General features: G+C 73.7%; 41 protein-coding genes and 1 pseudogene (1 of these 42 running past the window's edge). 26 read left to right on the plus strand and 16 right to left on the minus strand.

The window, feature by feature from the left end:
- Nucleotides 1-10 precede the first annotated feature (10 nt).
- The 8 genes and pseudogenes from IG78_RS44330 to IG78_RS0128500 form a co-directional block, all read left to right on the plus strand.
- Nucleotides 11-1,558 (plus strand): annotated as a pseudogene (locus IG78_RS44330) (condensation domain-containing protein); the annotation flags it as partial.
- Entirely contained in the window at nucleotides 1,555-4,086 is a 2,532-nt protein-coding gene (locus IG78_RS52235; protein ID WP_078968721.1) for a non-ribosomal peptide synthetase, read from the plus strand. The pseudogene IG78_RS44330 and the gene IG78_RS52235, both read left to right, overlap by 4 nt.
- Complete coding sequence (locus IG78_RS44340; RefSeq protein WP_078965938.1) at nucleotides 4,083-11,567, plus strand: non-ribosomal peptide synthetase; 7,485 nt, start codon at nucleotides 4,083-4,085, stop codon at nucleotides 11,565-11,567. The genes IG78_RS52235 and IG78_RS44340 overlap by 4 nt, the downstream gene beginning before the upstream one ends.
- Entirely contained in the window at nucleotides 11,568-12,578 is a 1,011-nt protein-coding gene (locus tag IG78_RS0128480; protein WP_030568219.1) for a 3-oxoacyl-[acyl-carrier-protein] synthase III C-terminal domain-containing protein, read from the plus strand. It abuts the gene before it with no gap.
- Between the two features lie 38 nt (nucleotides 12,579-12,616).
- Nucleotides 12,617-12,901, plus strand: a complete 285-nt coding sequence (locus tag IG78_RS0128485) for an acyl carrier protein (protein ID WP_030568221.1) — start codon at nucleotides 12,617-12,619, stop codon at nucleotides 12,899-12,901.
- Nucleotides 12,898-14,115 (plus strand): acyl-CoA dehydrogenase family protein, encoded by a 1,218-nt coding sequence (locus IG78_RS0128490; RefSeq protein WP_225882409.1) that lies wholly within the window; start codon nucleotides 12,898-12,900, stop codon nucleotides 14,113-14,115. Before IG78_RS0128485 ends, IG78_RS0128490 begins: the two co-directional genes overlap by 4 nt.
- Entirely contained in the window at nucleotides 14,112-15,188 is a 1,077-nt protein-coding gene (locus IG78_RS0128495; RefSeq protein WP_051853012.1) for an HAD-IIIC family phosphatase, read from the plus strand. The genes IG78_RS0128490 and IG78_RS0128495 overlap by 4 nt, the downstream gene beginning before the upstream one ends.
- Nucleotides 15,189-15,223: 35 nt before the next feature.
- A complete protein-coding gene (locus IG78_RS0128500) occupies nucleotides 15,224-16,198 on the plus strand; it encodes a 3-hydroxyacyl-CoA dehydrogenase family protein (protein ID WP_078965939.1) in 975 nt (324 codons plus the stop codon).
- 406 nt (nucleotides 16,199-16,604) lie between these two features.
- Here IG78_RS0128500 and IG78_RS0128505 read toward each other — a convergent pair whose 3' ends face one another.
- Together IG78_RS0128505 and IG78_RS0128510 are read right to left on the minus strand one after the other, a co-directional pair.
- Nucleotides 16,605-17,309: a sigma-70 family RNA polymerase sigma factor gene (locus IG78_RS0128505; RefSeq protein ID WP_249926144.1), complete on the minus strand. Its 705-nt coding sequence runs from the start codon at nucleotides 17,307-17,309 to the stop codon at nucleotides 16,605-16,607.
- A gap of 311 nt (nucleotides 17,310-17,620) precedes the next feature.
- The gene (locus IG78_RS0128510) at nucleotides 17,621-18,436 is read right to left on the minus strand and encodes a hypothetical protein (protein ID WP_030568231.1); all 816 of its coding nucleotides are present in this window, start codon (nucleotides 18,434-18,436) and stop codon (nucleotides 17,621-17,623) included.
- Nucleotides 18,437-18,792: 356 nt separating this feature from the next.
- Here IG78_RS0128510 and IG78_RS0128515 point away from each other — a divergent pair, with 356 nt between their 5' ends.
- Nucleotides 18,793-19,998 carry an MFS transporter gene (locus tag IG78_RS0128515; RefSeq protein WP_051853013.1) on the plus strand — a complete coding sequence of 402 codons (1,206 nt, stop codon included), beginning with the start codon at nucleotides 18,793-18,795 and terminating at the stop codon, nucleotides 19,996-19,998.
- Nucleotides 19,999-20,388: 390 nt separating this feature from the next.
- Nucleotides 20,389-21,588 carry a hypothetical protein gene (locus IG78_RS0128520; protein ID WP_030568235.1) on the plus strand — a complete coding sequence of 400 codons (1,200 nt, stop codon included), beginning with the start codon at nucleotides 20,389-20,391 and terminating at the stop codon, nucleotides 21,586-21,588.
- Between the two features lie 68 nt (nucleotides 21,589-21,656).
- Here IG78_RS0128520 and IG78_RS0128525 read toward each other — a convergent pair whose 3' ends face one another.
- A complete protein-coding gene (locus IG78_RS0128525; RefSeq protein WP_404827842.1) occupies nucleotides 21,657-22,754 on the minus strand; it encodes an acyl-CoA dehydrogenase family protein in 1,098 nt (365 codons plus the stop codon).
- A 449-nt stretch (nucleotides 22,755-23,203) separates the two neighbouring features.
- Here IG78_RS0128525 and IG78_RS0128530 point away from each other — a divergent pair, with 449 nt between their 5' ends.
- Nucleotides 23,204-25,192 carry a CoA transferase gene (locus tag IG78_RS0128530; protein WP_030568240.1) on the plus strand — a complete coding sequence of 663 codons (1,989 nt, stop codon included), beginning with the start codon at nucleotides 23,204-23,206 and terminating at the stop codon, nucleotides 25,190-25,192.
- A gap of 305 nt (nucleotides 25,193-25,497) precedes the next feature.
- Entirely contained in the window at nucleotides 25,498-27,225 is a 1,728-nt protein-coding gene (locus IG78_RS0128535; RefSeq protein WP_030568241.1) for a class I adenylate-forming enzyme family protein, read from the plus strand.
- Nucleotides 27,226-27,288: 63 nt separating this feature from the next.
- On the opposite strand, the gene IG78_RS0128540 is transcribed toward IG78_RS0128535, so the two are convergent.
- The 6 genes from IG78_RS0128540 to IG78_RS0128565 form a co-directional block, all read right to left on the minus strand.
- The gene (locus IG78_RS0128540) at nucleotides 27,289-28,131 is read right to left on the minus strand and encodes a metal ABC transporter solute-binding protein, Zn/Mn family (RefSeq protein WP_030568242.1); all 843 of its coding nucleotides are present in this window, start codon (nucleotides 28,129-28,131) and stop codon (nucleotides 27,289-27,291) included.
- The gene (locus tag IG78_RS0128545; protein WP_030568243.1) at nucleotides 28,062-28,955 is read right to left on the minus strand and encodes a metal ABC transporter permease; all 894 of its coding nucleotides are present in this window, start codon (nucleotides 28,953-28,955) and stop codon (nucleotides 28,062-28,064) included. The genes IG78_RS0128540 and IG78_RS0128545 overlap by 70 nt, the downstream gene beginning before the upstream one ends.
- 100 nt (nucleotides 28,956-29,055) lie before the next feature.
- Nucleotides 29,056-29,694, minus strand: coding sequence for an ABC transporter ATP-binding protein (locus tag IG78_RS0128550; protein WP_030568244.1), 639 nt, complete (start codon nucleotides 29,692-29,694; stop codon nucleotides 29,056-29,058).
- Nucleotides 29,695-29,804: 110 nt separating this feature from the next.
- Nucleotides 29,805-30,335, minus strand: a complete 531-nt coding sequence (locus tag IG78_RS0128555; RefSeq protein ID WP_225882255.1) for a copper chaperone PCu(A)C — start codon at nucleotides 30,333-30,335, stop codon at nucleotides 29,805-29,807.
- Entirely contained in the window at nucleotides 30,332-32,731 is a 2,400-nt protein-coding gene (locus tag IG78_RS0128560; RefSeq protein WP_051853024.1) for a heavy metal translocating P-type ATPase, read from the minus strand. Before IG78_RS0128560 ends, IG78_RS0128555 begins: the two co-directional genes overlap by 4 nt.
- 62 nt (nucleotides 32,732-32,793) lie before the next feature.
- Nucleotides 32,794-33,060, minus strand: coding sequence for a hypothetical protein (locus IG78_RS0128565; RefSeq protein WP_030568247.1), 267 nt, complete (start codon nucleotides 33,058-33,060; stop codon nucleotides 32,794-32,796).
- Between the two features lie 226 nt (nucleotides 33,061-33,286).
- Here IG78_RS0128565 and IG78_RS0128570 point away from each other — a divergent pair, with 226 nt between their 5' ends.
- The 10 genes from IG78_RS0128570 to IG78_RS0128615 all read left to right on the plus strand — a co-directional run bounded on the left by IG78_RS0128570 (nucleotide 33,287) and on the right by IG78_RS0128615 (nucleotide 46,001).
- Nucleotides 33,287-33,670: a cell division protein SepF gene (locus IG78_RS0128570; protein WP_030568248.1), complete on the plus strand. Its 384-nt coding sequence runs from the start codon at nucleotides 33,287-33,289 to the stop codon at nucleotides 33,668-33,670.
- A 227-nt stretch (nucleotides 33,671-33,897) separates the two neighbouring features.
- Nucleotides 33,898-35,082 (plus strand): AAA family ATPase, encoded by a 1,185-nt coding sequence (locus tag IG78_RS0128575; protein WP_051853014.1) that lies wholly within the window; start codon nucleotides 33,898-33,900, stop codon nucleotides 35,080-35,082.
- Between the two features lie 13 nt (nucleotides 35,083-35,095).
- Complete coding sequence (locus IG78_RS0128580; protein ID WP_030568252.1) at nucleotides 35,096-35,419, plus strand: nucleotide pyrophosphohydrolase; 324 nt, start codon at nucleotides 35,096-35,098, stop codon at nucleotides 35,417-35,419.
- 328 nt (nucleotides 35,420-35,747) lie between these two features.
- A complete protein-coding gene (locus IG78_RS0128585) occupies nucleotides 35,748-36,230 on the plus strand; it encodes a DUF6099 family protein (protein WP_030568254.1) in 483 nt (160 codons plus the stop codon).
- Between the two features lie 423 nt (nucleotides 36,231-36,653).
- Complete coding sequence (locus IG78_RS0128590; protein WP_030568256.1) at nucleotides 36,654-37,577, plus strand: LLM class F420-dependent oxidoreductase; 924 nt, start codon at nucleotides 36,654-36,656, stop codon at nucleotides 37,575-37,577.
- Nucleotides 37,578-37,748: 171 nt separating this feature from the next.
- Nucleotides 37,749-39,305, plus strand: a complete 1,557-nt coding sequence (locus IG78_RS0128595; protein ID WP_030568258.1) for a 3' terminal RNA ribose 2'-O-methyltransferase Hen1 — start codon at nucleotides 37,749-37,751, stop codon at nucleotides 39,303-39,305.
- Nucleotides 39,302-41,845 (plus strand): polynucleotide kinase-phosphatase, encoded by a 2,544-nt coding sequence (locus tag IG78_RS0128600; RefSeq protein ID WP_030568260.1) that lies wholly within the window; start codon nucleotides 39,302-39,304, stop codon nucleotides 41,843-41,845. Before IG78_RS0128595 ends, IG78_RS0128600 begins: the two co-directional genes overlap by 4 nt.
- 124 nt (nucleotides 41,846-41,969) lie before the next feature.
- Nucleotides 41,970-43,199 carry an arginine deiminase gene (locus IG78_RS0128605; RefSeq protein ID WP_030568261.1) on the plus strand — a complete coding sequence of 410 codons (1,230 nt, stop codon included), beginning with the start codon at nucleotides 41,970-41,972 and terminating at the stop codon, nucleotides 43,197-43,199.
- Between the two features lie 177 nt (nucleotides 43,200-43,376).
- Complete coding sequence (gene argF, locus IG78_RS0128610; RefSeq protein ID WP_030568263.1) at nucleotides 43,377-44,384, plus strand: ornithine carbamoyltransferase; 1,008 nt, start codon at nucleotides 43,377-43,379, stop codon at nucleotides 44,382-44,384.
- A gap of 111 nt (nucleotides 44,385-44,495) precedes the next feature.
- Complete coding sequence (locus IG78_RS0128615) at nucleotides 44,496-46,001, plus strand: amino acid permease (RefSeq protein ID WP_051853015.1); 1,506 nt, start codon at nucleotides 44,496-44,498, stop codon at nucleotides 45,999-46,001.
- Here the strand turns inward: IG78_RS0128615 and IG78_RS0128620 are convergent.
- Nucleotides 45,973-46,464, minus strand: coding sequence for an ATP-binding protein (locus tag IG78_RS0128620; RefSeq protein WP_225882256.1), 492 nt, complete (start codon nucleotides 46,462-46,464; stop codon nucleotides 45,973-45,975). The two genes, IG78_RS0128615 and IG78_RS0128620, sit on opposite strands and share 29 nt — an antisense overlap.
- A 198-nt stretch (nucleotides 46,465-46,662) precedes the next feature.
- Between IG78_RS0128620 and IG78_RS0128625 the strand changes: the two genes are divergently transcribed.
- Both IG78_RS0128625 and IG78_RS0128630 read left to right on the plus strand, forming a co-directional pair.
- Nucleotides 46,663-47,490: an enoyl-CoA hydratase family protein gene (locus IG78_RS0128625; protein WP_030568269.1), complete on the plus strand. Its 828-nt coding sequence runs from the start codon at nucleotides 46,663-46,665 to the stop codon at nucleotides 47,488-47,490.
- On the plus strand, nucleotides 47,487-49,817 hold the full coding sequence (locus IG78_RS0128630) for a bifunctional salicylyl-CoA 5-hydroxylase/oxidoreductase (RefSeq protein WP_225882257.1): 2,331 nt from the start codon (nucleotides 47,487-47,489) through the stop codon (nucleotides 49,815-49,817). Before IG78_RS0128625 ends, IG78_RS0128630 begins: the two co-directional genes overlap by 4 nt.
- A 47-nt stretch (nucleotides 49,818-49,864) precedes the next feature.
- Here the strand turns inward: IG78_RS0128630 and IG78_RS0128635 are convergent, their stop codons facing one another.
- The 3 genes from IG78_RS0128635 to IG78_RS0128645 all read right to left on the minus strand — a co-directional run bounded on the left by IG78_RS0128635 (nucleotide 49,865) and on the right by IG78_RS0128645 (nucleotide 53,022).
- The gene (locus tag IG78_RS0128635) at nucleotides 49,865-50,497 is read right to left on the minus strand and encodes a hypothetical protein (RefSeq protein ID WP_030568273.1); all 633 of its coding nucleotides are present in this window, start codon (nucleotides 50,495-50,497) and stop codon (nucleotides 49,865-49,867) included.
- 68 nt (nucleotides 50,498-50,565) lie between these two features.
- Complete coding sequence (locus IG78_RS0128640; protein WP_030568275.1) at nucleotides 50,566-51,384, minus strand: PaaX family transcriptional regulator; 819 nt, start codon at nucleotides 51,382-51,384, stop codon at nucleotides 50,566-50,568.
- A gap of 9 nt (nucleotides 51,385-51,393) precedes the next feature.
- Nucleotides 51,394-53,022, minus strand: coding sequence for an AMP-binding protein (locus IG78_RS0128645; protein ID WP_030568278.1), 1,629 nt, complete (start codon nucleotides 53,020-53,022; stop codon nucleotides 51,394-51,396).
- Nucleotides 53,023-53,153: 131 nt separating this feature from the next.
- Between IG78_RS0128645 and IG78_RS0128650 the strand changes: the two genes are divergently transcribed.
- Both IG78_RS0128650 and IG78_RS0128655 read left to right on the plus strand, forming a co-directional pair.
- Nucleotides 53,154-54,332, plus strand: a complete 1,179-nt coding sequence (locus IG78_RS0128650; RefSeq protein WP_037686568.1) for an acyl-CoA dehydrogenase family protein — start codon at nucleotides 53,154-53,156, stop codon at nucleotides 54,330-54,332.
- Complete coding sequence (locus IG78_RS0128655) at nucleotides 54,329-54,727, plus strand: RidA family protein (protein ID WP_030568282.1); 399 nt, start codon at nucleotides 54,329-54,331, stop codon at nucleotides 54,725-54,727. The genes IG78_RS0128650 and IG78_RS0128655 overlap by 4 nt, the downstream gene beginning before the upstream one ends.
- Before the next feature lie 13 nt (nucleotides 54,728-54,740).
- On the opposite strand, the gene IG78_RS0128660 is transcribed toward IG78_RS0128655, so the two are convergent.
- The 3 genes in view from IG78_RS0128660 to IG78_RS0128670 are tightly spaced (at most 48 nt apart) and all read right to left on the minus strand, a layout consistent with a single transcriptional unit that may run on beyond the window.
- Nucleotides 54,741-55,406, minus strand: coding sequence for a hypothetical protein (locus IG78_RS0128660; protein WP_037686569.1), 666 nt, complete (start codon nucleotides 55,404-55,406; stop codon nucleotides 54,741-54,743).
- A 48-nt stretch (nucleotides 55,407-55,454) separates the two neighbouring features.
- Entirely contained in the window at nucleotides 55,455-56,372 is a 918-nt protein-coding gene (locus IG78_RS0128665) for a 5'-methylthioadenosine/S-adenosylhomocysteine nucleosidase family protein (protein ID WP_030568285.1), read from the minus strand.
- Nucleotides 56,369-57,671: the 3' portion of a hypothetical protein gene (locus IG78_RS0128670; RefSeq protein ID WP_030568287.1), read on the minus strand. 452 nt of this gene lie beyond the right edge of the window; 1,303 of the gene's 1,755 nt are visible here — the last part of the coding sequence; its start codon lies beyond the right edge, outside the window; the stop codon is at nucleotides 56,369-56,371. Before IG78_RS0128670 ends, IG78_RS0128665 begins: the two co-directional genes overlap by 4 nt.

The following is a 57,671-nucleotide window of genomic DNA, read 5'->3' on the forward strand; positions in this document are numbered from 1 at the left end:
CGGAGCGCGGATGTACCGCACCGGGGACCTGGCCCGCCTCACCCCCGACGGCCACCTCCACTACCTGGGCCGCACCGACGACCAGATCAAGATCCGCGGTTTCCGCATCGAACCCGCCGAGATCGAGACCGCCCTCACCACCCACCCCCACATCACCCAGGCCGCCGTCCTCACCAGGAGCGACGGCACCGCGACCCCCTACTTGGCCGCCTACTTCGTCCCCACCGACGGCCACCCCGTGCCGGACCCCGCGCAACTGCGCGCCCACCTGGCCGAGCGACTGCCCGAGTACATGATCCCCACCGCCTGCGTCCCCCTGCCGCGGCTGCCGCTCTCGGCGAACGGCAAGCTCGACCACCAGGCCCTGCCCGCCCCCGACCGCACCACGAGCACGGCGTTCCGGACGCCCCGCACCACCCAGGAGGCAGCCCTCGCCGCCCTGTTCGCGGGCGTGCTCGGGGTCGACAAGGTCGGCATCGACGACAACTTCTTCGACCTGGGCGGGCATTCGCTCCTGGCGACGCGCCTGGTGAACCGGGTGCGTGCCGAGTTGGGCGTGGAGGTTCCCGTACGGGTGGTGTTCGAGGCGGCGACGGTGGCCGGGCTCGCGGAGAGCCTGGGTATGGGGGTGCGGTCGTCCCGCCCGGTGCTGCGGCGGGCCGAGCGGCGGCCGCAGCGGGTGCCGCTGTCGTTCGCGCAGCGCCGTCTGAAGTTCCTCGACGAGCTGGAGCCGCTGCCGACCTACCACCTCCCGTTCGCCGTACGGCTCAGCGGCACCCTGGACGCGGTCGCCCTCGCGGCGGCGCTGCGGGACGTGGTGGTGCGGCACGAGAGCCTGCGCACGCTGTTCGTACCTGACTCTCTGGGCGTGGTGGCCCAGGTGGTGGTGCCCGCTGCCGACGTCACCCTGGACGTGCCGGTGCGGGATGTGGCGCCGGACGCGGTGACCGCCGAGGTGTCCCGTGAGGCCGCCCGCCGCTTCGACCTGTCGGCGGAGATACCGGTGCGGGCCTGCCTGCTGCGGTGCGCCCCGGACGAGCACGTACTGGTCCTTCTCCTGCACCACATCGCCGCCGACGGCGAGTCGATGGCACCGCTGGCCCGCGATCTGAGCACCGCCTACGCCGCCCGGACGCGTGGCGGCCCGCCCTCGTGGGACGAACTCGCGGTGCAGTACGCGGACTACGCGCTGTGGCAGCGGGAGCTGCTGGGGGACGAGGGGGACCCGGAAAGCCTCCTCGCGACGCAGTTGGCCTACTGGCGCGGTGAGTTGGCGGACGTCCCGCAGCCCTTGCGGCTGCCCCTGGACCGGCCGCGGCCGCCCGTCGCCGCGCACCGCGGGGACACCGTGGAGTTCGTCATCGGACCCGAGGTGCACGCGGCGGTGCAGGAGGTGGCGCGCGCCCAGGGGGCCACGGTGCCGATGGTGCTCCAGTCCGCGCTCGTGGTGCTGCTGCGGCTCATGGGCGGCGGTGACGACGTGACGGTCGGGTCCTCCATCGCGGGGCGCACGGACGAGGGGCTCGCGGACCTCGTCGGGTTCTTCGTCAACACGTGGGTGCTGCGGGCGGACCTGTCGGGCAACCCGTCGTTCGCGTCCGTGGTGCGGCAGGTGCGGGGCCCGAGACCGTCGTCACCGGCACCGCCAAGTTCGACCTGCTCTTCCAGGCGGGGGAGTCCTCCCAGTGGGGCGGACAAGGGCTCACCGGACTCGTCGAGTACGCCACCGACCTGTTCGACCGCGACACCGCGGAACATCTCGCGGAGCGCTTCGTACGCCTCGTCGAGGAGTTGGCGACCGGACCGCTGACCCGCGTCGACGGCGTGGACGCGCTGCTGCCCGCCGAGCGGCGACGGCTGCTCCACGACGTCAACGACACGGCCGTGCCCGTACCGGACCTGACGGTGCCCGCCCTCTTCGCGCGGCAGGCCGCCGCGACACCCGACGCCGTCGCGGTGGTCAGCGGCACGGAGACGCTGACCTACCGGGAGCTGGACGCCCGCACCGACCGGCTCGCCCGGCGCCTGGCGCACCGGGGGGTGGGCCCGGAGTCACCCGTCGCCGTGGCCGTACCCAGGTCCTCCGCGTACGTCGTTGCCGTCCTCGCCGTCCTGAAGGCGGGCGGCGTGTATGTGCCGCTGGCCCACGACCACCCGGCCGAACGCCTGGAGTTCATGCTGCGCGACGTGCGGCCTGTGCTGCTGCTCACGACGTCGGCGGTGGCGGCCGACCTGCCTGTGGGCGGCTGCCCGCGGCTGCTCGTCGACGACCCGGACGCGGAGCCGGACGCGGCCGTGGACGCGGGTCCCGTTCCCGGCGTCCGCGTGGGCGGCTCGGTCCGTGCCGCCGTGCGGCCCGATCAGCTCGCGTACGTCATCCACACCTCCGGGTCGACGGGCGTGCCCAAGGGTGCCGGGGTGAGCCACCGGGCCGTCGTCGGTCTCGCCGCGGACCGGAGCTGGCCCGGCGGCGCCCAGGACCGGGTGCTGCTGCACTCGGCGCCGACGTTCGACATCTCCGGCTACGAGCTGTGGGTGCCGCTCCTGAACGGCGGCCGGATCGTGGTGGCACCGCCCGGCGCCCTCGACGTCGACACGCTCGCCGCCGTCATCGCCGAGCAGCGGGTCACCGCGCTGTGCATGTCGGCGGGGCTCTTCGCCGTGCTGGCCGATGCCCGCCCGGAGAGCTTCGCCGGTGTGCGGGAGGCGCTGACCGGCGGTGAGCCGGTGCCCGCGGACGCGGTGGCGCGCGTCCTGCGGGCCTGCCCCGCGACTACGGTGATCAACGCGTACGGGCCGACCGAGGCGACCGTCTTCGCCACCACGCACCGGATCACCGCCGCTTCCGGGGTCGGCGCGGAGGTCCCGGTGGGGCGGCCCATGGACAACACACGTGTGTACGTACTCGACGACCGGCTGCGGCCCGTGCCGACCGGCGTGGAGGGCGAGCTGTACCTCGCGGGGCCGGGCCTGGCACGCGGCTACGCGCACCGGCCCGCGCTCACCGCCGAGCGGTTCGTGGCCTGCCCGTTCGGCGGCGGGCCCGGGGAGCGCATGTACCGGACGGGGGACGTGGTGGCGTGGACGAAGGACGGTGACCTCGTGTTCAAGGCACGCGCCGACGACCAGGTGAAGATCCGCGGGTACCGGGTGGAACCCGGCGAGGTGGAGGCGGCCTTGGTGACGCATCCCGCCGTGGCTCGGGCAGCGGTGGTCGCACGGGAGAGCCCGGGCGGGGCAGGGGGGCGGCAACTGGTGGCGTATGTGGTGCCGGTGGGGGACGGGGGCGCCGAGGGTCTCGACGCCGCCGAAGCCGTCGGCGCCGTCGAGTCCCATGACACCGTCACGGACGAGGGCACCGCCGGGGTGCCGGGTACCGCCGAACCTTCCGGTTCCGCCGAATCTTCCGGTTCCGCCGAATCTTCCGGTTCCGCCGAATCTTCCGGTTCCGCCGAACCTTCCGGTTCCGCCGAACCTTCCGGTTCCGCCGAACCTTCCGGTTCCGCCGAACCTTCCGGTTCCGCTGGGCACCCCGGTTCCGCCGGACACCCCGGTTCCGCCGGACACCCCGGTTCCGCCGGACACCCCGGCTCCGCCGGACACCCCGGCTCCGCCGGACACCCCGGCTCCGCCGCACCCCTCAACCCCGCCGAGGCCGAGCCCCTGCGTGCTCACCTGGCGCGGTGCCTCCCCCCGTACCTGGTGCCCTCACTCTTCGTGTGGCTCGACGAACTGCCGCTCACCGAGAACGGCAAGGTCGACCGGCGGGCCTTGCCGGATCCGCGCGGGCCGGGGGGCCGTGCCGGTGTCCTCGGGGGGGCGCCGCGTACCGCCACCGAGCGCGCGGTCGCCGGGATCTGGGCGGAGCTGCTCGACCGGGACGACATCGGTGTGCACGAGAAGTTCTTCGAGGCAGGCGGGACCTCCCTCTCCCTCCTCACGCTGAGCAGCCGCCTGACCGAACTCGGCGGCCACAAACTGCCGTTGAGCGCGCTCTTCGAGCACACCACGGTCGAGGCGATGGCCGGTCTGGTCGACGACGCGGCCGCCGGTGACACCACTGACGAAATGGGGTTCGAGCTATGACACACCCGAGCCATCCCGCCCCGGAGGCCGTGGCGGTCATCGGGGTGGCCCTGGCCCTGCCCGACGCCGACGACCTGGACACGCTGCACCAGAACCTGCTCGAAGGGCGGAGCAGCATCCGGGAGCCCGACAAGGAACGGGTGCACTACGCCGGGGCGCCCACGGGCATCGACTACCTCAAGATGGGCTACCTGAGCCGGATCGACCTGTTCGACCACCGGTTCTTCGGTCTGTCGCTGCGCGAGGCCGAGCTGATGGACCCGCACCAGCGCATGGCCGCGCAACTCGCCCACCAGGCCTTCGAGAACGCCTGCTACGCGCCAGGGGCCCTGAAGGGTTCCCGCACAGCCGTCGTCCTGAGCGCCCCAGAGCCGCACTACGCGACCCTGTACACCGGGGACGATCCGCAGCAGCTCCTCGGCGCGCACCCGTCCGCGGTCGCCGCGCGCGTCGCCTACCTCTTCGACCTCGCCGGGCCCTCGCTCGTCGTGGACACCGCGTGCAGCAGCAGCCTCACCGCGATCGCCGTCGCCGTGGAGAACCTGCGGAGCGGACAGGCCGACCTGGCGCTCGCGGGCGGCCTCAGCCTCTACCCGGTCATGATCCCCGAGCAGGACCGGGTGCCGATGCTCGGCCTGGAGTCCCCCGACGGCGTCTGCCGTCCCTTCGACGCCCGCGCGGACGGCTCCACCGGCGGCGAGGGCGGCGGGTTCGTCGTCCTCAAGCGGCTGTCCGACGCGCTCGCCGACGGGGACCACATCCACGGCGTCCTGACGGGTATCGCCCTGAACCACAACGGGTTCCGCGCCACCAGCATGAGCGCGCCCAGCGCCCGCGGCCAGGCCGAAGTCATCGTCGAGGCCTGGCGGCAGGCGGGCACACCCCGGCTCGACCACATCGAGTGCCACGGCTCGGGCACCCGGCTCGGCGACGTCATCGAGGCGGAGGGCCTGCGGCAGGCCTTCGCCGACGCGGGCCTCGGCGACGTCTCCGGGAGCAGCGGTGCCGTGACCGGCATCAGCGGTATCAAGGGCAACATCGGGCACCTCAACCACGCCGCCGGCGTCGCGGGTCTCTTCAAGGTCCTGGCCGGGCTGCGGCACGGCACCCGGTACCCCAACCCCAACTTCGAGACGCCCAACCCGCTCATCGACTTCACCGGGCCCGTCCAGGTCGACGCGCGGGCCACGCCCTGGCCGGGCACCGGGAACGGCACACGCCGCGCGGGCATCAGCTCGTTCGGCCTGACGGGCACCAACGTGCACGCCGTCGTCGAGGAGCCGCCCACCCCGGCCGTGGCGGAACCGGAGGCCGCGGAGCCCGACGCCGAACTGGTCACCCTCTCCGCGAAGTCCCCGCAGGCACTCGCCGCCTACGCCGAGCGCGTCGCCGCCTTCCTCGACCGGACCGGACACCCGCTCCCGCAGGTGGCGCACGCCCTGAACCGGGGCCGCGACGACCACCGCCACCGCTGGGCGGGCACCGCACACGACACCCGGGAACTGGCGGACCTGCTGCGCACGGCACACCCCGGCGAGCACGAACCTCCCGCCGCCGCACCCCTGGTGCTGCTCTTCTCCGGCGACGCCGACCTCGGCGACGACACATGGACGGCCCTTGGCGAGGCCTTCCCCCAGCTCACCGAAGCCGAAGCCGACGCCGACGCCGCCGCTGAAGCCGCCGCCGACACCCCCGGCGCCCGCCTCCTCGCCCGGCAGCACGCCGCGTACCGCCTCGCGCGCTCCCTCGGCCTGACCGAGGCCCGGCTCGTCGGCTCCGGCATCGGCAACCTCGTCGTCCGCGGCATCCAGAACCCGGCGACGGCGGCCGAGGCCCGCGAGGCAGCGGCCGAAGCCCCCCTGACCGGCCAGGTCGACGAGGCCGGGCTCCGCCGTGCGGTGCGCAGCCTCGCCGACGAGGGCGCCGTCCTGGTGGAGATGGGCGCCGACGGCACCCTGGCCCGGGAGATCTCCCGCGTCGCCCCCGAACTGCCGCTCGTACGCCTCTTCGCGGACCCCTCCCGCGAGGGCGTGCTCGGTGGCCTCGCCGCGCTCTACTCGTACGGCGTCGACATCGACTGGAGCCGCTACTACGCCGGTGACCGGGTGCGCCGCATCGAGCTGCCCACGTACCCCTTCGACGCCGACGAGGTGTCCTGCTGGTGCCGGCCGCCGGGCGCGCCGCTGCTCACCACGGCGACCGGCACGGCCCCCGCGGCAGTGGAACCGCGGCACCCGCACGCACCCGGGACCGCGAACGGACAGGGCGGCGCCGACACCGAGGAGCAGTTGGCAGCCATCTGGGCACGGGTCCTCAAGGCCGACGAGGTCCGGCCCGACTCCAACTACTTCGAGCTGGGCGGCACCTCGATCGCCGGGATCACCGTGCTGCGCGAGGCCGAATCCCACTTCGGCGTCCACCTCACCTTCGCCGACCTGCACCAGCACCCCACGCTCCGCGGCCTCGCCGCACGCGTCGACGCCATGCGCTCGACGGGGCGGGAGCAGGACGACTGGACGATCACACCGGTCACCCGCCCGGGACCGCTGCCGCTCTCCTTCAACCAGGAGCAGCTCTGGTACCTGGACCGCCTGCAGCCGGGCACCCCGCTCTACAACATCCCCACCAACACGCGCTACGTCGGCGACTTCGACCTGGCCGCGTTCCGCGGCGCGCTGCGTGACGTCGTGGACCGGCACGAGGTGCTGCGCACCCGCATCCTGGACAACGACGGCAGGCCCTACGCCCTCGCCGACCTGACCGAGCCCCGGGTCACCTTCCTCGACCTCGCCGCCCTCCCCGACGCCGAGCGCGTCGCGGAGCTCTCCCGCGCCATGACCGCGGAGGCCACCGAGCCGTTCGACCTGGGCAGCGGCCCGCTCTTCCGCACCGTCGTCGTCAAGATCGGCGTACGGGAGCACGTCGTCCTGCACACCTGGCACCACATCGTCTTCGACGGCTGGGCCCCCGCCGTGTTCTACGGCGAACTCTCCGCCTGCTACACCGCCCGCCGCACGGGCCGCACCGCCGAGCTGCCCGAACTGCCCGTGCAGTACGCGGACTTCGCGGCCTGGCAGCGCACGTGGCTGGACGCCGAGCGGACCGAGCGCGGCCTCGCTTACTGGCGCGGACAGCTCAGCGGCCTCACGGTCCCCGAACTGCCGACCGACCACCCGCGCCCGGCGGTGCAGTCCTACCGCGGCGCCTACGTGAAGTTCGCACTCGACCAGGAACTCGCGAGCCGCATCAGGGAGTTCAGCGTCGGTGAGAGCACGACCAGCTTCGTCACCATGCTCGCCGTGGTCGACGCGGTCCTGCACCTGTGGGCCGGACAGCGGGACGTCGTCGTGGGCGCCGCGACCACCGGCCGGTTCAACCCCGCCACACACGGCCTGATCGGCTACTTCAACAACCTGCTTCCGTTCCGTACGAAGATCGACCCGGACCTCGGGTTCCGGGACCTGGTGGCCCGGTGCGCGACCACCGCGACCGGGGTCCTCGACCACGAGGAGATCCCGTTCGCGAAGATCGTCGCCGACACCGACCACCGCGACCCGTCACGGCACCCGGTGTTCACGGTCTGCTACACCCACCAGAACACCGTCTCGGCCTCCCTCGAACTCGCGGGGCTCACCCCCGAGAGCGTCGGCGATGACCTCTCCGGGGTCTCCGGCGTCGCCCCCGGCACGTCCAAGTTCGACCTCACCTTCGGCCTGTACGACCAGGACGGCGGCCCGATGGCCGGATATCTGGAGTACGCGGTCGACCTCTTCGAGGACGCCACCGCGCACCGGCTCGTCGACCTCTTCCAGGAGATCGCCGCCGCCGTGATGAGCACGCCGGACCGGCCCCTCGCGGAGCTGCTCACGGCCCCCGCGCCGAGCGGCCCTTCCGTCCTCGTCGGCGACCGGCGCGAGTGGGCGGGGACGCGCCTTGTCGCCGAGGCCTTCCAGGAGCACGCGGCGCTGCGCCCCGACGACGTCGCCGTCGTCGACGCCGCGGGCGAGCACACCTTCGCGGAGCTCGACCGGCGCGCGAACCGCCTGGCCCACCGGCTCCTCCCGTACGGCGTCGGCCCCGACACGGCCGTCCCGGTGCTCACGCCCCGCAGCGCCGAGCTCGTGGTCGGCTGGCTCGGCGTCCTGAAGGCGGGCGGCGCCTTCGCCCCGCTCGACCCGGCGGTCCCCGCGGGGCGAAGGCGCTCCATCCTGTCCGGGATCACCGCGCCCGTCCTGGTCCTTGGCGAGGGCATGGCGGCCGAGGACGACAGGGGCATGCCGGTCGTCCGCATCGGCGACGTGGCTGCCGACCCCGCGTACGGCGACACCGCGCCCCCGCAGCGGGCCGGTGCCGCCCACCTCGCTTACGTCGCGCACACCTCGGGCTCCACCGGGCACCCGCACGGCTGCGAGGTCGAGCACGCGGGCCTGCTCAACCTCCTGCACTGGTTCGGTGAGGAGGCGGCCCTCACGGCCGGGGACCGGATCGCCCAGATGGCCGCGCCCGGCTTCGACCTGGCGGTGCTCGAAGTGATGTCGGCCCTCTACCACGGGGCGACTCTCTGCTTCGTACAGGAGGTCCTGCAGACCCCCGAGGTGTTCCTCGGCGTCCTCGCCGAGCACGGCGTCACCGTGGCCGGGCTCCCGACGCCACTGGCCGAGCTGCTGCTCACCGACCTCCCCGAGATACCGGGGCTCGCCCTGCGGTTCCTGCTCACCGGCGGCGAACAGCTCCGGGTCAGGCCTTCGCGGCGGACGCCGTTCACGCTGCTCAACATCTACGGGCCCACGGAGTGCGTGGTCTGCGCCACCGGGGGGCGGGTGGCCGCGGCCGGTACCGCGGGCGCCGGTGCCGCACGGTCCGGTGCCGGGGCGGACCTGCTGCCGGACATCGGGCGGACCATCCCGAACGCCCGCGTGTATCTCCTCGACGCCGCGGGGCGGCCGGTGGCGCTGGGCGAGCAGGGCGAGGTGTACCTCGGCGGCGTGGTGACCGGGCGCGGCTACCACGGCAGGCCGGGCCTGACCGCGTCGCGGTTCGTCGCCGACCCCTTCGCGGACGTACCGGGGGCCCGGATGTACCGCACCGGGGATCTGGCCGCCGTCCGCGCCGACGGCACCCTCGTCTTCCGGGGGCGCACCGACGACCAGCTCGAACTGCGCGGCCACCGGGTGGAACCGGCCGAGATCGAGCGGGCCCTGATGGCACACCCGGGGGTGCGCGAGGCACTCGTCGTCGCCGAGTGGCAGCCCTCGGGGGCACCGCTCCTGGTGGCCCACGTCGCCGGTACGGACGCGCCCGACGAGGCCGAGCTGACCGCGTGGGTGGCGCGGACGCTGCCGGACCACATGGTCCCCGGCCGCGTACTGCACCACGACGACCTGCCCAGGACGAGCCACGGAAAGCTCGACCGCAACCGGATGAGGAAGACGGAGATGCTCGACCGCGACACGAAGCACGAGACGACGGCGGAGTTGTCGGCGGAGACGACTGCACAGATGCCGGGGGAGGCGACGGCACAGATGACCTCACAGATGCCGGGGGAGGCGACGGCACAGACGACGCCACCGGTGCCGGGGCGGACGACGGCACAGTTGTCGGAGGAGAAGAGGGCGCGGATGTCGGCGGAGATGTCGGCGGTCACGACCGCCGTGACGTCGGCGGCGGTCGTCGGCGACGCCGCGCGCGAGGCCGAGCGGATCCTCGGCGGGATATGGGCCGAACTCCTCGGCGTGGCCCGGGTGGCGCCGGGCGACAACTTCTTCCAGATCGGCGGCGACTCGCTCCTGAGCGTGGGCATCGCGTCCCGAGCCACCCGCGCCGGACTGCCCCTCACCCCGCACGACGTCCTGAGCCACCCGACCCTGCGCGAGCTCGCCGTCCTCGCCGCCGGGGCCGCGGGAACCGTGCCCCGGCCCGCCACCACCGGCACCGCGACGGCGCCCGCCGCGACCGCGGCACCGGGCGCGGGCAGCACCGCGGGTACCGCTCCGGCCACCACCGTGACCGCCACGGTGACGGTGCCCGACGAGCCCGTGCCGCCCGCCCCGCTGGTGCACGCCCTGCTCACCGACTCACCGGACGGCGCGAAGGACTTCGTCACCCCCCTGATCCTGGAGACGGCCCCCGGCATCCGCGCCGACGCGGTGCGCGCGGCGTTCGAGCGCCTCGTCGAGCTCCAGGAGCCGCTGCGCTACCGGTTCCGGCACAACAGCCTCGGCTGGCGCATCGACTGCGTGGAGCGGGAGAGCGCCCGGATCGTGGACGCCAAGGTCCTGCCGCCGCTCGACGAGGACCAGTTGCACGCCTGGCTCACCGCCGACCTGGACGATCTTGTCGCCGCCGTCGACCTCGACCGCGGTCCCGTCCTGCGAGCCAGGTTCTACGACCGCGGCGCCGACCTGCCGGGCGTCGTCCTCATGGTCGTCCACCACTTCGTCTCCGACTCCACCTCGCTGGTGCCGCTGATGGAGGACCTCGACGCCGCACTCGCGGGCCGGGCACCGACCGCGCCGCGCAAGGCCGCCTGGCGGGAGTGGACCCACCTGCTGCGCGCCATGGCCACCTCCGACGAGGTCGCGGGCGAACTCCCGTACTGGAAGGGCATCCTGGGCGCCGCGGCCGACGCCCGACCCGTGCCCGAGAACGCCGCCGACGGCGCGCCGGCGGGCCTGGTGCGCCGCACCCTCGACGGGGGCCTGGTCGGCTCGCAGCTCACCGAGAACGGCCCCGCGGGCCAGCACGCGGCCCTCGCCGCCGTCGCCGTGGCCTGGTCGCGGTGGCGCGGCGAGCCGGGCGCCTTCCTGAGCACCGTCGGCATGGGCTCCGCGCCGAACGCGCTGTGGAACGGCGACCGGACCGAGTCGATGGGCTGGTTCACCCACATGTTCCCGGCGTACCTGCGCGTCGCGCCGGGCGCCGGTGCGGCCGAGACCCTGCCCGTCGCCGCGGCGGCGCTGCGGTCCGTGCCCAACGACGGCATCGGCTACGGCGTCCTGCGCCACCTCAGCCCGACCGGCCCCGAGGTCGAGGCGATCCGCGCGCTGCCGGAGCCGCAGGTCCTCGTCGAGCACGTGGCCAGCGGCAACGACGGCCTCACCAAGCTGGGCGGCGCCTCCATCAGGCCCCGCCCGATGACCCTGGTGACCCTGCCCGACTCGCTGCTCGGCCAGGTGCCGATCGTCGTCGAGACCCATGTGCGGGGCGGGGTGCTCGAACTGGGCGTGGTGCACCGCGGCTCGATCGCCGCCGCGGACATGGAGGCCTTCGCCGACCACCTCGTCGAGGCGTTCGCCGAGTACGCGACAGGCCCCGCCTCCGCCTCCGCCGAGGCGCCCACCGAGCCCGCCGCTCCCGCCGAGGCGCCCACCGAGCCCGCCGCTCCCGCCGAGGCCCCCACCGCGCCCGCCGCCTCCGCCTCAGCCGAAGCAGCCACCGGCACCTCCGCCGACCCCACCGCCGACACCGACGGGGGCCGCTGAATGGCCACGGCCGCCGCCCTCAAGGCAGTCGCCTGCCACCAGCCCGAGAGCGTGCTGCGCGTCGCCGAACTGCCGGGACTCGACGGCCTCGGCGACGCCGAGCGGGAGACCTGCGCGCAGCTCGGCATCGACGAGGTCCGCGCCGACGACTCGCTGTCCGCGTTCGATCTCGCCGCCCGCGCATCCCAGCGGGCCCTGGCCGACGCGCGGCTCACCGCGGACGATCTCGGCGCGATCGTCCTCATCGACGCCCGCGCGCCGGAGACCCTGATGACGTCCGCCGCCACCCGGCTGCAGGCGCTCATCGGCGCGAAGCGGGCGGTGACGTTCTCCGTGGGCGGCCTCGGCTGCGTCTCCCTGACTCCGGCGCTGCTCGCCGCCCGCGGACTGCTCGCGGCCGACCCGGACCTGGACCACGTCCTGGTGGCGCACGGCAGCAAACCGCCGACACCGCTGCGCTACCGGCACCCGGTGACCGTGAGCGGCGACGGCGGCGCGGCGGCGATCGTCTCCCGGAGCGGGCCCGTACGGATACGCGACATCGTCCAGGAGACCAACGGCGACTACTGGGACCTCTTCCACGTCGACTACCGGGACCGGCCCACCGGCGAGTGGCGCGAGGAGTGCCGGGACATCCCCGGCTACTCCTTCCGGCTCGCCGTGGAGACCCGCAACCAACTGCGCGACCTGTACCGGCGCCTCCTGGAGCGCAATCACCTGCGGCCCGAGGACATCGACTGCCACCTCAGCCACAACCTGTCCACGGGCGCCTTCCGGTTCACCGAGGAGGCCCTCGACATCAAGATCGCTTCGTCCTGCTACGACAACCTCCGGCAGTACGGGCACCTCGGCCCGAACGACGTCCTGCTGAACCTGCACACCGAACGGGAACGCGGCGGCCTCCACGACGGCGAACGCGCGGTGCTCCTGAGCGCGAGCCCGGTCGCCGCGTGGAGCCTGCTGCTCGTGGAGACCGGCGAGGGCGGCACCGCGCAGACCCACTACCTGTGACCGCAACCACGGGACCGAAGGGACTCAAGGGAGATCGCATGGGAACACCGAACAACGCCGACGCGCTCACCGGGCCGGTCGTGACGAAGGAGCTGAGCGAGTTCCTCACCGCGAACCTGGGGCAGGAACTGGCGCCCGACGACGACTACTTCACGATGGGCCTCGTGAACTCGCTCTTCGCGATGGAGCTCGTGACCTTCGTCGAGCGGCAGTACGGCATAGAGGTCCAGGTCGAGGACCTCGACCTGGACAACTTCCGCTCCCTCGGCAGGCTGCGCGACTTCGTCCTCGCCAAGACCGCGCACCGCGGCGCGGCGGCGTGAGCAGCACCGCGCGTCCGGCCGCCGCCGACCTGGACACCCTGGGCGCGGACCTCGCCCGATCCCTGCGCGAGGACGCCGCCGCCTGGGACGCCGAGGGAGAGCTGCCCGCCGAGGTCAGGCTCGCGGTGGCACAGGCCGGGCTGCTCGCGGCGGAGCTGCCGCGGGACCACGGCGGGCTCGGCGCGTCCCCCGCCCAACTCGGGGAGCTGTGCGCCCGGCTTGGCGGGGTGTGCTCATCGCTGCGCGGCCTTGTCACCGTACAGAGCATGGTGGCGGCGGCACTGCTGCGCTGGGGTACCGCACAGCAGCGTGAGCGGTGGCTGCCCGGCCTCGCGCGGGGCGAGCTGATCGCCGCCTTCGCCGCCACGGAGACGGAGGCGGGCAGCGACCTGGCGGCGGTCGGCACGGCCGTCGAGGAGCACGGCGACGAGCTCGTCGTGACCGGTGAGAAGCGCTGGATCACCTTCGGCGAGATCGCGGACGTGTTCCTGGTCCTCGGGGTGTCCGGCACCGCGGGCGGGCGCCCGGCCGCGGTGCTCGTGGAGGGCGACCGCCCAGGTGTCGTACGGGAGCCGGTGCGCGGCCAGCTCGGCATGCGGGCGGCGCAGTTGGCGCACGTACGGTTCGACCGGGTCCGGGTGCCGCGGGCGAACGCGGTGGCTCCGGCAGGGTTCGGTCTGTCGCACGTGGTGGCCGGAGCCCTCGACCACGGCAGGTTCACGGTCGCCTGGGGCTGTGTCGGGATGGCCGAGGCCTGTCTGCGCGAGGCCGCCGGGCACGCCGTGCGGCGCAGCCAGGGCGGCGTCGCGCTCGCCGAGCACCAGCAGGTGCGCTCGCTGCTCGCCCGCGCGGTGGTGGACAGCAGGGCCGCACGCGAACTGTGCCTGCGGGCCGCGCGACTGCGGGAGCGAGGCGAACCCGACGCCATCGCGGAGACCGTCGCCGCCAAGTACGCGGCGGCCGCCGCGGCGTCCTCGGTGGCCGGGAACGCGGTCCAGGTCCTCGGCGCGGCGGGCTGCGCCCCGGACAGCACGGTGGGCCGCTTCTACCGGGACGCCAAGATCATGGAAATCATCGAGGGTTCGGCGCAGGTGTGCGAGCTGCACATCGCCGACCACCTGCTGCGCGCCCACGGCCACCGGCAGGCCCCGCGGCCCCGGCCGCGGGCCGGGCAGCGGCCTCGGGGAGCCCAAGAGAACGGGGAGGCGCGATGACGCAGCAGAAGGTGTCGCGGCAGAAGGTGTCGCGGCAGAAGGTGTCGCGGCAGAAGGTGAAGTGCCTGGTGTGGGACCTCGACGACACCTTGTGGGACGGCGTCGTCCTCGAAGGCGACGAGCCGGTCCCCTTCGAGGCCGCGGTGAAGGCCCTGCACAGCCTGGACCAGCGGGGCGTCCTGCACGCCGTGGCCAGCCGCGGCGAGCACCACATCGCCGCGGGCCACCTGGCGGCGCAGGGCCTCGACGACCTGTTCACCGTCCTGGAGGTGAGCTGGGGCGCCAAGTCGGCGGCCGTCGAACGGATCGCCGCCGAGCTGAACATCGGACTCGACACCATCGCCTTCATCGACAACGACGCGGTGGAGCGGGCCGAGGTGGCCGCCGCGCTGCCCGCCGTACGGTGCTACGCCGCCGACGCGGTGGGCGAACTCGCCGCGTACGAGGAATTCTCGCCGGAGTTCGTCACGGACGAGTCCGCTCAGCGCCGCCGCCTCTACCGCACCGAGCGCCGCCGCAAGGACGCCGAGACCGAACACACCGGCCCGCCCGCGGAGTTCCTCGCCTCCCTCGGCCTGGTCCTCACGGTCCGGCGGGCCACCGGGGCCGACCTCGCGCGGGCGCACGAGCTGACGGTGCGCACGCACCAGCTCAACACCACGGGCCGCACCTTCGACCTGGAGGAGCTGCGGCGGCTGTGCGCGGACCCCGGGCACGAGGTGATCGTCGCGAGCCTGGAGGACCGCTTCGGCTCGTACGGCACCATCGGCCTCGCGGTCACCGCGCTCCGCGACGGGGCGACGGTGCTCGAACTGCTCCTGATGTCCTGCCGGGTGATGTCCCGCGGCGCCGGGGCCGTCCTCATCGACCACATCGTCGCCGAGTCCCTGGCCGCGGGCCGCCGCCCGGTCGCCGAGTTCGTCCCCACCGACGTCAACCGGCAGATGCTGGTGACCCTGCGCTTCAGCGGCTTCGCCGTCGTGGAGGACACCGGTGAGCGGGTGGTCCTGGCCATCGACCCGGACGACCCGCCGCCCGTCCGCAAGCACCCCGTGCGGGTGGTCACCGCGTGAAGGGCCCCCGACGAGAACAGGACAGGAAGCAGCAGATGAACGAGCCAAACAGCGCACGCGCGGAAGCCGGTGCGTCCGGTGCGCCCGATGTGGCCGGTGCGTCCGGTGCGTCCGGTGCGTCCGGTGCGTCCGGTGTGGCCGGTGTGGCCGGTGTGGCCGGTGTGATCGGTGTCGTCGGCGCGGGCACGATGGGCACCGGCATCGCCCAGTGCCTCGCCGAGGCCGGACACCGTGTGATCGTGGTCGACCCCGAGGAGGCGGCACTGGCCACCGCCCCGGCCCGGCTGCGCGACGGCATCCGCCTCGCCAGGATGTTCCGCAAGCGGCCCGCGGCCGTACCGATGGACGCGGCCCTGGACGCGGTCACCTGGGCGCGGCGTCCGCAGGAGCTGGCCGACGCGCGGTTCGTGCTCGAATGCGCGCCGGAGCGCATCCCGCTGAAGGAGAAGGTGTTCCGCGAACTCGACGAGGTGTGCCCGCCCGACGCCGTGTTCGCCACGGTGACCTCGGCGATCCCGGTGGAGCGGCTCGCCGCGCACACGGGCAGACCGCGGCGGGTACTCGGCATGCACTTCATGAACCCGGCGCCGCTGAAGGAGGCGGTGGAGGTGATCCGGGGCCCGCGGACCGCGGACGAGACCCTGGACACCGCCCTCGCCCTGCTCGCGGGCATCGGCAAGACCGGCATCGTCGTCTCGGACGCGCCCGGCTTCGTCTCCAACCGGATCCTGATGCTCACGATCAACGAGGCGGCCACGGTGGTGCAGCAGGGCACCGCGGACCCGGCCACCGTCGACCGGATCTTCCAGGACTGCTTCGGACACACCATGGGCCCGCTCGCCACCGGCGACCTCATCGGCCTCGACACCATCGTCGACACCCTGTACGTCCTCCTCGAATGCACCGGGGACGAACGCTTTCAGCCCTGCGGCAAGCTGCGCGAGATGGTCGCCGAGGGCCACGTCGGCCGCAAGTCCGGCCACGGCTTCCACCGCTACGGCACCTCGTAGCGGGCGGCGGGGTGCCCCTCCCAGGGGCGCGGGGAACGCCGCGGCGAGCCACAACGATGCCGCAGACGCGTCTGCGGCTTTTCTTGGGCTGAGCGCGCAGTTCCTCGCGCCCCTTGCGGGGCGGTGTGAGCACCCCCTAGGGGCGCGGGGAACGGCGCGGCGAGCCACGACGATGTCGCGGACGCGTGTGCATGCTTGCTGGGCAGACGCGTCTGCGGCTTTTCTTGGGCTGAGCGCGCAGTTCCTCGCGCCCCTTGCGGGGCGGTGTGAGCAGCCCCTAGGGGCGCGGGGAACGGCGCGGCGAGCCACGACGAAGTCGCGGACGCGTGTGCACAGTTGCTCGGCAGACGCGTCTGCGGCTTGTCGCGCGCTGAGCGCGCAGTTCCCCGCGCCCCTTGCGGGGCGGTCAGGCCGCGGCCAGGGCTTCGATGAGGGTGGCCCGCGCCCGCGCCACGCGGGAGCGCACCGTGCCGACGGGACAACCGATGGCGGCGGCCGCCTCCGCGTAGGGCTGCTGGAGCAACTGCGTGAGCACGAACGCCTCGCGCCGCTCGGCCGGTATCGCGTCGAGGAGTTCGGCGAGCGCGATGCCGTCGTCGAAGCCCGGCAGACCGCGCGGCTGCGCCTGCTCGGCGGCGGTCTGCCAGTCGTCGCGGTCCGAGAGCTGGGGCCGCGCGGCGGCGTGCCGCAGGCTGTCGACGACGGTGCGCCGCGCGATGGACAGCAGCCAGGTCCGCGCCGACGACCGCCCCTCGAACCGGTGCAGGCTGCCGAGCGCGCGCAGGAACGTGTCCTGCGCGAGGTCGTCGGCGGCCTGCGGATCGGCGCTGAGGTGCGCGACGTAGCGCAGCACGTCGCGGTGCAGGGCGCGTACGAAGCGCTCCACGGCTTCGGGATCGCCGTCGCGGGCGGCGAGAGCGAGCCGCGTCACGGGTTCGTCGGCGGCGTCGGTGCGGCGGGTGCGTGCCGGGGCGCCGGACGCAGCTTGAACGGTGCTCGCGGTGCTCGCGGTGCTCGCGGTGCTCGCGGTGCTCGCGGTGCTCGCGGTGCTCGCGGTGCTCGCGGTGCTCGCGGTCTTCTGGGTAGGAGGTGCCGTCAGGGCAGGAATCATCGCCTGGTGTCCTTCTGGAGTCCGGAGGAGCTCGGGATCCGGCCGCGCGCGGGCGTGGCCGGGGCGGTGTCGTTCGGCCCGGCGGCGTCGAGTGCGGTCGCGCTCCTCGACGAGCCGTGCGGGCCGTGGCAGTCCCGGCGCGCGGGCGCACGGCAGGGCGCGGAGCGGCGGCAGGGCACGGCAGCACATGGCGCGGGCCTGCGGCGCCGTGCCGTGTGCGGAGGAAGAGAGCCGTACCGAGCCGTGCGAGCGCCGTGCGGCGGTCGTGGCGGGCCGGGGAAGAACCGGCTGCCGGCCGACAGCGGTCTTTGTCAGCCGACAGCGATCCCGAGGGGCGGACCCCTGGACGTGATGGCGTACACGAGCAGCAGCCGCCGCGCGTTGCGAGCGCCGAAGTCACGGCGCGGGCGCAGGCGCGGCCGGTGCGGAGGCTGCGGAAGCCGCAGCGCGAGCCGCAGGGGCGCGACGATCCAGCCCGCGACGGCACGGCCCACGCGGAACGCGGCACGTTCGCCGTACGCGAGCCACAGACCGCACAGGAGCGCGGCGAGCAGATGCGCGGCAAGCATGCCGAACGGGGACATGCCGCCCATGTCATGGCCTGCGTGCATGCCCGCCATGTCGTGGGCGCCGACCGCGTGCGAGCCCGCCCCGAACCCACCGTCGGGGGTTCCCGACGCGATCGTCTCCTGCATGCCCATGGAGTGCTGGGTGTGCCCGGGCGGCGGCCCTGTCAGCCGGTCCGCGAGGCCCGCGTCGGTGACGGCGCGCACCGCGTCCGCCTCCGACATGGTCCCCGGACCCGCCGCCCCGCACAGCAGATGGCGCGCCCACTCCTGTGCGAGCGACGCACCGCCGGACGGCGCCTGGTGCAGGGCCTGGGCCAGCGAGAACCAGGTGTGCAGCGCCGCCTGGGTCACGACGGACGCGGCGGTGACGACGAGGACGCCGCGTTCGCGCCCGGCCAGGAGCCAGGCGCCCGCGAAGGTCGTGACGGCCGCGCCGGGCAGCGCCCACCAGGGCAGCGGCGTACTGGACATGAGTGCGTGGCCGGTGCCCGCGAGCAGCACACAGGCGGCCGCGAACACCGCAGCCCGTACCGCGCGACAGCTTCGGCCCCCAGTCATGGCGGCCTCATCTTTGCATCCGACCCGCGGCGACAGCGGCCGGGTCCGTAATGTTCCGCCGCCGACGCGGGGGTGTGGCCCGGGTCACGAAGACCGCCGGGAACCAGCGGGGGCGCGCATCCGACTCCTGCGACGGCCTGTTCGGCGGTACGGGATGTATCCGTGCGTACGGTGATGGTTCGGGTGTACGGGACTTGGCGGGGGGCGGGTGCATGGATCCGGAGGGTGAGAGCGGCGGTGCCGGAGCGGGTGCCGGGGCCGGGGCCGGGGGCGGTGCGGACGCGCAGGCGACCGGGGCCCCGCCGCCGCCCTCGCCACCGGCCTCGTCACCGTCACCGCCACCGGCGGAGGGGGCGATGGCAATGGCGGGCGCCTCGGTGCCCACCGCCCTCCTCACCTGCGCCATGGCCTTCTCCATGCTCCAGTTGTTCCTCCTGGGGGCGCTCGGACCGCGTCTGGTGGACGAGTTGGATATCTCACCCACCGTCCTCGGCCTGACCACGACGATCGGCTTCGGCACCGCCGCGGTCCTCTCACCGGTGGGCGGCAGGATCGTCGACCGGGTGGGCCCGCGCCGCGCCCTGGCCGCGCTGCTGCTGCTCTCGGCCGCGGCGCTCGCGCTGATCGGCGCCGCTCCCGGGGCGGGCTTCCTGCTGGCGGCGGTGGCCCTGGGCGGGCTGCCGCAGGCGCTCGCCAACCCGGCGACGAACAAGGCGATCCTGGCCGCGGTGGAACCCGCGCGCCGGGGCGCGGTCACCGGTATGAAGCAGTCCGGCGTCCAACTGGGCGCGTTCGCCGCGGGCCTGCCGCTCGCGGCGCTCGCGTCCGGGATCGGCTGGCGGGGGGCGGTGTGGACGGCGGCGGGCGCGGCGGTGGTGACGGCGGTGTGGGCGCTGCGGACGCTGCCCGCGGACCCGCGGACGGACCCGTCCGCCCGTACCGGCGCCGGGCCCGCCGCCGCTCTGGTCCCACGGGGCGCCATCGCCTGGCTGACGGCCTTCTCCCTGCTCCTGGGCTGCGGTATCGCGTCCGTGAACACGTACCTCGCGCTGTACGGGGCCCACCGCCTGGATCTGGGGTCCGGCGCGGCGGGTGCGTTGGTCGCGGTGCTCGGGGTGGCCGGGGTGGTGGGCCGCGTGGCCTGGTCGAGGGCGGCCACGCCCGGACGTGCGGAGTGGCTGCCTGGCGGGCTCGCGGCGGGCGCGGTGGGGGCGGCGCTGCTGCTTGCCGGGGCGACCGCGGTGGGGCCACTCGTCTGGCCCGGGGCGGTGGCGGTGGGCGTGTTCGCGGTGTCGGCCAACGCGGTGTCCATGGTCCTGGTCATGCAGCGCGCGGCCCCCGGCCGCGCGGGCCAGGACTCCGCCCTGGTCTCGGCAGGCTTCTTCACCGGTTTCGCAGCGGGCCCACCCCTGTTCGGCCTCCTCGCCACGGCGGGCCACTACGGATGGGGGTGGACCCTGGTGGCCACGGAGTTCGCCGCGGCGGGCGCGGTGGGGTTGGGGTGGGCGGTACGAGAGCGGGGGCGGCTCCCGAGCGGGGGTGTTGGCGTGCGGGGCGGTTAGGGGGCGGGGGTGCGAGCGGGGTGAGTACCGGTGCCCGCGCACCCAGCCGGGGCGCAAGCCGCAAGTCGCGTCCGCGGGTTTTCTGGGGCTGAGCGCGCCGTTCCTCGCGCCCCTGGCGGGGTGCCCCGCAAGGGGCGCGGGGAACTGCGCGGCCAGCCATCGACAAGTCGCGGTCGCGTCTGCGGGGTTTTCGGCAGTCGCGTCCGCGGGTTTTCTGGGGGCTGAGCGCGCCGTTCCTCGCGCCCCTGGCGGGGTGCCCCGCAAGGGGCGCGGGGAACTGCGCGGCCAGCCATCGACAAGGGGGGGAACGGGAAGTGTTGGAGGTCCGGGTGCGCAGGGGTGCCGGGGGCGTCGGGCGCGTCGGTGGCGTGCGGAGTCAGGGAGGACGGGGTGGGTGGCGGGTGGAGCGGGGTGGCGTTGGGCGCCGTGCTCGGGCGGGTCGCCGTCAGCCTGGGTGAGGTGGGGGCGCGGTTCCCGCTGTCCGCCGATCCCGGCACCGGCACGTGGACGACGACCCGGCGCGGTTCCTGGACCGGCGGCTTCTGGGCGGGACTGCTGTGGCTGCGGGCCAGGCACACCGGCGCGGTGGCCGACCGGGCCGCAGCCGAGGCATGCACGGCCCGGCTCGCCGACTGGGCCGGTGCCGACACCGCGACGCGCGGTCTGATCCTCTGGTACGGCACCGCACTCGCCCCGGACTCCGGGCCCGAGAGGCGGCTCCGCGACCACGCGGCACGCACCTGCCTCACCGCGTACGACCCCGAACTGGGCCTCGTCCCCTGGGGCGCGGCGTTCGGCGGCCCCCGCACGCTGGCCCGCGCGGACGCCGTACCGGGTCTGGTCCGGCTCCTCGCGTCGGCGGGCCCGCACGGCAGGGAGGCGGCGATGTCCCATCTGTACCGGCACTTGGACCTCTGCCTCGGGGCCGAGGAGCCCGCGCCCGGGCAGGACGAAGCGCCCGCCCCGGCACCGCTGCGCGCGTCGGCCTGGCGGCACGACCCCAGCACCGGCTGGCACCCGCTCACCGACCCACCCCCGGGCTGGAGCCGCGGCCGGGCCTGGCTGCTGCTCGCCGTCGCCGACGCGCTGACACTGCCAGGGGGCACCGCCGGGGCGGCCGGGACCGCCGGGACCGTCGAGGGCCTCGCACGGCTGCGCGCGGCGGCGAGACACCTGGGGGCACCACTCGACACCGCCCCGCCGCCCTCGGGGTCCGCGCCCGACGCGCCCACGCCCGCCCCGCCACCCCTCGTCCCGTCCGCCGACGAGGCGCACCCCGGCGGGCCGGTGGACACCTCCGCCGCGGCCATCACCGCCGTCGCCCTGCTCAAGCTCGCCTCCCTGCCCGGCGGCGAGGACTGTGGGCGCCGGGCGGAAGCCGTCCTCCGCCGTCTGGTCACCGCGCACCTGAGCGACGGCGGCGGCGACGGCGGCAGTGGCAGCGGGCGGCCGCCGGCCGGCATGTTGCTCGACGGGTGCCACGACGCCACGACCGGGACCGCCGTGCGGCACGAACTCGTCTGGGGCGACTTCTTCCTGGCCCTCGGCCTCGCCGCGCTGACGGGCCTGGTGGACCCGCGCGACGTATGACGCGGAATGACGCGGAATGACACGGACGTACGTGAGTGCGCGCCGGGGGGCGGGAAAGCACGCGGCCGTCAGACGTACCCGCGCAGCACCCGCCGCGCCACCGACGTGATGTGCAACTCGTCGGGACCGTCCAGGATGCGGGCCGCCCGCCCCGTACGCAGCAGCGCGGGCAGCGCGGTGTCGGGGCCGAGCCCGGCGGCGCCGTGCACCTGGATCGCGGCGTCCACGACCTGCTGGAGGGTGCGTGCCGCCGCGACCTTGGCGAGCCCCACCTCGACGTGGGCGTCGGCACCCGCGGCGAGCAGCGCCACCGCCTCGTGCACCAGCGGACGCGCCGTACGCAGCGCGAGCAGCGACTCGAAGACATGGGCCTGCACGAGTTGGTGGTCACGGAGCGGGCCGCGGACCCCGGTGCGGGTCGCCGCGCGGGCGGCCATCAGGTCGAAGGCCCGCTGTGCCTGCCCCAGCCAGCGCAGACACCGCAACGTCCGCCCGAGCTGCAACCGCTCCCCGGCGACGGCGAGAGCGGCACCGCGCTCGCCCACGAGCCGGTCGCCGGGCACCCGTACGTCCTCGAACGCGATCTCCCACTGCCCGCCCGCGCCGCTCGCCCCCAGGACGGGCAGTTCGCGTACGACGCGGAAACCGGGCGCCGAGGTGGGCACCAGGAAGAGGGACAGGCCACCGCGGTCCGGCGGCGCGCCGTCGGTGCGGGCGAGCACGGTCACGAGGTCGGCGCCCGCCGCGCCGGAGGTGAACCACTTGCGGCCGGTGAGGCGCCAACTCCCGTCCGGGCGGGCGGTCGCGCGGGTCGTGGTGCGGACGGGGTCCGTGCCGGGTACGTCGGGCTCGGTCATGGCGAAACAGGTGCGGAGGTCGCCCGTGACCAGGCGGGGCAGCCACTCCTCGCGGATGCGCGGGGTGCCGTGCCGGCGCAGCATCAGGACGTCGAGGAGGGGCGCGGAGCCGAGCGCGGCGGGCCCGTGGTCGCTGGCACCCTCCGCCTCCGCGTACGCGGCGTACCGCGCCAGACCGAGCCCCTGCCCGCCGAGTTCGGCAGGCAGCGGCAACGCCCACAGCCCCGCCCGCCGCGCACGCTCCTGCAACCCCCGAAGCACGGCATCGGCCTCCGGCCCACCGGCGTCCAGAACGTCCTCACACGGCATGACGTGATCACGCAGGAAGGCGGAGACCCGGTCCCGGAGCCGATCGGGACCAGGGCGGGCACCGGTGCCGTCCGCCACGGTCCCGCACACCCCGCTACCGTCCCCGCCGGAGCCGGAGCCGGAGCCGGAGCCGGAGCCGGAGCCGGAGCCGGAGCCGGAGTCACAGCCACAGGCCCCGCCCACGCTCCCGCATCCCACGTGCCCCGCGCCGTCCTCCCCCTCGCCCGGCCCCGACACCGCTCCCACCGATCCCTGCGCCCCGCCCACCGCATGCACCGCTTCCACCGCATCCACCGCTTCCACCAGTTCCTCCCGTTCGCCGGGAACCCGCGGGCCCGGGCGCCCGACTGTCTCTGCATGGAACTGGTCGGCTGCCGACGGCCCCGGGTTCCCGTTCGGAACGACCCCGGCGGGGGCTGCCCCGCGTGGGAAGAGGAGACACGACCGACATGACGTCACCAGCCCTCACCACCGCACAGGCCGCCGCCCGCCCCCTGGACGCGCTCCGCTGCGACGTCGCCGGGCCGCCGGAGCTGACGTGGCTCGCCGCCGAACACCTGCGACTGCTCGGTGCCACGCCCCAGGAGGGCACGCAGGGCGCCGACAAAGCGGCGGGCCCGTACGCACTGTCCGGCGGTCACGTCACCCTCGACGGCGCCGGGTTCGGGCCGGTCACGGGGGACGTTCTCTGGGCGGATCCGGCTGGACCGGCTGGACCGGCTGGACTGGGAGGGCCAGGAGGGCCAGGAGGGCCGGGAGGGCCTGGCCTGGATGGCGCGGCAGGCTCGGTCGGCTCCGAAGGTGCGGCGGCGTACGGCATAGCCCCCCGGCACGGGGAACCCCACGCCGCGGCCGCCCACGACGAGGCCACCGCGCAGGCGGCCACCGGCGTCATGGCCGTGCACGGCCGCCGCGACGGCACCCCGAGGGGCCTCGCCGCCGACTACACCGCCACCGCCGCGGGCGTCCTCGCCGTGCAGGGCTTGCTGGCCCAACTCTTCGCCCAGGCCCGCGGCGGCAACCCCGGTGCGAGCGGAACCGCCGGGCCGGGGGTGACCGTCAGCGCCACCCGCGCCGGACTCCTCTCCGTCTCCCAGTACTTCGCCGCCACCGGTGCCGACGAGGCCGAAGCCGCCGAACTCGCCCCCGGCGGACCCCCCTTCACCTCCGCCGACGGCACCCTCTTCGAGCTGGAGACCCTCGACCCGGGCGCCTGGGCCGCGTTCTGGCGGGCCCTCGGCGCCCCCGCCGAGGCGATACGCGCGGGGTGGCGCCCCTTCCAGTTCCGGTACGCGACCGCCTGCGCGCCCCTCCCCGACGCGCTGCACGCCACCGCCCGCGGCCACCGCTGGCCGCGTCTCCTGGAAGCCGCCGCGGCCTCCGGCGCCGAGGTGTGCGCGCTGCGCACCCTCGCCGAGCGCGCCGCGGAGCACGACGCCGCCGCCCCCTGGTCGCTGTCCCGGCTCGGCCCGGCCGCCGTCCCCGCGGGCCGCCCCGGCTCCCACCCGGCCACGCCCGGCCGCCCGCTGGCCGGGGTCACCGTCCTGGAGGCGGGCCGCCGCATCCAGGCACCGCTCGCCGCCCACCTGTTGCGCCTCCTCGGCGCCGACGTCGTACGCATCGAGCCCCCGGGCGGCGACCCGCTCCGCGGCATGCCGCCCGCCTGCGGCGGCGTCTCGGCCCGCTGGCTGGCCCTCAACCGCGGCAAGCGCGCCGTCGAGGCCGACATCAAGTCCCCCTCCGGGCGCCGCCGCCTGCGCGAACTCGTCGCGGAGGCGGATGTGTTCCTGCACAACTGGGCGCCGGGCAAGGCCGCGCAACTCGGCCTCGACGCCGCCGACCTCTCGGCCGTCAACCCCGGCATCGTGTACGCGTACACCAGCGGCTGGGCCGGTCGTCTGGACCCCGCCCCCATGGGTACGGACTTCATGGTGCAGGCCCGCACCGGCGTCGGCGCGGCGGTGCGTCCCGCCGACGAGCCGCCCGCGCCCTCCCTGATGACCCTTCTCGACGTACTCGGCGGCCTGCTCGGCGCGGAAGCCGTCCTCGCGGGACTGCTCCTGCGCGAGCGCAACGGCGGCCGCGGCGTACGCGTGGACTCCTCCCTGCTCGGCGCCGCCGACGTGCTCACCGCGCCCGCCCTGCACCGCGCGGCCCGCGGCGCCGAGCCCCGGCGCCCGGCGGGCTTCCGCCGCCCGCTGCGCACGGCCGACGGCTGGGTGGCCCCGGCCGACCGGTACGCGACCGCCGCGGCGGCGTACGACCTGACCGGTCTGCCCACGGCGGAGGCGCTGCGCCTGCTCGGCACGCACGGCCTGACGGCGACGGCCGTCACCACGGATCTCGCGTCCCTGCACGGCGACGCGCGCTTCGCGGGAACCATCGGCCGCGACTCGCTCGGCGCACCGACGGTCCCGGCCCCCTGGACCTTCACCTGACCCACCAGCCACCACTTGACCCACCGGACCCACCTGACCCATCCGTCCTATCCGACCCACCTGACACCGACCAGCACCTGAACACCGGCCATCCGGCGCCGATCACGCGACCACCGAGCACCTGGCACCGGCCACCTGACGCGGCCGCCAACCCGCCCTCGGCCCCGCACCGCCCGGCCGAGGGCGCGCCGCCCCCTCAGCGCTCACCTCCCGGCGCCCACCTCTGGCCCCCGGCGGTGGCGTGATCACCGGTGACCGGGTTCCGCAGCGCCCCACCCCGCCCGACCCACCCCCAGGAGCCCCGCATGCCCCTCCCCCTCCCCGATCTGCTTCCCCCCGCCCTGCGTCGCTCGTGGGCGCTCGACGGCACCTGTCCCGACCTCGACCTGTACAGCCTTTTCCGGGCACGGCAGATCAGCGACCTGCACCGCACCGCGGTCGTCGACGCCAAGGGCAAGCTCTGCTACACGGCGCTCGACCGCAAGGTCCGATGTCTGGCCGTCGGGCTCAGAGAGCTCGGCGTCGAAGCCGGTGACGTCGTCGGCGTGCAACTGCCCAACGGACGCGACGCAGTGATCGCCGATCTGGCGCTCGCCGCGGTCGGCGCGGTCGCGCTGCCGTTCCCGGTGGGCCGGGGGGCGGCGGAGGCCGCGAGCCTGCTGCGCCGGGCCGGAGCGGTGGCGGTCGTCGCCGCCACGGAACACCGTGGCGCCCGGCCCGCGGCGGAGCTCTTGGCCTCGGTGGCCGCCCCCGCACCGGCCCCGTCAGCGGGTCCCGCCCTCCGCCACGTCATAGCCGCGGGCCCGGGGAGGGCCCCCGAAGGGGCCGTGCCCTTGGGGGAGTTGCTGCGGCGCAGCGATCCGACGGCGTTCGTGTCCGCGCGGCCCGACCCGGACGGCGCGGCCCGCATCCTCGTCTCCTCGGGGTCCGAGGCAGAGCCGAAGATGGTCGCGTACTCGCACAACGCCCTGGCAGGCGGCCGCGGCAACTTCTTCGCCTCGCTGATGCCGGACCCGGCCACCCCGCCGCGCTGTCTCTTCCTCGTGCCGCTGGCCTCCGCCTTCGGGTCCAACGGCACGGCCGTCGCCCTCGCCCGGCACGGCGGCACCCTCGTACTGCTCGACCACTTCACCCCGCGGGCGGCGATCGACGCCGTCCGGGAACACGAGCCCACCCACATCCTCGGCGTACCGACGATGGCCCGCATGATCCTGGACCTCCTGGAACAGGAGCGGCGGGAGCAACACCCGCAGGCCGGGAAGCTGCCCGCGCCGACCGCCCTGGTCCTCGGCGGCGCCCCGCTGGACGCCACCACCGCGGCCGAGGCGCGCCGCGCGTTCGGCTGCGCCGTGGTGAACCTGTACGGCTCCGCGGACGGCGTCAACTGCCATACGGGCCTGGGGGCCGCCCCGGACGGGCCGGACCCCCTTGCCGAAGGGCCCGACGAAGGCTCCGCGGACCGGGGCGTCGTCGCGGGCCGCCCGGACCCCCGCGTCGCCGACATCCGCGTGGCCGACCCCACCACCCACGAACCCCTGCCCGCAGGCACGGTCGGCGAGATCGTCGCGCGCGGCCCCATGACCCCGCTCTGCTATGTGGGCGCCCCCGAACTGGACGCCCGCTACCGCACTCCCGAGGGCTGGGTACGCACCGGCGACCTCGGCCTCCTGGACGAGCACGGCGTGCTGCACGTCGTGGGACGGCTCAAGGACGTGGTGATCCGGGGCGGCGCGAACATCAGCCCGGCGGAGGTCGAACGGGAGCTGAGCGCGCATCCGTCGATACGTGACGTGGTGTGCGTGGGCGTACCCGACCCGCTGATGGGCGAGCGCCTCGCGGCCTGCGTGGTGCCGTCCGCCCACGCCGCGGGCGCGGGTGCGCCCACCCTCGACGACCTGGGCCGCCACCTCACCGACCGCGGCCTCGCACGCGCCAAACACCCCGAACGGCTCCTGCTCGTCCCCGAAATGCCCCTGACCCCCGCGGGCAAACCGGACCGCACGGCCCTGCGCGAGCGCGCCGCCCACGCCTGAGCCCCGGCCGCCGTACGTCCCCGAAGGAGCGTACGGCGGCCCCACCGGGCTCAGGGCGGGCGCTCAGGCGCTCTTCATCGCCTTCTTGAGCTGCTCCGCGGCCTCCCGGTACACCGGCAGCAGGTCCATGTCCTTCCCCGGATAGTTGACGATCTTCACCTGCTGGGCACCGGAGTCCGGCAGGACCTTGCCGGTGGACATGTGCGCGTTGTCGAGGACGAGCGCCGGCTTCTTCGCGGACAGGCCGGCGAGCTGGGAGGCGGTCACGGCCTCCGGGCCGTACGTGCCGACGGTCCGCGCGCCCGCCATGCGTGCCGACCACGTGGTGAACACCTGGCTGACGACGGCCGGGCTCTTCCCGCCGGGCCAGGACGCCTTGAGGTCCGCGGACAGCCGCGCGTACTCGCGGTCGAAGGTCCTGCGCCAGTTCGCCGCCGCGACCTCGGTGCCGAAGAGCTCGCCGAGGCGGGCCACTTCGTCCCGCACCTTCGCGGCGTCGTTGTCCAGGTTCACCCGCACCAGGTCGGCCTTCGAGCCCGCCGCGTCCTTGATCTTCCCCGCGTACGGCTCGAACGGCGCGTACAGCACGAAGTCCGCCTTCGTCACCGCCGCGAGGTCGGACGGCTTGGGGTCGTAGTCCGGCGCGTGCTGCGTGGAGGGCGGGACCAGGACCGTGACGTCCTTCGCGCCCGCCGCCTTCGCGAACGCGCCCTCCCACGTGGTCGTGGCGACGACGACAGGCCCGTCCTTCTTGCCGCCGGAGTCCCCGGAGCCGCCGCCGGAGGAGTCGTCGGAGCAGCCCGCGGCCGTCAGGGCGAGCACGGCGCTCAGCGCGATCAACGGGACGCGGGCGGAGACGCGGGAGGTGGGGCGGAGGGGAGGGGTGGGGACGCCGGTGCGCGCCATGAGGTGATGCTCCGTTCGGGGATGAGATGGACGGCGAGGACGACGGCCCCCGCGGTCAGGACGAGGACGGGCCCGGGCGGCCAGTCCAGCCACAGGGCGATGAGGAAGCCCGTGACGTTCACGGTGACGCCGATGGCCACGGCCCACAGCGCGATGGTGGTGAGCCGCCTGCCGAGGCGGCGCGCGGCGAGCGCGGGCAGCAGGGTGAGCGCGTCCACGAGCAGCGCCCCGGTCAGCTTGATCGCCCCTGCCACCGCCACGGCGACGAGGACGAGCAGGACGAGGGTGAGCGCGCCGACGGGAACGCCGGAGCACTGGGCGAGTTCGCGGTCGTACAGGAGCAGCGCCAGGTCGCGGCGGCGCCACCAGAACAGCACGGGGACGACCACGGCGAGCACCCCGACCACCACGAGGTCGGCGCTGCCCACGGACAGGATCGACCCCCACAGCAGCGCGAACGCGCCGGACGCGTTGACCCCGGACACGGACAGGACGAGCAGGGCGGCCGCGATCGCCATGCTCATCAAGAGCCCCATCGCCCCGGACAGACCGGCGGGGGACCCGGCCAGGGGGGCGACACCGGCTCCGGCGAGCGCGCAGGCCACCAGGGCGCACAGCATCGGGTCGAGGCCGGTGAGCAGACCGACGGCGATGCCGAGCAGCGCGACGTGCATCATCGCGAACCGCACCGGCATGATGTCGAGCCCCACGATCACGACCCCGACGATCGGAAGCCCGACGGCGGCGAGCAGCAACGCCCACCCGGCCCGCTGCACCGGCACGAGGTGCAGCAGCGCGCCGACATCGGCGGTGGCGAGGGTCATCGGGGGTCCTCCGGAGGGGGAGTCATGGCGACGGGGCCGAGCGCGGGCGTCGCCGCGTACGTCACGGCGACGGGTCCGAGCGCGGGCACTGCCGTGTACGTCACGGCGTCACCTCCCGCAGCTTCCCCGCCGCCATGTCGAAGACCCGGTCGCAGCGGGCGGCGAGCTCGCGGTCGTGGGTGACGACGACGAGCGTGACCGGCAGTGCCGTGAGGGCCGCCGCGGCCTCCTCCTGGCCCGCGAAGTCGAGGGCGGCGGTGGGCTCGTCGGCGAGCAGCACGCCCGCACCCGCGGCCACGCACCCGATGGCGCGGGCCAGGTACACACGCTGCAACTGGCCCCCGGACAGCGTGTCGAGGGGCCGGCGCCGCAGCTCGCCCACGCCGAGGTCGCTGGCCGCGTCGGCCGTCTGCTCGGGCGCGCCCGCGGAGTCCAGGAGTTCGCCCGCGAGCAGCGGGAACCGTCCGGTCGCGGGCTTCTGCGGCACCCAGGCGCAGGCCTGGCGCCGCCACGCCCGGTCCGCCGCCGACGCCGTACCGCGGCCGCCGACGAGGATGCTGCCCGTGTGCCGCCGGTGCAGTCCGAGGACGGCCCGCAGCAGTGTCGACTTGCCGGAGCCGTTCGTCCCTGTGAGGGCGACGCGCTCCCCGGCGGCGATGTCGAGATCCACCCCGTCGACAGCGACCACGCGCCCATGACCGCAGGTCACGCCCCGCATACGTACGTCAAGACCGCCCATCCGCTTCCCCGCACCCCTTCCAGGACCGCCCGTCCGGCGGCTCCCCGCGCGCCAGTAGTCGGACGGGGGGCGCGGGGAGTTCCCGTACACGTACGGCGGATCGGCGGCGCTCAGCTACCGGGCCGGACCACGACCGCCCGCACCCGTACGTCCCCGCCGTGCCGGAAGCGCAGCACGAAGGGCACCTCGTCGCCGAGCCGCAGGGTCTTCTGGGGGCGCAGCATCACGTCCAGGCCCTCGGGTGTCATCCGCACCACGGAACGCGCGGGCACCGCCGCGGAGCCGACCATCCGCATCGACTCCACGTTCCCCGCCCGTTCCACGGTCCGGCTCAGCATCACGTCGCCGGCCGCGGGCGAGGCGACGGACAGCAGGGTGTCGCCGGACTCCCCGCTGTTGGTGATCCGGAAGAAGGCCGCCGTCTCCGCCTTGCCGCCGTACGGCAGGAACACCCGGGCGTCGCCGACGGCGATGCGCGCGGGCCCGCCCGCGGCCCCGGCGGCGACCCAGGCCGAGAGGCCGGTGAGGGCCACCGCGCAGGCGACGACGGGGGCGAGCACACCGGGCAGATGCCGCCGCGCCCACGCGGCAGCGGCGGGCCTTTCGCCGCCTCTGGCGGCCACCGGCTTCTCCTCGCTCACCGAAGCCCACCTCCGCGCCGCGCCGCACTCCGCGGCGCCGCACTCCGCCGCGCCGGTTCCCACGTACGCAGCCGCAGGCTGTTCCCGACCACTAGCAGGGAGCTGAGGGACATCGCGACGGCCGCCGTCATCGGCCCGATGCGGCCGACCGCGGCGAGCGGCACGGCGAGGGCGTTGTAGCCGAACGCCCAGATCAGGTTGGTGCGGATGGTGGCCATGGTGCGGCGGGCGAGCCGCACCGCGACGGCAGCGGCGCCGATGTCACCGGCGGCCAGTGTCACATCGGCCGCGCCGATCGCGGTGTCGCTGCCGCAGCCCATGGCGATGCCCAGGTCGGCGCGGGCGAGCGCCGCGGCGTCGTTCACGCCGTCACCGAGCACCGCGACCCGGCGGCCATCGGCCCGCAACCGCCCGACGAGCGCCGCCTTGTCCTGCGGTGTGCAGCGCGCGTGCACCTCGTCGATCCCCAGGTCGGCGGCCACGGCGTGCGCGACCGCGGGGCGGTCCCCGGTGGCGAGCACAGGGCGCACACCGAGCCGCCGCAGTCGGTCCACGGCGCGGTAGCTCTCGGGCCGCAGCACGTCGCCCACGGCCACGACGGCCTCGACGACGCCGTCGACGCGCACCAGGACCACGGTCCGCGCGGCCGACTCGGCCTCAGCGAGGGCGCGGCCGAACACACCGGGCAGCACGCTGCCCGGGTCCGAGCCCGGCGAGCACACCTCCACCTCGCGCCCCTCCACCGTCCCGCGGACACCCTGCCCGGGCGTCGCGTGGAAGTCGGTGACCTGGGGCAGCTCGGTGACCAGAGGCAACTCCGCCGCCGCCAGTTCCTGTCTGGCGTACGCGACGACGGCGCGCCCCAGCGGGTGCTCGGAGCCGCCTTCGACGGCCCCGGCGAGCCGCAGCACCGCGTCGCGGCCGAGGCCGTCCGGTGCGGCGGTGACGTCGGTGACGGTCATACGGCCCGTCGTCAGCGTGCCGGTCTTGTCGAGGACGACGGTGTCGATCCGGCGCAGCGTCTCCAGGGCGCGTGGCCCGCTGATCAGCACGCCGAGCCGGGCACCGCGCCCGGTGGCGGCGAGCAGCGCGGTGGGCGTCGCGAGGCCCAGTGCGCAGGGGCAGGCGACGACGAGGACCGCCACGGACGCGGTGACCGCCGCCTCGGGTGCGGCGCCCGCGCCCAGCCAGAACCCGAGGACGGTCACGGCCAGCGTCAGGACCACGGGGACGAAGACGCCCGCCGCGGCGTCCGCGAGCCGCTGGGCGCGCGCCTTGCCCGCCTGGGCGTCCGTCACCATGCGTGTGATGCGGGCGAGTTGCGTGTCGGCGCCCACCGCGGTCGCGCGGACCGTGAGGAACCCGCCCGCGTTCACGGCGGCGCCGACGACGGCTCCGCCGGGCCCGGCCGCCACCGGCTCGCTCTCACCGGTGACGAGCGACAGGTCGAGCGCGGACGTGCCGGACACCACCACGCCGTCGGTGGCCACCCGCTCCCCGGGCCGCACCACGAACTCCTGGCCCACCCGCAGTTGTCCGGCGGGGATCCGCCGCTCCGTGCCGTCCGCGTCCCGTACCGCGACGTCCTTGACGGCGAGCGAGGCCAGTGAACGCAGCGCCGCACCCGTGCGGTGCCGCGCCCGTGACTCCAGGAAGCGTCCCGCGAGCACGGAGAGCGGCACCCCGACCGCCGCCTCCAGGTACACGTGGTGGGCACCGCCGCCCGCGGCCGGAAGCACCTCGAACGGCATCCGCGTCCCCGGCTCGCCCGCGCCACCGATGAACAGGGCGTACACCGACCACGAGAAGGAGGCGGCGACACCGAGCGACACCAGGGTGTCCATGGTCGCGGCGGCGTGCCGCAGCCCGCGCAGCGCCCGCCGGTGGAACGGCCACGCGCCCCACACCGCCACCGGCGCCGTGAGCACGAAGCACAGCCACTGCCAGTTGCGGAACTGCCAGGCGGGCACCATGGGCAGGACGAGCACGGGCAGCGAGAGCGCGGCGGTGACCAGGAGCCGGTGCCGCTCGGCACGCCGCTCCCTCGCGTCCCTCGCGGCGTCCGTGTCCTGTGTGCTGTCGGTGGCGTGCCGGGCGTCGATGCCGTCTGTGCCGTCTGTGGCATCTGTGGCATCTGTGGCATCTGTGGCATCTGTGCCGACGGTGCCGTCTGCGGTCGCCGCGTTGACCGGCGTCACTCGTTCCGGTTCCGCGGGCGGGGGCGGCAGTTCGGCGGTGTACCCGGCCCGTACGACGACGGCGACGAGGTCGTCCGGCGAGGTGCCCGTGGGGTGGCGCACCCGGGCCCGACCGGTGGCGAGGTTCACGGTGGCGCTGACCCCGGGGAGCCCGCCCAGCTTCTTCTCGACCCGGTTCACGCAGGCGGCGCAGGTCATGCCGCCGACGAGCAGGTCGGTGGTCGTGCCTTCGCCGGTTGCCGGGGCCGTGGTCCCGGCGGTCACCGGCCGTGCCCCCCGTGCGAACCGCCGTGCCCGCCATCGCCACCGGTGCCGCCTTCGCGGCTCGTGTCGCCGCCGGGGTCCGACGACCGCATGCCCGGCGCGACCGGCCCCACCGCCGAGCCGACCTGGTGGGCGACGGCGAAGACGACGACGAGCAGCACGACGAAGCCGAGCAGCGCGGGCGGCGGCCGCCACCGCCGCACACCGCCCGGTGCGCGGTCGGAACCCGCCGTACGCGCGGTGGTTGAACGCTCGTCTGCCATCGACGCTCCCGTGACTGGTTTGGGGGTACGGGGCCGCGGACACCCGGCACCGGGCAGGTGGTCGTGCGGGCGGGGCGGCGGGTTCCCGGGTGTTCTCGTGGCGTTGGCGCGCCGCTCGCACATGTGACACGTGCCATGCGACCGTGTCGTGGTTGGGCCGATCGGGTGAGTTGCGTAAGAATTGCCAGGTGCAGACGTTGAGGACGAGCCAGGACGGGGTTGCTCTGTGACCAGCCACGAAGCCACCGACGAACAGTGGGAGGGGCTCGCCCAGGTAGTACCGCTGCGCGGCCGCAACGAGTGGCCGTCATGGCCAGGGCACGGCGCGCTGCCCGACGCGGAGACGGAGGCGCGCCGGCGCTTCATCGTCACGCGCGTGAACATCTTCGCGGACGCCCGCGACGTCGCCGAGTACCTGATGGCGCAGACACCGGTCCTGCTCGACCTGTCCGGCGCCGAGGCCGAAGTCGCCAAACGCGTCCTGGACTTCAGCAGCGGCGTGGTCTTCGGCCTCGGCTGCGGCATGCACCGCGTGGAGAAGAACGTCTTTCTCCTGTCACCGCCCGACACGGAGGTCCAGGGCCTCGTGGAGGCGGCGACCGGCATCTGACCGGCGACCGGCATCCGCCCGGTGCCTGTGCGTGGCCCGGTGCCTGTGCGTGGCTCAGCGACCGTGCGTGGCCCGGCGACCGTGCGTGGCCCCGCGACCGTGCGTGGCCTGGCGTGATCTAGCCCACCACACCCCGCCACGTGGGACTTCGGGCCGTGATCCCTCGATCGTGCGAAGGTCCGTCGGGCGGAACGGTTCGGCTGGAACGGCAGCCATAACGTCCGGTCATGAGTGTGCACTCCCGCCGGGCGCTCGCGCAGGATCGGACGGCCCGCGCCAGGCCCCGCGTCACCGAGCTGCGTCTTTCCGCCTTCGAGGGGCACCGGGGCGCCGCGTTCCCGCTCGGTCCGCTCACTCTGTTCGCGGGGCCGAGCGGCAGCGGAAAGACCAGCGCGCTCCGGGCGTACGAGGCGCTGGCGCTGCTCGGCGCGGGAGCCGAGCTGATCGACGCCTTCCCGCAGCCCGCCCGCTGTGTGCCCGAGCGGGCGCGGGCCGACGGCCAGGCCCGCCGCGGCTTCCGCATCGGCTGCACGGTCGACGGCCCCGCCGGACCCGTACGCCTCGACGTGGCCGTCCAGGCCGAACCGGAACTGCGCATCGCGGGCGAACGGTTGACGCGCGACGGACTCACGCTCCTGGAGACCGCCCTGCGCGACCCCGGCCGCCGCGCCGTCCAGGCGGCCTGGCACACCGCGGGCGCCGCGCCCGTCACCCGCGCGCCCCTGCCCGACGACCGCCTCGGCACGGCCCTGCTGCCGCTGCGCGTCGCGGGCAAGACCGACGGCCAGCGCCTGGTGCTCGCCGCCGCCGAGCAGGTCGTCGTCGCCCTGCGCTCGGTGTTCGCCTGCGACCCCCGCCCCACCCGCATGCGCGAGCCCGTGCCGCCAGGACTCGTCGGCACCGGGCGCCTCCTCGGGGGCTGCGACAACCTCGCGGAAGTCCTGTGGCGCACCCGCTCCGAGTGCGGTACCCGGCACGCCCAGCTCGTGACCGCGCTGCGTGCCGGGTGCGCGGGGCCCGTGGCCGACGTACGCGCCGAGGAGACGCGGGACGGCGCGCTGCGGGCACTGCTCGACCGCGGTGACGGCGTGCGCACCTCCATGGGCCGCCTCGGCGACGGCGAACTGCGCTATCTGGCCCTCGCCCTGGTCCTGCTCACCGGCCCCCGGGTCCTGGAGGTCGACCCGGCGGCGGAGGTCCCCGAGGCCTACCAGAGCCTCACGGTCCTCGCCGACGGCTTCGACCGCTGTCTGGACCAGCGCCAGAAGCGGGCCATCGCCGACCTCGCGGCCCGTATGTGCGCCCGCGGCCACCTGCGCCTGATCGGTGCCGTGGCCGACGCCACCTGGGCCGCGACGGCGGACGGCGTGACCGTGGTGGACCTGGGGCGGCCCGGACCTGCCGGGATGTAGTTGACTTGGGGCCGTGACAGATCATGACGTAGCGGGACTGCAGCGCAGGCTGGCCGAGTTCGCGGCCGCGCGCGACTGGGAGCCCTACCACACGCCCAAGAACCTGGCCGCCGCGCTCAGCGTGGAGGCCGCCGAACTCGTGGAGATCTTCCAGTGGCTGACCCCGGAGGAGTCGGCACGGATCATGGACGACCCGGAGTCGGCGCACCGCGTCACCGACGAGGTCGCCGACGTCCTCGCCTATCTGCTGCAGTTCTGCGGCCGACTGGGCATCGATCCGCTCACGGCGCTTGCGGCGAAGATCGACCGGAACGAGCACCGCTTCCCGGCGCCCTAGCCCCAGCCCTGGACGGCTCCACCGCGCAACCGCTCCACGGCGCAACCGGTGCTGAGCCCCCGGCATTCACGGCGCACACGGCGCGCACCCCCGCCCCTCAAGTCCTCTCAAGTCGTGTGCCGTCACCACCCGTTGGACATGCCGAAAGCCCCCCAAAGACACCTCATCGTCACTCTCCGCAGTCAATGCATTGTCCATTGGCGAATTTTTGTCCACAGATTTCAGGCTTCCTCTGGCTTTTCGTCCTGAAGGCGCTCACTGTGGGTAGTGGTTAGGGGAGTTCGGTTGCACGTGCTGTGTGAGGGCGCGGGATGAATGGGGACGGCGCATGGATGCGATGCGGCTCATCGAGGCGAGCAGGTGCGCTCTGGCGCGAAGTCGGGAGCCCGCCTCCCTCGTGGCGGAGGTGTGGCAGTCCCAGGCTCTGGCGCAGGCGATCGGCAGCCGCCTCGCGGTCGCGGGGCCTCCGGAGTTACGGGGCGAGGCGCTCGGCCTCAGCGAACTGAGCGGCAGGGGCTGCGCGGTCCTGAGCCACCCCCCGCCGACACCCCAGGAGATACGCGCGGCGAAGCTGACGACGATAGGCGATGCCCACGACACCCTCCTCGGCCTCGGCGTGCTCCTGGGTGAAGTGGGCATCGCCCTGGTCACGGTGGCGATGGGCGCCGACGACGAGGGGGTGTACTGGCAGTGCATGGAGGCCATCGACGCGGCCGACGAGGCCAGGGACCGCGTCCTGGAGATGCTCCGCAGACTCGCCGCCAGAGCGCGCGACACCCCGGAGCCCTCGGGGACCCGCCCCGTCTGCTGAGACGAGCCACCGCCCCGGCCATCCTCAGGCGCCGCCAGACCCACCGCCCACCGTTCCGCGCTCGCCTGCCGTTCCGCGCCCGTCCGCCGTTCCGCGCTCGCCTGCCGTTCCGCGCCCGCCCGCCGTTCCGGCACCGTCCGCCGTTCCGCCGCCGCCCACCGGCGGATGCCCCACCGGCGGATGCCCCGCCGCGGGGGCGCGCCCCGGCCGGGCAAGGCGGTTGCTGCGGGGGCGCCCCGGCGAGGCCGCCGGCGCGGGTGCCGGGCGGTCCGGCTCCGCACCGGCCAACGATCTTCCGTACGGCGTAGTCACTGGGACGGCCACGCCCCGGCCGCCGCACGCGAGGATTTCACCCGACCGGGGCGGCGGCGCCCTGCCCGGACGGAGAACGTTGACGGGTGTTCGAGCGTGCAGGATGGACCCATGGATCTTCGCATCTTCACCGAGCCCCAGCAGGGGGCCACTTATGACACGCTGCTCACCGTCGCCAAGGCCACCGAGGACCTCGGCTTCGACGCCTTCTTCCGCTCCGACCACTATCTGCGCATGGGCTCTGCCGACGGTCTGCCGGGGCCCACGGACGCCTGGATCACGCTGGCGGGCCTCGCGCGCGAGACGAAGCGGATCCGGCTCGGGACGCTCATGACGGCCGGTACCTTCCGGCTGCCGGGTGTGCTCGCCATCCAGGTGGCCCAGGTCGACCAGATGTCCGGCGGCCGGGTGGAACTCGGACTCGGAGCGGGCTGGTTCGAGGAGGAGCACAAGGCGTACGGCATCCCGTTCCCGAAGGAGAAGTTCGCGCGCCTTGAGGAGCAGTTGGCGATCGTCACCGGGCTGTGGGCGACGGAGCCCGGCCGCACGTTCTCCTACGAGGGCACCCACTACCAGCTCACCGACTCGCCCGCGCTGCCCAAGCCCGCGCAGACCAAGGTGCCGGTCCTGATCGGCGGCCACGGCGCGACGCGCACGCCCCGTCTCGCCGCGCAGTACGCGGACGAGTTCAACATCCCGTTCGCCTCGGTCGAGGACAGCGAGCGGCAGTTCGGCCGGGTGCGGGCCGCGGCCGAGCAGGCCGGGCGCAAGCCCGACGACCTGGTGTACTCCGCCGCCCTTGTGGCGTGCGTCGGCAAGGACGACGCCGAGGTCGGGCGCCGCGCGGCGGTCATCGGCCGCGATGTTCAGGAGCTGAAGGCCAACGGCCTCGCGGGCTCCCCGGCCGAGGTCGTCGACAAGATCGGCCGGTACGCGGAGATCGGCGCGAGCCGTGTCTACCTCCAGTGCCTGGACCTGGCCGACCTGGACCACCTGGAGCTGATCTCGGCGCAGGTGCAGTCGCAACTGGCCTGACCCGGGCAAGCCGGTCCGACCCGGGCAAGCCGGTCCGACCCGGGCAAGCCGGTCCGACCCGGGCCGCGGGTGGTCGCCGCACTCGGCGACCGCCCGCGACCTGCGGCCCTGCCCGCCCGTGCCGGAGAATCCTGGGTGCGGCCCGGGGGGCTTCGCTGTACGTTTGTGCAGGTGTTTCTGACCCTCACCACCACCGGTTCCCCCGAACGCCCCGCCACCGACCTCGGGTTCCTGCTGCACAAGCATCCCGGCAGGGCGCAGGCGTTCGCCACGTCCTACGGGCAGGCGCACGTCTTCTACCCCGAGGCGACAGAGGAGCGCTGCACGGCGGCGCTGCTTCTCGAAGTGGACCCCGTGGCGCTGGTGCGGCGAGGCAGGGGCGGTGGGGGCAAGGGCCGCGGCGCCGCCCCGGACGCGGCGCTCGCGCAGTACGTGAACGACCGGCCGTACGCGGCGTCCTCGCTGCTCGCCGTCGCCCTGGGCGGAGTGTTCTCCAGCGCGTTGCGCGGTGTCTGCAAGGCCCTGCCCGAGCGGGCCGGACAGCCGCTTCCGCTGCGCGTGGAGGTGCCCGCGCTGCCCGCGCGCGGCGGCCCCGAGCTGGTGCGGGCACTGTTCGAGCCGCTGGGCTGGACGGTCACTGCCGATCCTGTGCCGCTCGACGAGCGCTTCCCCGACTGGGGCGACTCGCGGTACGTGCGCCTCGTCCTTCAGGTGCCGGACGGCGTGCTGACCCTCGGCGCCGCACTGCGCCACCTGTATGTGCTCCTTCCGGTGCTCGACGACGCCAAGCACTACTGGGTCTCGGCCGACGAGGTCGACAAGCTGCTTCGCGCGGGCGAGGGCTGGCTCGCGGGCCACCCTGAGCAGCGCCTGATCACCAGCCGCTATCTCGCGCGCCGCTGGTCCCTGACGCGTGCGGCCATGGAGCGGCTCGAACTGGTCAGGCTCGCCGACGCCGACGACACGGACGTCGACGAGATCGACAACGCCGTCACCGACGAAGGGCCGGACGAGGAACCGCAGGTGCCGCTCGCCGTGCGGCGCCGCGAGACGCTCCTCGCCGCCCTCGAGGCGTCGGGCGCCACCCGCGTGCTCGACCTCGGCTGCGGCCAGGGCCAGTTGGTGCAGGCGCTCCTGAAGGACACGCGGTACACCCAGATCGTGGGCGTCGACGTGTCGATGCGCGCCCTGACCGTCGCCGCCCGGCGGCTGAAGCTGGAGCGGATGGGCGAGCGTCAGGCGGACCGCGTGGCGCTCTTCCAGGGCTCACTCGCGTACACCGACAAACGCCTCAAGGGGTACGACGCGGCGGTGCTCAGCGAGGTCGTCGAGCACGTCGACCCGGAGCGCCTGCCGGCCCTGGAGTACGCGGTGTTCGGCTCGGCGCGTCCGCGCACCGTCCTCGTCACGACGCCGAACGTCGAGTACAACGTCCGCTGGGAGACCCTCCCGGCAGGCCACGTCCGGCACGGCGACCACCGCTTCGAATGGACCCGCGAGGAGTTCCGCGCCTGGGCGGACGGGGTCGCCCGGCGGCACGCGTACGCGGTGCGGTTCGCACCCGTGGGCCCCGACGACCCCGCGGTGGGCCCGCCGACGCAGATGGCGGTCTTCACACGTACGGACGAGGGTTCCACGCGTACGGACGACGGTTCCACGCGTACGGACGACGGTTCGACGCGTACGGACAACAGCACCGGAAACGGGAAGGGAGCGCAGGCCGCATGACGAAGGAAAGAATCCGCCTCGCCGTCACCGACCTCTGCCTCGTCGTGCTCGTCGGCGCCACCGGATCGGGCAAGTCCACCTTCGCGCGGCGGCACTTCGCGCCCACCGAGGTGCTTTCGAGCGACTTCTGCCGGGGGCTCGTCGCCGACGACGAGAACGACCAGAGCGCGAGCGGCGACGCCTTCGACGTACTGCACTACATCGCAGGCAAGCGGCTCGCGGCCGGGCGCCGTACCGTCGTCGACGCCACCAACGTGCAGTCCGACAGCCGCAAGCAGCTCATCGACCTTGCCAGGCGGCACGACGTGCTGCCCGTCGCCATCGTGCTCGACGTCCCCGAGGAGGTGTGCGCCGAGCGGAACGCCGCGCGCGCCGACCGCGCCGGGCTCCCGCGCCGCGTCATCCAGCGCCACCAGCGCGAACTGCGCCGCTCCTGCAAGCACCTGGAGCGCGAGGGCTTCCGCAAGGTGCACGTCCTGCGGGGCGTCGCGGAGATCGACCGCGCCGAGATCGTCACCGAGCGGCGCTACAACGACCTCAGACACCTCAGGGGGCCCTTCGACATCGTCGGCGACATCCACGGCTGCGCGAGCGAACTGGAGACGCTGCTCGGCAAGCTCGGCTACGTCGACGGCGCGCACCCCGAGGGCCGCACCGCCGTGTTCGTCGGCGACCTCGTCGACCGCGGCCCGGACAGCCCCGGCGTCCTGCGCCGCGTCATGAGCATGGTCGCGAACGGCACCGCCCTGTGCGTACCGGGCAACCACGAGAACAAGCTCGGCCGCTATCTGAAGGGCCGGGGTGTCCAGCACACCCACGGCCTCGCCGAGACGATCGCGCAACTGGAGGCGGAGGACGCCCGCGACCCGGACTTCCGGACGCGGGTGCGGGAGTTCGTGGACGGCCTCGTCAGCCACTACGTCCTCGACGGCGGCAAGCTGGTGGTGTGCCACGCGGGCCTGCCGGAGAAGTACCACGGCCGCACCTCGGGCCGGGTGCGTTCGCACGCGCTGTACGGCGACACCACCGGCGAGACCGACGAATTCGGTCTTCCCGTGCGCTACCCGTGGGCCGAGGACTACCGCGGCAAGGCCGCCGTGGTCTACGGCCACACACCGGTGCCGACGGCGACCTGGCTGAACAACACCATCTGCCTGGACACCGGCGCGGTCTTCGGCGGCAGGCTCACCGCGCTGCGCTGGCCGGAGCGCGAGCTCGTCGACGTCCCCGCGGAGCGGGTCTGGTACGAACCGGCGAAGCCGCTGCGCACGGACGCGCCCGGCGGGCACGACGGCCGCCCGCTCGACCTCGGTGACGTGCACGGCCGCCGTGTCGTGGAGACCAGGCACGCAGGGCGCGTCACCGTCCGCGAGGAGAACGCGGCGGCGGCCCTCGAGGTCATGAGCCGCTTCGCAGCCGACCCGCGCCTGGTGCCGTATCTGCCGCCGACGATGGCGCCGACGGCCGCCTCGCGGCGCGAAGGCTACCTGGAGCACCCGGAGGAAGCCTTCGCGCAGTACCGGGCGGACGGCGTCGAGCGCGTCGTGTGCGAGGAGAAGCACATGGGCTCCCGCGCGGTGGTCCTGGTGTGCAAGGACGCGGACGCGGCCCGCGCGCGCTTCGGCGTGGACGGCCCCACGGGCGCGCTCTGCACCCGTACGGGGCGCCCCTTCCTCGACGACCCCGCGCTCACCGACGAGCTGCTCGCCCGGGTGCGGGCGGCCGTCGACGCGGCCGGGCTGTGGAGGGACCTCACGACCGACTGGCTGCTGCTCGACGCCGAGCTGATGCCGTGGTCCCTGAAGGCCAAGGGCCTGCTGCGCACGCAGTACGCCGCCGTGGGGGCCGCCTCCCGCGCGGTCTTTCCGGGCGCGCTCGCCGCCCTGGAGGCCGCCACCGCGCGGGGCGTCGACGTCCAGGACCTGCTCGACAGGCAGCGTGAACGCGCCGCGGACGCGTCCGCGTTCACCGACGCCTACCGCCGCTACTGCTGGCCCACCGACGGTCTCGACGGTGTGCACCTCGCACCGTTCCAGATCCTGGCGGCCCAGGGCAGGAGCCTCGCCGCGCTGCCGCACGACGGGCAACTCGCCCTGATCGACCGCATGGTGGAGCACGACGGCACCGGCCTGCTGCGCACCACGCGCCGCCTGTACGTCGACACCGGCGACGAGGAGTCGGTACGGGCGGGTGTCGACTGGTGGCTGGAGATGACGGGGCGCGGCGGCGAGGGCATGGTCGTCAAGCCCGTCGGCGCGCTGGTGCGCGACGGCAAGGGACGGCTCGTACAGCCCGGCATCAAGTGCCGGGGCCGCGAGTACCTGCGGATCATCTACGGCCCGGAGTACACCCGTCCGGAGAACCTGGAGAAGCTCCGCGGCCGCTCCCTCGGCCACAAGCGCTCGCTCGCCGTCCGGGAGTACGCGCTCGGCCTCGAAGCCCTCGACCGGCTCGCGGACGGTGAGCCGCTGTGGCGGGTGCACGAGGCGGTGTTCGCGGTCCTCGCCCTTGAGTCGGAGCCGGTGGACCCGCGGCTCTGAGTGTGTGTGGCCGTCCCCCTCCGGGCTCTGTCCCGGCGGGCAGGACGGCCGCCCCGGTGCGTGCCGGGTGTCACTTGTCGCGGTTCGGCGCGTGCGGGGGCGCCGGGCAGGTGAGGATGGAGGCATGGGATTTCACGTCGACTCCGAGGCAGGGCGGCTGCGCCGCGTCATACTGCACCGCCCCGATCTGGAGCTGAAACGGCTCACACCCACCAACAAGGACGCGCTGCTCTTCGACGACGTCCTGTGGGTGCGCAGGGCACGGCAGGAGCACGACGGCTTCGCCGACGTGCTGCGCGACCGCGGGGTGACGGTGCACCTCTTCGGTGATCTGCTGGCCGAGGCCCTCGACGTCCCGGCGGCCCGGCTCCTCGTCCTGGACCGTGTCTTCGACGAGAAGGAGTACGGCCCGCTGGCCACCGACCACCTGCGGGCCTCCTTCGACCCGCTGCCGTCGGCGGAGCTGGCCGAGGCGCTGATCGGCGGCATGACGAAGCGGGAGTACCTGGACCGGCACCCGGAGCCGACGTCCGTGCGCTTCCACTGCATGGACATGGACGACTTCCTGCTCCGGCCGCTGCCCAACCACCTGTTCACGCGGGACACCTCCGCGTGGATCTACGACGGCGTGTCCATCAACGCGATGCGCTGGCCTGCCCGGCAGCGCGAGACCGTCCACTTCGAGGCGATCTACCAGCACCACCCGCTCTTCCACGGCCAGGGCTTCCACCTCTGGTCGCAGGGGCAGTCCGACTATCCCTCCACCATCGAGGGCGGTGACGTCCTGGTCCTCGGCAACGGCGCGGTGCTCATCGGCATGAGCGAGCGCACCACCCCGCAGGCCGTCGAGATGCTGGCGCACAAGCTGTTCGCCGCCGGGTCCGCGACCTCGATCGTGGCGCTCGACATGCCCAAGCGCCGGGCCTTCATGCACCTGGACACGGTCATGACGATGGTCGACGGGGACACGTTCACGCAGTACGCGGGCCTCGGCATGCTGCGCTCGTACACCATCGAACCGGGCGTCGACGAGCGCGAGTTGAAGGTCACCGACCATCCGCCGGAGCACATGCACCGCGCCATCGCCGCCGCGCTCGGCCTCGGCGGCATCCGGGTCCTCACGGCCACCCAGGACGTGCACGCCGCCGAGCGCGAGCAGTGGGACGACGGCTGCAACGTACTCGCGGTCGAGCCGGGCGTGGTCGTGGCCTACGAGCGGAACGCGACCACCAACACATATCTGCGCAAGCAGGGCCTCGAAGTGATCGAGATCCCCGGCAGCGAGCTGGGCCGCGGCCGGGGCGGGCCGCGGTGCATGAGCTGTCCGGTGGAGCGGGGGCCGGTGGGCGGCTGAGGCGGGGCGCCGGTGGGCGGCCTGAGCTGAACGCGGGCGGGCGGGCGGCGCGGGCGGGGCCCGGGTGGGTGGCCGGGACGGGGCTCCGATGGAGTCTGCATATAAATGTGAAAGGTCGTATAGACTTTCAAGGGTTCCCCCGCCCGCCTCTCCGCATGTGTACCCCAGGAGCGCCCTATGGCGACTGCCACGACCGGCCTCACCGGCCGCCACTTCCTCAAGGAGCTGGACTTCACCGCCGAGGAGTTCCGCGGCCTGCTCGCCCTGGCCGCGGAACTGAAGGCGGCCAAGCGGGCCGGGACGGAGACACGGCGCCTGAGCGGGCGGAACATCGCGCTGATCTTCGAGAAGGCGTCGACCCGCACCCGGTGCTCCTTCGAGGTGGCCGCCGCGGACCAGGGTGCCACCACGACGTACATCGACCCCACCGGGGCGCACATCGGCAAGAAGGAGTCCGTGCGGGACACCGCCCGGGTGCTCGGCCGGATGTACGACGCCATCCAGTTCCGCGGTGACGCCCAGGCGACCGTCGAGTCGCTCGCCGCCCACGCCGGGGTGCCCGTCTACAACGGCCTGACCGACGCCTGGCACCCCACCCAGATGCTCGCCGACATCCTGACGATGACCGAGCACTGCGCCGAGCCCCTGGAGCGCGTCGCCTACGCCTACCTCGGCGACGCCCGTCTGAACATGGGCAACTCCTACCTGGTCACCGGCGCCCTGCTCGGCATGGACGTCCGGATCGTGGCGCCCCGCGCGTACTGGCCCGCCGAGGCCGTCGTGGCCCGCGCCCGGGCGCTCGCCGAGGTCAGCGGTGCGCGGATCACGCTCACCGAGGACATCTCCGAAGGCGTCGTGGGCGCCGACTTCGTCGCCACCGACGTCTGGGTGTCGATGGGGGAGCCCGCCGACGTCTGGGACGAGCGCGTCGCGGACCTCGCGCCGTACGCGGTGACGATGGACGTGCTGCGCGCCACCGGCAACCCCGATGTGCGGTTCCTGCACTGCCTGCCCGCCTTCCACGACCTGTCCACGCAGGTCGGACGGGAGGTCTGCGAGCGCCACGGGCTCTCGTCGCTGGAGGTGACCGACGAGGTGTTCGAGTCGGAGCACTCGGTCGTCTTCGACGAGGCGGAGAATCGGATGCACACGATCAAGGCGGTCCTGGTGGCGACACTCACCTGAGCACCTCCCGCCTCCCGCCTCCTGACTCCTGACACCGACTCCGAGGCAGCTCACGCGTCACCGCACGACCGCACCACCCGCACCACCCGCACCAGAATCGAGTACCACCCCATGGGCCCCAACCGCCCGCCCGCCACCACCCCGGCCCCTTCCCGGCCCGGACGGCGCCTCAAGTCCCCCGATCTCCTCGTCGCCGAATCCGGCGCGGACCTGGAGGGGCACGGCCTCAAGCGCACGATGGGACTGTTCCAGCTCGTCTGCTTCGGTGTCGGCGCGATCGTCGGCACCGGCATCTTCGTCGGTCTGTCCGACAGCGTCGCCGAAGCCGGGCCCGCGGTCGCGGTCTCCTTTGTCCTGGCGGCTGTGACCTGCGTCTTCACCGCGTTCTCGGTCGCGGAGCTGGGCGGCGCGATCCCCGTGTCGGGCAGCTCGTACTCGTTCGCGTACGCGACGTTCGGCGAGCGCACCGCGTTCCTCGTCGGCTGGTGCCTGCTGCTTGAGTACGGGGTCTCGGTGTCGGCCGTCGCGGTCGGCTGGAGCCAGTATCTGAACGAGCTGCTCGACAGCCTCACCGGGTGGCGGTTGCCCGCCGCCCTGTCCGCGGGCCCGGGGGACGGCGGTGCCGTCAACCTCCCCGCCGTCGTCGTGATCGCCCTCGCCGCCGTGCTCCTCGCCCGCGGGATGCGCGAGAGCGCGCGGGCCACCGCCGCGATGGCGGTTCTGAAGATCGGCGTCCTGCTGCTGTTCCTGGCCATCGCCTTCACGGCGTTCCGGGACGGCAATCTCACGCCGTTCGCGGGTGCCGGGGTCTCCGGTGTCACGGCGGGCGCCTCGCTCGCGTTCTTCTCGTTCATCGGCTTCGACGCGGTGACGACGGCGGGCGAGGAGGTGCGCGACCCGCGCAGGAACATCCCCCTCGCCATCCTGATCTGCATCGGCGTGGTGACCCTGCTGTACGTCGCCGTGGCGCTCGCGGCCGTCGGCGCGCTCGGCGCGGACGAGGTCGCCGCCAGGCCCGCGGCGCTGTCACTGATCGTCGACCAGGTCACCGGGTCCGCCGTGGGCGGCGGCGTCATCGCCTTCGGCGCGGTCGTGGCCATCGCGTCCGTGGTCCTCGCGGTCATGTACGGCCAGACCCGCGTCCTGATGTCGATGTCACGGGACGGCCTGATGCCGCGGGTATTCGAACGGGTCTCGCCGCGGACCGCGACACCCGCCGCGGGCACGTGGATCGTGGCCGCCGCCGTCGCCGTCCCCGCCGCCTTCTCGTCCCTGGACGTGGTCGTCGGCCTGACCACCATCGGCACCCTCGCGATCATGGCCGTGGTCAATGTGGCGGTGCTCGCGCTGCGGCGTACGCACCCGGGCCTCAAGCGGACGTTCCGGGTGCCGCTGTACCCGCTGAGCCCGCTCGCCGGCGTGGGCTTCTGTCTCTACCTGATCTGGGGTACGGGCTGGTCCACCTGGACGCAGTTCGCGGTGTTCCTGGCGGTGGGGGCCGGGGTGTACGCACTGTACGGGCGCGGGCACTCGCGGCTCGGGCGCGCGGAGGGCGCCGGGGGTCCCGGGGACTTCGGAGAAGCGGCCGTCAGCGGTCCGCCGGCGCGGAGAGGGTGAACCAGACCGCCTTGCCGGACGCGGTGGGGCGGTGCCCGCAGGACGAGCTGAGGGTGCGGATCAGGAGCAGGCCGCGCCCGTGCTCCTGCCAGGGGTCGGGCGCGGAGTCCGCCGCTGGGTCGGTCAGGTCGTACGGGGGGACGGGGCTGGAGTCGCGCACCTCGACCTGGCAGAGCGTCGGAAGCAGCTCGATGACCAGCTCTATCGGGTCGTGGCCCGCCGTGTGCTCGACGGCGTTGGCGACCAGCTCGGCCGTGAGCAGCTCCGCGGTGTCGGTGTCCGCCGTGGAGCCGATGTCCGTGAGGGCCGTGCGGACCAGGGCACGTGCGATCGGTACCGCTGCCGTGGTGTGCGGCAGGGCGATGCGCCACGAGGCGGGGGAGTGATCGTCGGCCAAGGCGGGTCCGTTCGAGGTGCAGGTGGTCCGAGCAGGCGGCCCCTGTGCGGTTCTGCCTTCAACCATACGAATCCTAAGCGGAGCGGCGACAGAGACCACCGTCGGCCGGTTCGGCGACCCATGCGGGGAAATGAGGGGACGTATGCCCCTAGTCATATCGCGTACTCATGACGACAGTCATGGATGAGTGATAACTTCGGGTGAGAACCGGCACGCCCCCGTCACCGTCGGCACCGCCGCCCCCGCCCGAGGAGGCCGCACGTCATGAGTCCCTTCACCGGCTCCACCGCCCGCACCCCCGAGTGGCGACATCTGAACCTGACGGTCGACGACGGCGTCGCGACCGTCACCCTCGCCCGCCCCGAGAAACTGAACGCGCTCACCTTCGGCGCGTACGCCGATCTGCGCGACCTGCTCGCCGAACTGTCCCGGGAGCGGTCCGTGCGGGCGCTCGTCCTCGGCGGCGAGGGGCGCGGCTTCTGCTCCGGCGGTGACGTGGACGAGATCATCGGCGCGACGCTCGCCATGGACACCGCGCAGTTGCTCGACTTCAACCGCATGACGGGCCAGGTCGTGCGGGCCCTGCGCGAATGCCCGTTCCCGGTGGTGGCCGCGGTGCACGGGGTGGCAGCGGGCGCGGGGGCGGTGCTCGCGCTCGCCGCGGACTTCCGGGTCGCCGACCCCTCGGCCCGGTTCGCGTTCCTGTTCACCAAGGTCGGGCTCTCCGGCGGTGACATGGGCGCCGCGTATCTGCTGCCGCGCGTCGTCGGGCTCGGCCACGCCACGCGGCTGCTGATGCTCGGCGAGCCGGTGCGGGCGCCCGAGGCCGAGCGGATCGGCCTGATCAGCGAGCTCACGGACGAGGGCGGGGCGGCCGAGTCCGCCGCCGCCCTGGCCCGCCGCCTCGCCCAGGGCCCCGCCCTCGCGTACGCCCAGACGAAGGCGCTGCTCACCGCCGAGCTCGACATGCCGCTCGCGGCGGCCGTCGAAATGGACGCGGCCACCCAGGCGCTCCTGATGAACGGCGAGGACTACGCCGAGTTCCACGCGGCGTTCACCGGCAAGCGGCCGCCGAAGTGGCGGGGGCGGTGACCGCGGTGACGCCGGGGGAGCAGGGCGCGGGGCGGGCCGCCCGCCGTGTCGCCGTCATCGGGGGCGGCCCCGGCGGCCTGTACGCCGCGGCCCTGCTCAAGCGGCTCGCCCCGGAGCGCGAGGTCACCGTCTGGGAGCGGAACGCCCCCGAGGACACCTTCGGCTTCGGCGTGGTCCTCTCCGACGAGACCCTCGGCGGCATCGAGCACGCCGACCCGGTGGTGTACGCGGCGCTGCGCCGCGAGTTCGTCCGCTGGGACGACATCGACATCGTGCACCGCGGCACCCGCCACACCTCCGGCGGCCACGGCTTCGCCGCGCTCGGGCGGCGCACCCTGCTGGCGGTCCTGCACGAGCGCTGCCGCGACCTGGGCGTCGACCTCCGCTTCCGTACGAAGGCGCCGCCCGCCGCCGAGCTCGCCACGGAGTACGACCTGGTGATCGCCGCGGACGGCGTGCACAGCGCGACCCGCGAGGCGCACGCCGACGCCTTCCGCCCCGCCCTCACCACGCACCGCTGCCGCTACCTCTGGCTCGCCGCCGACTTCGCCTTCGACGCCTTCCGCTTCGAGATCGCCGAGACCGAGCACGGCGTGATGCAGTTGCACGGCTACCCGTACGAGGCGGCGACGGAAGCGACCTCCGGCGCGTCCACGGTCATCGTCGAGATGCGCGAGGAGGTGTGGCGGGCCGCCGGGTTCGCGGACCTGGACGCCGCGCAGTCCGTCGAACGCTGCGCCAAGCTCTTCACGGACACCCTCGGCGGCCGCCCCCTGCGCACCAACAACTCCTCCTGGCTCACCTTCCGCACGGTCGTCAACGACCACTGGTCGCACAACAACATCGTTCTGCTCGGCGACGCCGCCCACACCGCGCACTTCTCCATCGGCTCCGGCACCAAGCTCGCCGTGGAGGACGCCCTCGCGCTCGTCGCCTCCCTCCACGAGCAGCAGGACCTGCCGGCGGCCCTCACCGCGTACGAGGCCGAGCGCCGCCCCGTCGTCGCGTCCACGCAGCGCGCGGCCCGCGCCAGCCTGCAGTGGTTCGAGGAACTGCCGCTGTACGTGGACCAGCCGCCCCGGCAGTTCGCGTTCAACCTGCTCACCCGCAGCCGCCGGGTCACGCACGACAACCTGCGCCTGCGCGACGCGCACTTCACCCAGGCCGTGGAGCGGGACTTCGGCTGCCCGCCCGGCACACCCCCCATGTTCACGCCGTTCCGCCTGCGCGACCTGGAACTGCGCAACCGCGTCGTCGTGTCCCCCATGGACATGTACTCCGCCGTGGACGGTGTGCCCGGTGACTTCCACCTGGTCCACCTGGGGGCGCGGGCGCTCGGCGGTGCGGGCCTGGTCATGACGGAGATGGTGTGCGTGAGCGACTACGGCCGCATCACGCCGGGCTGCGCCGGCCTCTACACCGACGAACAGGCCGCCGCCTGGACCCGGATCGTCGACTTCGCCCACACCCAGGCGCCCGGCACGGCCCTCGGTGTCCAGCTCGGCCACTCCGGCCGCAAGGGCTCGACGAAACTGATGTGGGAGGGCATCGACGAGCCGCTGCCCACCGCCAACTGGCCGCTCCTCGCCCCGTCCCCCCTCCCGTACGGCCCCACGAGCCAGACCCCGCAGGAACTGGACGGGTCCGGACTCGCCGCCGTCCGCGAGGAGTTCACCGCCGCCGCCCGCCGCGCCGCCGACTGCGGCTTCGACCTCCTCGAACTCCACTGCGCCCACGGCTACCTCCTCTCCAGCTTCCTCTCCCCGCTCGCCAACCACCGCACCGACGCCTACGGCGGCTCGCTCCAGGCCCGCCTCCGCTTCCCCCTGGAGGTCTTCGACGCCGTACGCGACGTCTGGCCCGCATCGCGCCCCATGACCGTCCGCATCTCGGCCACGGACTGGGCGGACGGTGGCACCACCGCGGACGACGCGGTCGCCGTGGCCCGCGCGTTCGCCGCGCACGGTGCCGACGCCGTCGATGTCTCCACCGGCCAGGTCGTCCCCGACGAACGCCCCGCCTACGGCCGTTCCTACCAGACCCCGTTCGCCGACCGCATCCGCAACGAGACGGGCATCCCCGTCATCGCCGTCGGCGCCATCTCCTCCTGGGACGACGTCAACTCCCTCCTCCTGGCAGGCCGCACCGACCTCTGCGCCCTCGCCCGCCCCCACCTCTACGACCCCCATTGGACCCTGCACGCGGCAGCGGAACAGGGCTATGCGGGCCCGGGAATCTCCTGGCCCGTCCAGTACCGCGCGGGCAGCCGCCGCCCCCAGACGGGCCGCACGGACGCCCCGAAACCACGGCTCTCACTGACACCGTGACACGGCAAGGCCCCGCCAGGCCGCACCTGGCGGGGCCACCACCCGCGTTACGCCCGTCCTCCCGGTGGGGGACCGTAGTTGGCGGTCAGGGCCGCGGCGTACCGGTCCGGCACCCTCCGACCCGCGAAGGTCACCGGAAGATATGACTCCAGGGCCCCCGACACGTCCAGGAACGGCCCGAACCGCGCACGCCATTCCTCCCGCTCGGCCGCACCCGGAAACCCCCTGAAAACCGCGACCTCGGGGTCTCTTTCCCCCCAGCACCCCCACTTCCCGGAAGGCCCGGTCACAGCGATGACATCGGCCGAGATGGCGATCGACCCCATGACGTCACCGTCCGGCTCGTAGCCGATCGCCGCCCAGTAGTCATCCGCGTCGGCCTCCACGGACAGCGAGACGGCCGGGTACATTCCGTACTCCGCCACGTAGAACGCAGCACCGTCCGGCTCCAGGACCAGCAGGTCGACGTACGGATCCCCGTGCCACCGCGCCATCGCCCGGAGGGCGGGCCAGAACTCCGGAGTGAGGACGGCATCGAACTCACAGAACAGCGAGTCACCCGCGTCCCCGGCGAAGGGCTGGTCGGGCGACTTGAAGACCAGGCCCGGCAACCTGGCACGCAGATCGAAAGCAGCCGCGCCACGGCCGCGAACATCCGCATACCCGTCGCGATCGACCACGATCGAACCCCTTCTTGTCCTCCTGCGACAGGTTGTGCCAGGCGTGGCTACAGTTCCCTCTGCATTCTTCAATGCCCCGCCACGAACTCCGCCCCCGCCCCTCGCAACCGCCCGTCCAGCCCCCGGAACACCTCCGCCGCCCTGCCCCCCGGCCACCCCTCCGGCAGGAGCTCCGCGGGCAGGCCCGGGTCGGCGTAGGGGAGGTGGCGCCAGGAGTCCAGGGCCAGGAGGTGGTCGCGGTAGGCCTCTTCGGGTGGGGTGTCGGGGCGGGACTGCCAGGCGCGCAGGACCGGTTCGTGGCGGTCGAGGAAGGCCTCGTGCTGGTTGGCGAGGGAGGCGAGGTCCCACCAGCGGGCCACGGCTTCGGCGGTGGGGGTGAAGCCGAGGTGGGTGCCGCGGAACAGGTCGACGTACGAAGTGAGGTGCAGGCGGGCCAGGGTGTGGCGGGTCTCCTCGTGGAGGTGCGCGGGGGCGATCCACACGCCGGGTGCCGCCGAGCCGAAGCCGAGCCCCGCGAGGCGGGAGCGCAGGACGTGCCGCTTGCTGCGTTCGGCCTCGGGGACCGAGAAGACGGCGAGGACCCAGCCGGAGTCGGGTTGGTCCGCGCGCGGGGCGTAGATGCGGCGGTCGCCGTCCTCCAGGAGCTGGCGGGCCTCGGCGGAGAGGGCGTACCCCGCCCCGCCCGTCTCCGTACGCGCGGGAAGCAGCAGGCCCCTGCGCTTCAGGCGCGACACCGACGAGCGCACGGACGGCGCGTCCACGCCCACCGGGGCGAGGAGGCGCACCAGTTCGGCGACCGCGACGGGCCCGGGCGCGGCCCGGCCGTACGCGCCGTAGAAGCTGACGATCAGGGACCTGGGAGTGTGCTGTGGGTGCTGCTCGGACACGTGATCACTCTAGGCCCCGCCCGCGGGCCCCGGCCCCCGCAGCCGGAACCGCTGCAGCTTGCCCGTAGCCGTCCGCGGCAGCGCGTCCAGGAACACCACCTCGCGCGGGCACTTGTACGGCACCAGCTCCTCCTTGACGAACTCCCGCAGTTGCTCGGCGTCCGCCACCGCGCCCGCGCGCAGCACCACGTACGCCACCACCACCTGCCCGCGCCGCTCGTCGGGACGGCCCACGACAGCCGTCTCCACCACGTCCGGATGGCGGAGCAGGGCCTCCTCCACCTCCGGGCCCGCGATGTTGTACCCCGCCGAGATGATCATGTCGTCCGCGCGGGCCACGTAACGGAAGTAGCCGTCGGCGTCCCGTACATAGGTGTCGCCGGTGATGTTCCAGCCATGGCGGACGTACTCCCGCTGCCGCGGGTCGGCCAGATACCGGCAGCCGATCGGGCCGCGCACCGCGAGCAGCCCCGGCTCGCCGTCCGGCACCGGCGCGCCGGAACCGTCGACCACGCGCGCGTGCCAGCCGGGCACGGGCAGGCCCGTCGTGCCGGGGCGGATCGCGTCGTCGGCCGCGGAGATGAAGATGTGGAGCAGCTCCGTCGCGCCGATGCCGTTGATGATGCGCAGGCCCGTGCGCTCGTGCCAGGCCTGCCAGGTCGCGGCGGGCAGGTTCTCGCCCGCGGAGACGCAGCGCCGCAGCGAGGACACGTCCTGGGGGGAGGCGGCCTCCTGCAACGCGTCCAGCATCGCGCGGTACGCCGTCGGCGCCGTGAACAGCACGCTCACCCCGTGCTCGGCGATCGCGGGCAGCAACTGCCTGGGCCCCGCCTGTTCGAGGAGCAGCGAGGACGCGCCAACGCGCAGCGGGAAAACGACCAGGCCGCCGAGGCCGAACGTGAAGCCCAGCGGGGGACTGCCCGCGAACACGTCGTCCGGGCCCGCCTTGAGGACATGGCGCCCGAAGGTGTCCGCGATCGCGAGCACGTCCCGGTGGAAGTGCATACACCCCTTGGGGCGGCCCGTCGTACCCGAGGTGAACGCGATGAGCGCCACGTCGTCGGCCGCCGTGTCCACGGCCTCGTACGCCGACTGCGGCGCGGCCGCCGTACGGGCGAACAGGTCGTCGGGACCCTCGCCGCCGTACGTCGTCACGCGCAGGCCCGGCACCCCGGCCTTGGTCAGGTCGTCGACCGCGCGGACGTCGCACAGCGCGTGCGAGACCTGCGCGATCTCGCAGATCGTGGCCAGCTCCTGGGTGCGCTGCTGCGCCAGGACGGTCACCGCGACCGCGCCCGCCTTCATCACCGCGAGCCAGCAGGCCGCGAGCCACGGCGAGGTGGCGCCGCGCAGCAGCACGCGGTTGCCGGGGACCACGCCGAGTTCGCCGGTCAGCACGTGCGCGATCCGGTCGACCCGCTCCTGGAGCCCGCCGTACGTCCACACGGTGCCGTCGCCCGCGCGGAACGCCGGGCGGTCCGCGCCGAACCGGCTCGCCGTGCGGTCGAGCAGTTCGCCACCGCAGTTCAGGCGGTCAGGGCAGTGCAGCTCGGGCCGGTCGCGCACCAGCGCGGGCCACTGCTCGCGGGGCGGGAGATGGTCGCGCGCGAAGGTGTCGACGTGACCTGAACGCTCCATGGTGCTTCGCCCCCTCGCCGGTCGGGCGTACTGGCCGGTCGGGCGTGGTGGTGACCGGCCGAACGAGCGTATCGTGATGGTGACGACAGTCAACGGTGCGCGATAAACCCGCGCGAGGGGAGAGGCCCGGGATGACGGCATTCTCGCTCGATCCTGAACAAACCGCCCGCTGTGCCCGACTGCGGGAGCAGGCCGCCGAACGGCTGCTGCCACTCGTGGAGAAGGCGGACGAGGGCGCGGGAGCCGGTGCGCCCGGCCGGGTGAACCGGCCGCTGGTCGCCGCGCTCGGTGAACTCGGCCTCCTGGAGGACCTGTTCACCTCCGGCGCCCTCGATCTGTGCCTGATGCGCGAGTCCCTCGCCCGGGTCTGCACGGAGGCCGAGACCGCCCTCGCCCTACAGGGCCTCGGCGGGCACCCCGTGCACGCGTACGGCACTCCCGCGCAGCGCGAGCGCTGGCTGCCCGCCGTGGGGGCGGGCCGCGCGGTCGCGGCCTTCGCCCTGTCCGAGCCGGGCGCCGGGTCCGACGCGGCGGCCCTGGCCCTGAGCGCCACCCCCGACGGTCCTTCGGCCTGGCGCCTGACGGGCGAGAAGTCCTGGATCTCGAACGCGCCGGAGGCCGACTTCTACACCGTCTTCGCGCGCACCGCACCGGACGCGGGCGCCCGCGGCGTCACCGCCTTCCTGGTCCCCGCCGACCGCGCGGGCCTCACCGGCGCCCCCCTCGCGATGCTCTCGCCGCATCCCATCGGCACGCTCTCCTTCGACGGCGTCCGTGTCGGCGCCGACGACGTGCTCGGCGAGGTCGACCGCGGGTTCCGGGTCGCCATGACGACCCTCAACCGCTTCCGCCCGAGCGTCGGCGCGTTCGCCGTCGGCATGGCGCAGGCCGCCCTGGACGCCACCCTCGCCCACACGGCGGCCCGGGACGCCTTCGGCGGCAAGCTCAAGGACCTCCAGGCGGTGTCCCACCAGGTGGCGGAGATGGCGACGCGCACACAGGCGGCACGCCTGCTCGTGTACGCGGCCGCGGCGGCGTACGACCGCGGCGAGCCGGACATCGCCGGGCGCGCGGCGATGGCGAAGCTCTTCGCCACGGAGAGCGCCCAGTTCGTGGTCGACACCGCGGTCCAGTTGCACGGCGCCCGCGGCCTCCTGCACGGGCACCTCCTGGAGCACCTGTACCGCGAGGTGCGGGCGCCGCGCATCTACGAAGGCGCGAGCGAGGTCCAGCGCACCGTCATCGCCAAGGAGCTGTACGGGGCCCGGCCCCAGGAGCCGCAGCGGGAGAAGGGGACCCCCACCGCATGAGCCTCGACCGCCTCAACCCCGCCGGCCTCTCCCCGCCCACCGGCTTCTCGCACGCCGTCGTCGCCACCGGCGGGCGCCTGGTCTTCCTCGCCGGGCAGACCGCCCTGGACACCGAAGGCAAGGTGGTCGGCGCCACCCTGCCCGAGCAGTTCGCAAAGGCCCTGGCCAACCTCCTCGCCGCCCTCCACGCCGCGGGCGGCACCCCAGCCGACCTGGCCCGCGTCACCGTCTACGCCACCGACGTCGCCGACTACCGCACCCACGCCCGCGAACTCGGCCGCATCTGGAAGGACCTCGCGGGCCGCGACTACCCGGCGATGGCGGTGATCGGCACGGTGCGGTTGTGGGACGAGGAGTGCCTGGTGGAACTGGACGGGTTCGCGGTGCTGCCGTGAGAGCTGGGTGGCGTCAGGACTGAGGCGCCGGAAGCGTGGGTGAGCTGTCCGTCCAGGCTGTGTCGAACTGCTGCAGAGCGATGGAATACAGGAGCCCGGGCGCCCGGGCGTACAGACACGGGGAGTTCCTGCCGTGCGCGGAGCTGCTGTAGAAGGTGAGGTAGGCCGCCCGGTCCGTTGCGATCACGCGGCAGATGTTGGGCAGGTTGAAGCTGCGGAGCGCGAAGTTGCTCTGTGTGCGGGCCACCTGGGCGAGATAGTCCATATTCGTCTGGACCTGGCTCCTGAGCAGCTCCGGTGTGAAGCCGGGGTCGAATCGGCCCACGTCACGCGAGCGCCGGTCGAGCCAGGAGTCGCCCGGGGTGCCGGGGTCGGGCAGCAGGACTTGAACGCACTCGGGAGTCAACGCCCCCGACCACAGAGGAAAGAAGGCCTCACGAGTGAGTACGTTGCCACGCCCCGCCATGACTTTGATCCAGCGAGCCCGGCCGAGGTCCCGTGCGACGTCCTGATCGGCGGACGACTGATGACGGTACACACGGCCGAGCCCTGTGCCCGTGCACCAAGAGCAGGCGGCGATCAGCCACCACAGTGGTCGTGAGCCGCGCAAAAGGCCGAGGACGAGTACGATCGCGCTGGCTGCGAGAGAGCTGAGTACTCCGAACAGGAAAGCATTCATGCGAGCCATCTCCCTGTGCTGGATTACCTCGATTGATTGACTTCACGGTCAGCAGAGGTAGGGCAGAAGTCGTCGCAGCATGTGTGCGGCGTTTCGGGCCGCGAGTTCGTGATGTCCGTGGCCCTTCTCTTCGTCGGCGTTGTCGGACACCCCGCGGATGACGATCCAGCCAGGGTTGATGCCGCCGTAGACAGAGTTCTCCTGCCAGTATTGGCTCAACCCTCCGGCTTCCATGTCCACTGCCAGAACCTTCTCGTGATAGTTCGTGAGGTAGCTGCGGATTTCGTTTTCGCGGTCGGTGATGACGGCCTCGCCGGACCCGATCACTCCCGGGTAGACATCGAACTCTTCCGAGGCGTGTGTAGAAAGCTGACCGGCTATGCGGGCCGGAGTGCCGTGATCGGCAAAGAAGGCGTTCACCGCATGGACGACCGGTGCCGGCGCCTGCCGGTGCTCACCCCGGCGGCGGACGTCCCCACGCGGATTGATCTTGCGATTCTCGTAGTAGACGATGTCGGTGGAGACGATGACGTTGCCGATGCGAGCGTGGTCGTCATGGATGCCGCCACCCACTCCGACCAGGGCCCACAGCCGAGGTTCGTAGTGACGGCGCAAGTTTTCCAACGCGGCCATCGTTGACCGTTGTCCCTGGCTCTGGCTCTGGGTGGCCACGATGCGAACGGTCGCTTGCGGAGAGGCGTGTTCGCCCCGGTAGAAGTAGAGTCCACCGGGCTCCTTGTGACGCTGCAGCTTCAGCTCGTCCACGACGGACCGCAGTTCCTCGCTGAGGATCGTGACCACTCCGACGTCCCACGCGGAGGTCCGTTCCTCGGCCGCCCCGGCGTCATTGGGGTGGGCGGTGCCGTGAGAGGGGACGGCAACGGAGACATGGGCGTGTTCTCCGACGGCGTTGTTGCTGAAGTTGTTGTTGTCGCCGTGGCTGGTGATGCCTCGGTTGGCGCTCACTGGCTTCCTCCACCGCTGGTGTTGTGGGGTCCTGCCGACTGGTTCACGGAAACGCCGACCTGGGCTGCGTCGCCCACGGCGTTGTTGCTGAAAGTGTTGTTGTCGCCGAAGTTGAAGATGCCGCTGTTGATGATTTTGAGTGCACGGTCGTTGAACTCGGATATGTCCACATTCTTGCTATGCAGAAAATCTCCGGCGGCTCTGAGCAGCCGCTGCTCTATCGTCTTCATCCGGCCCAGGATGTCGGTCTTCTCCAACTGAATTTTGGACCACGCCTGCGCCGAACTTTCCCGTATGCTCACCCGGCTGCCGATCAGGATGTTGCGGATCGGCGTGGAGGTGAGGTCACGGGGGAGCAGTGTTGCCTTGCCCAAGGTGTAGACGTAGCGGATGATCCGCCATGAGTACTGGATCTCCGAGGACAAGATGGCCAGTTCGCGAAACGCCGCCCAGATTACGGCCACGGCGCCGTGGTGGCCGAATTCCTCGGTACGTTGGAAGGATCTCGGCGTATGGGCGAGAACGCAGGCAGCCGTGGAGATGCTCAAGGTGCGACCTTGCAGGCTGATATGCAGCAGGACGGTCGCGACGAATTCCGATCCTTCTGCGGGCGTCGAGATTTCGAGGAAGTGATGCTGCCTGGATCCGGGTGTGTTGATGATGTCACGCAGGTCGGCCTCGGTGAACTTCTTCGGAAGAAGGGAATGGTCTACTGCCACATCAGTGTCGGCCATGTAGACACGGTCGCGGACCTGCGCGGGAAGCCGCACATCCTCGCTGTCGGTGTTCAGCAGTCGTACGGCATCGCGCAGGTAATCGACCAGCTCATGTGCCTGGAAGGGGGGCACGGGGTGCTCGCGCTCATGAAGCGGTGCTTTGCCCTCATCGTCGGGGCGCAGCAATTGGATGCTCATCGGCGGGTTCCACTGGTAGACGAGTTCACCGGCCCCGATGAACGGTGACTCGTCCCCGAAGAGCGTGAACATGGTGAGGTCGTCGTCCTCGTCCTCGTCCTCACTGTGACGGGGGCGGCGGTACACGGCACCGACGTGTTGCTGCTGTTGGTCCGCAGCTCGTTGTCGGCCTGACAGGCGTGCAGGCCGAAGGGACGGCGCGCGCAGGATGTGGTTCAGCATGAGCTGGCGTGTGGCTCCGACGCCGAGGCACATGAGCGAGATGCCCACCGCCACGTGGAGGGCCGCCTCGGCGTGGCCTGGGTGGGTGAGCGCGGTGGTCAGCCCCGCTAGCGTCAAGGAGAGAGAGGCCACCCCAATGCGTCGGAGCGCGCGCGTCTTCTCC

The sequence above is a fragment of the Streptomyces aureocirculatus genome, from assembly GCF_000720475.1.
Lineage (GTDB): Bacteria > Actinomycetota > Actinomycetes > Streptomycetales > Streptomycetaceae > Streptomyces > Streptomyces aureocirculatus.

What these genes read in the sequence shown, in the direction of transcription:
- IG78_RS44340 (WP_078965938.1), top strand. Translation starts at nt 4,083, where the DNA reads ATGACACACCCGAGCCATCCCGCCCCGGAGGCCGTGGCGGTCATCGGG.
- IG78_RS0128480 (WP_030568219.1), top strand. Translation starts at nt 11,568, where the DNA reads ATGGCCACGGCCGCCGCCCTCAAGGCAGTCGCCTGCCACCAGCCCGAG.
- IG78_RS0128485 (WP_030568221.1), top strand. Translation starts at nt 12,617, where the DNA reads ATGGGAACACCGAACAACGCCGACGCGCTCACCGGGCCGGTCGTGACG.
- IG78_RS0128495 (WP_051853012.1), top strand. Translation starts at nt 14,112, where the DNA reads ATGACGCAGCAGAAGGTGTCGCGGCAGAAGGTGTCGCGGCAGAAGGTG.
- IG78_RS0128500 (WP_078965939.1), top strand. Translation starts at nt 15,224, where the DNA reads ATGAACGAGCCAAACAGCGCACGCGCGGAAGCCGGTGCGTCCGGTGCG.
- IG78_RS0128505 (WP_249926144.1), bottom strand. Translation starts at nt 17,309, where the DNA reads ATGATTCCTGCCCTGACGGCACCTCCTACCCAGAAGACCGCGAGCACC.
- IG78_RS0128510 (WP_030568231.1), bottom strand. Translation starts at nt 18,436, where the DNA reads ATGACTGGGGGCCGAAGCTGTCGCGCGGTACGGGCTGCGGTGTTCGCG.
- IG78_RS0128515 (WP_051853013.1), top strand. Translation starts at nt 18,793, where the DNA reads ATGGCAATGGCGGGCGCCTCGGTGCCCACCGCCCTCCTCACCTGCGCC.
- IG78_RS0128525 (WP_404827842.1), bottom strand. Translation starts at nt 22,754, where the DNA reads ATGCCGTGTGAGGACGTTCTGGACGCCGGTGGGCCGGAGGCCGATGCC.
- IG78_RS0128530 (WP_030568240.1), top strand. Translation starts at nt 23,204, where the DNA reads ATGACGTCACCAGCCCTCACCACCGCACAGGCCGCCGCCCGCCCCCTG.
- IG78_RS0128535 (WP_030568241.1), top strand. Translation starts at nt 25,498, where the DNA reads ATGCCCCTCCCCCTCCCCGATCTGCTTCCCCCCGCCCTGCGTCGCTCG.
- IG78_RS0128540 (WP_030568242.1), bottom strand. Translation starts at nt 28,131, where the DNA reads ATGGCGCGCACCGGCGTCCCCACCCCTCCCCTCCGCCCCACCTCCCGC.
- IG78_RS0128545 (WP_030568243.1), bottom strand. Translation starts at nt 28,955, where the DNA reads ATGACCCTCGCCACCGCCGATGTCGGCGCGCTGCTGCACCTCGTGCCG.
- IG78_RS0128550 (WP_030568244.1), bottom strand. Translation starts at nt 29,694, where the DNA reads ATGGGCGGTCTTGACGTACGTATGCGGGGCGTGACCTGCGGTCATGGG.
- IG78_RS0128560 (WP_051853024.1), bottom strand. Translation starts at nt 32,731, where the DNA reads ATGACCTGCGCCGCCTGCGTGAACCGGGTCGAGAAGAAGCTGGGCGGG.
- IG78_RS0128565 (WP_030568247.1), bottom strand. Translation starts at nt 33,060, where the DNA reads ATGGCAGACGAGCGTTCAACCACCGCGCGTACGGCGGGTTCCGACCGC.
- IG78_RS0128575 (WP_051853014.1), top strand. Translation starts at nt 33,898, where the DNA reads ATGAGTGTGCACTCCCGCCGGGCGCTCGCGCAGGATCGGACGGCCCGC.
- IG78_RS0128585 (WP_030568254.1), top strand. Translation starts at nt 35,748, where the DNA reads ATGGATGCGATGCGGCTCATCGAGGCGAGCAGGTGCGCTCTGGCGCGA.
- IG78_RS0128590 (WP_030568256.1), top strand. Translation starts at nt 36,654, where the DNA reads ATGGATCTTCGCATCTTCACCGAGCCCCAGCAGGGGGCCACTTATGAC.
- IG78_RS0128600 (WP_030568260.1), top strand. Translation starts at nt 39,302, where the DNA reads ATGACGAAGGAAAGAATCCGCCTCGCCGTCACCGACCTCTGCCTCGTC.
- IG78_RS0128605 (WP_030568261.1), top strand. Translation starts at nt 41,970, where the DNA reads ATGGGATTTCACGTCGACTCCGAGGCAGGGCGGCTGCGCCGCGTCATA.
- argF (WP_030568263.1), top strand. Translation starts at nt 43,377, where the DNA reads ATGGCGACTGCCACGACCGGCCTCACCGGCCGCCACTTCCTCAAGGAG.
- IG78_RS0128615 (WP_051853015.1), top strand. Translation starts at nt 44,496, where the DNA reads ATGGGCCCCAACCGCCCGCCCGCCACCACCCCGGCCCCTTCCCGGCCC.
- IG78_RS0128620 (WP_225882256.1), bottom strand. Translation starts at nt 46,464, where the DNA reads ATGGTTGAAGGCAGAACCGCACAGGGGCCGCCTGCTCGGACCACCTGC.
- IG78_RS0128625 (WP_030568269.1), top strand. Translation starts at nt 46,663, where the DNA reads ATGAGTCCCTTCACCGGCTCCACCGCCCGCACCCCCGAGTGGCGACAT.
- IG78_RS0128645 (WP_030568278.1), bottom strand. Translation starts at nt 53,022, where the DNA reads ATGGAGCGTTCAGGTCACGTCGACACCTTCGCGCGCGACCATCTCCCG.
- IG78_RS0128650 (WP_037686568.1), top strand. Translation starts at nt 53,154, where the DNA reads ATGACGGCATTCTCGCTCGATCCTGAACAAACCGCCCGCTGTGCCCGA.
- IG78_RS0128655 (WP_030568282.1), top strand. Translation starts at nt 54,329, where the DNA reads ATGAGCCTCGACCGCCTCAACCCCGCCGGCCTCTCCCCGCCCACCGGC.
- IG78_RS0128660 (WP_037686569.1), bottom strand. Translation starts at nt 55,406, where the DNA reads ATGAATGCTTTCCTGTTCGGAGTACTCAGCTCTCTCGCAGCCAGCGCG.